We start from the raw sequence: 56,408 nt of genomic DNA on the forward strand, positions 1-56,408 counted from the left end.
TGGTGCCACCAGCGCCGGGTGCAGTGAGGTCTCCGGTTCGTTGAGCACCATCAACGACGGCGGTTCCGGGCTCAACAGTGCGGCGGTCCACAGCAGGAAACGCAGTGTGCCGTCGGATAGTTCGGCGGACCGCAGCGGACGCAGCACCCCGGGTTGATGCAATTCGACGTCGAACAGACCGTCGGATACCGAGGTGGTCAGGGTGGCGCCGTCGAAGGCCTGCGCGACCGCCTGAGCCAGCTCGGCGGCACCGGAGCCTTCGCCGGCCTCGATGATGGTTTGCAGTGCCGGCGCCAAATCGCCGCCGTCGTCGGCGAGCACCGGGGTGCGGGTGCCGACCTGCGGCCGACGCGCCGGTGCGTGGGCATCCACCCGGAAACCGTCGTAGAACCGCCAGCTGCGCAGCCGGTCTCGGACCGCGGCAAGTTCGGGCAATTCGCGGGGATGGGCGAATTCGGCGAGCACGCTGCGGTGCAGCGGCAACGCTCGGGTCAGCTCGTCGAATCCACGTCCGGACACCGAGTCGGCCTCGGCCAGCGGGCCGGCCCGGCGCACCAACACCGATCCGCCCCGGGCCACCGGGCCGGCGAACACCAGCTCCCGCTTGATCTGCGGATCGCGGCCGAACAGCGAGTTGACGCCCGCCATCACCGGTATACCCAGGTCCACCAGATAGCCGAAATCATCGGCGGCATAGCCGAGTTCGAGTTCTACCGGCCGATTACGGGAACCCGGGCCGGCCCAGCGGGCGGACTGCAGGCCGCCTTCGCGGGCCAGTGAGGCGATCACCTCACCGCGGCCGCAGTCGGCCAGCAGTCGCAACGCCCGATACACCGAGGACTTCCCGGTGCCGTTGGCGCCGGTCACGATGGTCAGCTGTCCCAGCGGCAACACCACGTCGCGCAGTGAGCGATAGCCGCGCACCGCGACCGTGGTCAACATGGCGCCAGACTAACCAGTCGGTCCGACCGCTGGCCTCAGCGCTCGGCCAGGTTGGTTTCGACCTGCTCGATGAAATCGTCGATCACGCTCACCAACAGGTCGGCACCGCACACGAAGAAGTCGACGACCACGTTTTCGCGCGCGGCCAACCCGTTGTGGCACACCCATTCCGGATTGCCGCTCTGCCGGCGCGACAGTGCCAGTCTGTCGGTGTCGGCCACTACGTCACCGGCCGTCCACAGGTTCTCCGGTGCGCCGGCGTCGTCGCGCGGCGTCATGTCGATCTGCCGGTTCGCGCATGCTGCCCAGGCCGGACCGGCCGCGGCGACGAAGTCGGTGGCCGCCTGCGCGTCCGGGAAGGCCACCACGGCCTGGTGCACTCGGCGGGCGGGATCGGCTCCCTGCATGATCTGCTGGCGCAGTCCGCGGAATCCGCTGCCTGCGTAGGCCTCTCGGTTCGCCGGGATCAGTACCGCGCACTGTTGCTGGGCGATCTCGTCGTCGGAGAGCCCGTCGTAGATGGTGTCGCCGTTGCTGTCGTCGCCGCGGACCTGGTCAGCACCGGTTACGTCGGCCAACTGCGCGGTGCTCAACAGCAGCTGCGGCAGTGCGGAGACCGGCACCGGCCGGCTGTCCGGCGCGGGTTGGGCGGCCGAGGTGGTTGGCGCGGCAGCTGGGTGCGGGTCGGTGCCCGGCCGTACCAGCAGTAGCGCCGCGGCGCCCAGCGCAAGCACCACGACCAGGGCAGCACCGGCCAATATGGCCCGGCGCAGCCGCTGTCGGCGTGGCCTGGCCGGCGCAGGTCCTTCGATGCCGTCGGACGGCGCGGCACCGAAGTCCGGTCCCGGGCCTGGCTCCGGATCCGGTGCGGTCCAGCCGGGTGGGGCGGGGGCGGGCCCGGCGGCCAGCCGCGCCGCCCAGGCGGCGCCGGCGCGCGACCACACCGCATCACCGGTCGGTGGCACGGCTGGATTCGGCCACACCGCCGGTCCGGTCGGTCGTTGCGTCGGTGGCGGCCACGCTGACGGGCGCGGCTGCACCGGGTAGGGCGCGGTGACCTCGAGTTCCGATGGTTCCGGGGCCGGCGTCCGAACTCGTAGAAAGTGTTGGTGGGCAGGGTGTTCGGGAGTGCGCGGATGCATGTCCGGGTTACTGATCACGGAAGTTGTCGGCCAGGGTCACCGCGACGGCCTCCGCTTGGCCGGTCGGGTCGGTCCCGTCGTAGGCACACACCATGACATCGGCGACGGTGTCGTTGATGCCGACGATGGCCCGCTCGCAGGTGCCGGTGGCGCTGGTCTGGCTCAGGGTCAGCACCGAACCGCCGCGCCGGATCTCGGGCTGTCCCAGCGTCCACGGTTTACCGGTGCCCGCGTCGGTCTTGATCGACAGCTTGGTGCCGGCGCAGCGCTGCCAGCCGGTTTGGGTGGCGGACAAGAACTCACCGGCGGCATCGTGGCTGGTGAAGCTCACCGCGGTCTGGTTCACCAACCGGGTGCGTTCGGAAGGCGTTCCGTCCGTGGCGAATTGGGCTGCCACCGAAGTGGTGGCGTAGTCGGCGTAGGCGGCGCGCTGGCCGGGGGCGAACGGGTTGGTGCAGGCCGCCGGGGTGACCTGATAGTCGTCGTCGAAGTCCGAGGCGGTCAGCACCACCTGCAGCTGCCCGTCGACCTCGGTCAACGCGGTCAGCTGGTCGGCGCTGAGCAGAACGGACTGCAGCGGCGACTGGTAGGTGAAAGTCGGCATCGGTACCGCGGGTGCGGCGGAGGCGACGGCGGTGCCGCCGGCGGCGAGCAGGCCGAGGCCGAGGGTGGTGACGGCGGCAATCTTGCGGATCATCGTGTGGTCCTTTGCTGTGCTTCCGGCGAACTGATGCTCTGACTCTAGCGATAAAACCGTAGCAGTGCAACTGTGAAGTGTTGCACTGCGGCGAGCGCTTGGATTCTCGCCAAATCCGCTGGTTACAGCCGGTTTGTGGCGGGCTATCCGCAGGTGGCGTGCTTCAACTGCGGCTTTCGCGGTTGGCGGCAGCCGCGCGGTGCTGCTACGGTTTGACCAATAAGCGCATCGGTTGACCGGCTGGACCTTTCGGCCTGGACGCTACGATCGCTTCGCTTTCCCGAGGACCAACAGGCAATGAAGTGGAAGGGGCCAGATATGGGCCGTCGTCTCCCTACCAGCGGGTGGACCCAGCCGCTGTTGCAGCGACTGCCCTGGTTGCGCGCGTTCCTCGAGTTGCCGACGCGCCGGCGCGCCGCGGCCTTGGCGGTACTCGGGGTGTGTGCGGCGTTGTTGTTGCCGTCGTGTGCGACGACGGTGACCGGCCAAGCCACCTCTCCGCTGTACGACCCGTTCTCGGCCGGCGGGCTGCCCGCGGTCGACGGTCCATCCGGGCCGCGCGAGGACGCCCCGGCCCCGGTGCGCGAAGCCGAGTACTCCGATGACGGTGAGATCGACCGGTTGGCGCTGCTGGCGATCGACGACGTCGAGGAGTTCTGGGAGCAGCACTACGCCGAACCGTTGGCCGGCTCGTTCCGGCCGATCGCGAACCTGGTGTCCTATGACTCCGAGGATCCCAGTGCGCCGACGCTGTGTGGCGCCGAGACCTACGGGGAACCGAATGCCTTCTATTGCCACCGGGATCGGACCATCGCGTGGGACCGCGGCGTGTTCTTGCCGATCGGTCACGACTACTTCGGTCCGATCGCGGTCGCCGAGACCATCTCCCACGAATACGGCCATGCGCTGCAGCGGATGGGCCGGACCGTGGACTCCGACACCCCGGTCGTGGTGTTCGAACAGCAGGCCGACTGCTTCTCGGGGATGTACATGCGCTGGGTTGCCGAAGGTAATTCCAAGCGCTTTCAGCTCAGCACCGGTGACGGGTTGAACCATGTGCTGGCGGTGTTGACCGCGATCCGGGATCCGCTGCTGGACCCGGACGATTCCGAGATGATCGAGCAGGGCCACGGCACCGCACTGGACCGGGTCACCGCGTTCCAGATGGGCTTCGTCAACGGCCTGGACGCCTGCACCGCGATCGACCTGGACGAGGTCGAGGAGCGCCGCGGTGACCTGCCGATGGAACTGACTGCCGAACCCGACACGGGTCTGCACTCCGGCGAGGCCCCGATCAACGAGGCCACCATCGAGTTGCTGATGCGCGCGCTGCAGGACATCTACCAGCCCGAGCAGGCGCCCGAGCTGAGTTATGAGAAGTCGGATTGCCCGGACGCCGAGGACACCTCGCCGGCCTCGTATTGCCCTGCCAGCAACACGATTTCGGTGGATGTGGCCGGGTTGGCGAAGATGGGTGAGCAGGCCGATGAGCTGTCCGACAAGGTGCTGTTGCAGGGCGACAACACGGCGTTCTCGGTGCTGATGTCGCGCTACGCGCTGGCCGTGCAGCAGCAGCGCGGTGTGCCGTTGGATTCGGCGACGGCCGCGCTGCGCACCGCATGCCTGACCGGGTATGCCCATCGGAAACTGATCGAGCCCACCACCGGCCAAGAGGGCGATTCGCTGGTGCTGGCCGCCGGCGACGTCGACGAGGCGGTGTCCGGTCTGCTCACCAACGGCCGGGTGGCCAGCGACGTCAACGGTGAGACCGTGCCGGCCGGGTTCACCCGGATCGTGGCGTTCCGCTCGGGCGTGGTCGGTGATCAGGAAGGTTGCTTCACCCGGTTCCCGTGACGCCGGCCGCGCTGCCCGGCGGCATGGCCAGTTCGAGGCGGACGCCCAGCAGCCGGACCGGCCGATCCAGATCGAACTGGTCCAGCACCGCCAGTGCGGTGTCGGCGATCACCGCCGGGTCGGTGCTCGGTTGCGCCAGTTTGCGGATCTTGGTCCGGGTGAAGAACGTCGCGGTGCGCACCGTGACCGCGACCCGGGTCACGATCCGGCCGTCGTCGACCACTTCGGTCAACGTGCGGCGCGCCAAATCGAGGACGGCATCGTCCATTTCGCTGCGCTCGGTCAGATCGGCGGGAAAGGTGACGACGTGGCTGCGGGAGCGCGGGACCCACGGCGCACTGCTGACGTCGTCGTCGCCGCCGCCCTTGGCCAGCAACAACAACCACAATCCGGTGCGCGGCCCGAAGGTTGCGGTGAGCAACTCGGCGTCGGCCTCGGCCAGTGCGCGGACCGTCTCGATACCCAGGGCGGTCAGCTTCTTGGCGGTCTTGGGCCCCACCCCCCACAGCGCATCGACCGGGCGTTGACCCATCAGCGTCATCCAGTTGGTCTCGGTGAGCCAGAAGACGCCGTCCGGTTTGGCGAACCCGGTGGCCACCTTGGCGCGTTGCTTGTTGTCGCTGATGCCCACCGAGGCCGAAAGCCCGGTCTCGGCCGCCAGCACCGCACGCACCCGCTCGGCCAACTCGACCGGGTCCGCGGTGTCGGCACGCAGGTAGGCCTCGTCCCAGCCCCACACTTCGACCGGGTAGCCGAGGTCGCGCAGTAGCCCCATCACCTGATCGGAGGCCGCGTCGTAGGCGGCCGGGTCCGACGGTAGGAAGGTGGCGTCCGGGCACTTGCGGGCTGCGGCACGCAACGGCATCCCGGCGTGCACACCGAACTCGCGCGCCTCATACGACGCGCACGTCACCACCTTGCGGGGTTCGGTCGGGTCACCGCTGCCGCCGACGATGACCGGCCTACCCACCAGGTCCGGACGACGGCGTAACTCCACCGAGGCCAAGAATTGGTCCAGATCGACGTGCAGGATCCAGTAGGTCATCGCCCACAAAGCTTGCGCGCCAAGCTTTCCCAGGCGTCGCCGAGCTGCTCCAGGGTGAGGCCGTCGCGCCGGCGTCGCAGCTCGACGTAGTCGGCATCGACCAGGGCCAGTAGTGCATCGGCCTGGGCGTCCAGATCGCCGGTGCTGTCGGCCTGGCCCAGCAGCACGCGCACGTGCTGACGCAGCACGGCGTGCGCGGCGTTGTAGCGGGTCTCCAGGTCGCGGTTGGCGGCCGAGAGCAGTTCATGGTGGGTGTGGCTGAACCGGATGCGTTCGCGGCCGAAGGCGATCAGCCGCGGCAGCGGAGCGGCGCCCGGGCCCAGCGGTGGTGGGCCGCTCAAGAACGCGGCCTGATTCGCCTGCTCGTCCTCGTCGAGCAGCACCATCATCAGGCCGGCGCGGGATCCGAACCGGCGGAACACCGTGCCCTTGCCGACCCCCGCCTCGGCGGCGATGTCGTCCATGCTGACGGCGTCGGCCCCGCGTTCGGCGATCAGCTTGCGGGCTGCGGTCAGCAGCAGCTGCCGATTGCGGGCGGCGTCGCCACGCTCGGCGGGGGCGGCGTCGCGAACCGGGAGCTCGGTCACGTCGGCCAGCCTAATTGAGAACGCCGGGGAATTAATCGGACCATGGTCCGTTTATCCTGACTGAAGATCGCAACGAACCGAACCCTGCTGCGCCGGGTCCAAGAAGGGAAGAATCCAGCACCATGTCTGATACGCCGACCAACGTCCTAGTCCTCGTGGGCAGCCTGCGGGCCGCCTCGGTGAACCGCAAGATCGCCGCAACCGCCGCCGAGAACGCCCCCGACGGGGTGCAGCTGCAGATCGCCGAGGGATTGGCCGACCTGCCCTTCTACAACGAGGATGTCGACGTCGCCGACGCGTTGCCGACCGCCGTGGCCGAGCTGCGCGAGCTGGCCGGGCGTGCGCACGCGACGCTGGTGGTGACGCCCGAGTACAACGGCACCATCCCGGCGGTGCTCAAGAACGCCATCGACTGGCTGTCCCGCCCGTACGGCAACGGCGCGCTCAAGGACAAGCCGGCGGTCGTGATCGGCGCCGCGCTGGGTCGCTACGGCGGGGTGTGGGCCCATGACGAGACCCGCAAGTCGCTCGGCATCGCTGGCGCCCGGGTGGTCGAATCGATCACCCTGTCCAAGTCCGTCAAGGAGCTCGGCGACGGGCATCCGCGGGACAACGCCGAGTTCGTCGCCGAGCTGGGCGCGGTGGTGGGCAAGCTGGTCGCCGAGGTGGGGTGAGACCAGGTTCCAGGTGTTGACCACAGAGCCGTCGGCGGGTCGTCGTTGACCTGTCGGCGGCTTTGCTGTATCCGGGTCGGTGCGAGGCGCGCCGGTTCGGTCCGCAGTTTTGTCGGTGGCTGCTGGTAGATCTGGGGGTGGCGACCACACCGATCGCCGCGACACACCCTCGATGTGATCTGCGACACGCCGGGGGCGTGTCGTCGCAGAAGGCTTACGACCTGGGAATTTCATGAATGTTGTTCAGAACATCTTGTATGCCTTCGGTTTGTCGGCCACTAGGTGTAGTGTCTGACAGACCGAACGACCCCAAGATTTTTGAGCTCAGTCGGACCAGCGTGACAGCGCCGGAACCGCCGCCCAGGCGGATTTGGACCGTCGGGCCGGGCAACTGGAATAGCGGGGGCCATCGGCCTGCTGAACAGCAGGGTGTGCAACCAGTGAATAGGTGTCAAACCGACGAAACCGGGATTCGTCGACTTAGCCAACGACCGCCTGAGGAGCCGTGACCAGATGACCATCACCGTCTACACCAAGCCCGCCTGCGTGCAGTGCAACGCCACCTACAAGGCACTCGACAAGCTCGGTGTCAGCTATGACGTCGTCGACATCAGCCTGGATGCCGAGGCCCGCGACTACGTGATGGCGCTGGGCTACCTGCAGGCACCGGTCGTGGTGGCCGGCAATGAGCACTGGTCCGGCTTCCGTCCGGACCGGATCAAGACGCTGGCCGGCGTCGCGGCGACCACCGCCTAGGCGTCCCGCGGATCACCACGGACTGACGAAGGATTCGGGCAACCAGCAATTGGGAAGGGGAATGAGATGAGCAACCTCGTCTATTTCTCCAGCGTGTCGGAGAACACCCACCGCTTCATCGAGAAGTTGGGGTTGCCGGCCACCCGAATCCCGCTGCACGGGCGCATCCAGGTCGATGATCCCTATGTGCTGGTCTTGCCCACCTACGGCGGCGGCAAGGCGACCCCGGACATCAACAACGGCGGTTACGTGCCCAAGCAGGTGATCGCCTTCCTCAACGACGAGCACAATCGGTCGCTGATCCGCGGTGTCATCGCGGCGGGAAACAACAACTTCGGCGAGGAGTTCGCCTACGCCGGCAATGTCGTCTCACGCAAGTGCGGCGTGCCGTATCTCTACCGCTTCGAACTGATGGGGACCCCCGACGACGTGCAAGCCGTTCGTACGGGATTGGCAGAATTTTGGAAGGACCAGACGTGTCACCAACCGTCACAGCTGCAGAGCCTGTAGATACCCGTACCCACGCGTTGCCGGGGGAGACGGACTACCACGCGCTCAACGCGATGCTGAATCTGTACGACAACGACGGCAAGATTCAGTTCGACAAGGATGTGCTCGCCGCGCGCGAGTTCTTCCTGCAGCACGTCAACCAGAACACCGTGTTCTTCCACAGCCAGGACGAGAAGCTCGACTACCTGATCGACAAGCAGTACTACGAGCGTGAGGTGCTCGACCAGTACAGCCGCAACTTCGTCAAGAGCCTGCTGGACCGGGCCTACGCCAAGAAGTTCCGGTTCCCGACGTTCCTGGGCGCGTTCAAGTACTACACCAGCTACACGCTGAAGACCTTCGACGGTAAGCGCTACCTGGAGCGCTTCGAGGACCGTGTGGTGATGGTGGCGTTGACGCTGGCCGCCGGGGACACCGGCCTGGCCGAGAAGTTGGTCGACGAGATCATCGACGGCCGGTTCCAGCCGGCCACCCCGACCTTCCTGAACTCGGGCAAGAAGCAACGCGGCGAGCCGGTGAGCTGCTTCTTGCTGCGCATCGAAGACAACATGGAATCGATCGGCCGCTCGATCAACTCCGCGCTGCAGCTGTCCAAGCGCGGTGGTGGAGTTGCGTTGCTGCTGACCAACATCCGCGAGCACGGCGCACCGATCAAGAACATCGAGAACCAGAGCTCGGGCGTCATCCCGATCATGAAGCTGTTGGAGGACTCGTTCTCCTACGCCAACCAGCTCGGTGCGCGGCAGGGTGCCGGTGCGGTGTACCTGCATGCCCACCATCCCGACATCTACCGGTTCCTGGACACCAAGCGGGAGAACGCCGACGAGAAGATCCGGATCAAGACGCTGTCGCTGGGCGTGGTGATCCCGGACATCACCTTCGAGCTGGCCAAGAAGAACGAGGACATGTACCTGTTCTCGCCGTATGACGTCGAGCGGGTCTACGGCGTGCCGTTCGCCGACATCTCGGTCACCGAGAAGTACTACGAGATGGTCGACGACGCGCGGATCCGCAAGACCAAGATCAAGGCCCGCGAGTTCTTCCAGACCGTGGCCGAGTTGCAGTTCGAGTCCGGCTACCCGTACATCATGTACGAGGACACCGTGAACCGGGCCAACCCGATCGCCGGCAAGATCACCCACTCCAACCTGTGCTCGGAGATCCTGCAGGTCTCCACGCCGTCGGAGTACAACGACGATCTGTCCTATTCCAAGGTGGGCAAGGACATTTCGTGCAACCTGGGCTCGCTGAACATCGCCAAGGCGATGGACTCGCCGGACTTCGCGCAGACCATCGAGGTGGCGATCCGCGGGCTGACCGCGGTCTCGGATCAGACCAGCATCAGCTCGGTGCCCTCGATCGAGAAGGGCAACAACGACTCTCATGCGATCGGGCTGGGGCAGATGAACCTGCACGGCTACCTGGCCCGGGAGCGCATCTTCTACGGCTCCGAAGAGGGTGTGGACTTCACCAACATCTACTTCTACACGGTGCTCTATCACGCGCTGCGGGCGTCGAACAAGATCGCGATCGAGCGCGGTACGCGCTTCGCAGGCTTCGAGGACTCGAAGTACGCCAGCGGCGAATTCTTCGACAAGTACACCGATCAGCCGTGGCAGCCGGCCACCGACAAGGTGCGTCAACTCTTCGCCGACGCCGGCATCCGGATCCCCACCCAGGAGGACTGGAAGCGGCTCAAGGAGTCGGTGCAGCAGCACGGTATCTACAACCAGAACCTGCAGGCCGTGCCGCCGACCGGGTCGATCTCCTACATCAACCACTCGACGTCGTCGATCCACCCGGTGGCCTCCAAGATCGAGATCCGCAAGGAAGGCAAGATTGGTCGGGTCTACTACCCGGCGCCGTATCTGACCAACGACAACCTGGAGTACTACCAGGATGCCTATGAGATCGGCTACGAGAAGATCATCGACACCTACGCCGCGGCCACCCAGCACGTGGACCAGGGGCTGAGCCTGACGCTGTTCTTCAAGGACACCGCGACCACCCGCGACGTGAACCGGGCGCAGATCTACGCCTGGCGCAAGGGCATCAAGACGCTGTACTACATCCGGCTGCGGCAGATGGCGCTGGAAGGTACCGAAGTGGAGAACTGCGTGTCCTGCATGCTGTAGGGGGTCGACAGGCAACGCGACGGCCAGGGGATGAGCCGCACATGAAACGAATCGTGATCATCACCGGTATCGCCGTTGTGCTGCTGATCGCGGTGCTCGCCGTGCCGATCAAGGTGATGTGTCCGAATGGTCCCTGCACCACAGCGCCGGATGAACAGGGCAACGTTCACCGGTACTACGAGATGAAGCCGTTGGGCGCAGCGCTGGTCGAGGACGTGACCGGGCTCCGGATCTCGATTCACTACGGATCGGGGGTGGAGGCCGAGTCACTCGGGTAGCTGCGCAACGCTCGGGTCCGTCCGGGTGCGCGCGTTACCGCGTCGGGAACCCCGGCGATCCCGACCCAGCGGCCGGTGAATGGGCCGGCGTCGAATCAGCTCCGGTCGGCGCGTTCTGCGTGCAGTGCCTTCACGCGGCGCTGCTCATGCAGCACCTTCTGGTAGCTCGCGCGTTCGGCGACCAACCAGTCCGGCTGCTGCTCGAGCAGCGCGGTGATCTGCTCGCTGGTCAACGCATCCCCGACGCCGCCGCGGGCCAGACCGGCGATGGAGATCCCCAGTTTGGCGGCCACCAGGTTCTTTGGGTGCGGGCCGTTCTTGCGCAGGTCTTTGAGCCACTGCGGGGGATCGGCCTGCAGCGCGGCGAGTTCGTCTCGGGTGATCGGGTTCTGCTGGAACTCGTCGGGGGTGGCGGGCAGGTACACGTCCAGCTTCTTGGCCGCCGTGGCGGGTTTCATGGACTGCGCGTTCGTCCTGCTCATATGGCAAGCCTATCGGTAGCCTGAGCCGGTGAGCGCGCCGTCCCTGACCCTCGGGTACGTCCCCGGCGGGACTCCCGCGAAATGGGCTCGGATCTGGGCGCAGCGGCATCCTCAGGTCCCGCTGAAGTTGCATCTGGTCGACGCGGCACAGGCTGCCGACGAGGTGCGGGCCGGCACGGTGGACCTGGCCTTGCTGCGGCTGCCCACCGACACCGCGGGGCTGGCCGTCATCGAGCTCTACGCCGAGACCACGGTGGCGGTGGTACCCACCGATCACGTCCTGAGTGTCCTCGACGAAATCACCGCCGCGGACCTGGACGGCGAACCGATGCTGATCCCGGCCGACGACGTCGTCGGGTGGGCTGCCGCGCCCGGTGTTCCGGTCGATCATCGGCCCGAAACCACCGAGGCCGCAATCGAACTCGTGGCGGCAGGCCTGGGTGTGCTGATCGTGCCGCAATCTCTGGCCCGGCTGCACCATCGCAAGGACCTCACCTACCGCCCGATTGTGAATGCGCCCCGCTGCGCGGTGGCGCTCGCGTTTGGCGAGGGCCCGCAGCCGGAACTGATCGAGGAGTTCATCGGGATCGTGCGGGGACGCAAACCGGGGTCATCGCGCGGCCCGGCGCGCGCCGCTCCGAAACGTAGCGCGCGGGAGAAGACGCTGGCCAAGCAGGCCGCGCGGGAAGCTGCGGGCAAGGTCGCGCGCAAACCGGGTCGGGCCAAGCGCGGCCGGCGCTGACGCGGTTCGGTGCACGCTCGGAGCGTAGATCGACCGCTCAGCGCGCCCGCGGGAAGCGTTGTGCGACATCGGCGTACTCGTCGCGGATGGCCGTCTTGGCCAGCTTCCCGCTGGGCAGTCGCGGCAACGGGTCCGGGCGCAGCACCACATAGCGCGGAACCTTGTAATCGGCGAGCACCCGTTCGCAGTGCGCCACCACATCCGCGGTGCTCAGTTCGGGGGTCAGGGGTGACACCGCGATGATGGCCGCCGGCGTCTCGCCGAAGCGCTCATCGGGAGCGGCGATCACCGCGACCTCCTCGACACCGTCGAGCGCGGCGATGGTGGCTTCCAGTTCGACCGGGGAGATGTTGATCCCGCCGGAGATGATCAGGTCCTTCATCCGGTCGACGAAGGTGATGCGGCCGGCTTCGTCCCGGCTCCCGAGGTCGCCGCTGTGCAACCAACCATCCCGCAGGGCCGCCGCGGTGGCCACCGGATCGCCCCAGTACCCGGGAGTCACCAGCGGGCCGCGAATCACGATCTCACCCGGTTCGCCCGGACCGGCCGGGGTGCCGTCGGTGGTCACCACCTCGATCTCGGTGAAGATCGAACCGATGCCGCAGGACCCGGGGTGGTCCAACGCCTCGGACTTCAACGTCGCGGTGGCAACGCCGCCGGCCTCGGTCATGCCGTAGATCTGGCGCAGCAGCACGCCTTTGTCGGCCCAGGTTCCCAGCAGGTCGGTTGGCACCGCGGCACCACCGACGATGGCTGTGGTCAACGAACTGAGATCGGCCGTGGCGAATTCCGGGGTTGCGGCCAGCGCCTCGAAGATCAGCGGAACGCCGAACAACACCCGGACCCGGTGCCGCTCGATCAGGCTGACCGCCCGCGCCGGGTTGAGTTCGCGTTCGACCACCAACGTGCCACCCAACACGCTGGTCTGCAGCAGCCCGAAGACCAGACCCGGGGTGAATGCCAACGGCAGCACCAGCAGGCTGACCGTGCCGGGCCGGAAACCGTCCTCGGTCAGCGTCTGCTCCAGCACGATCGACATCAGCGTCTGGTTGGTCAGGATGACGCCCTTGCACATCCCGGTGGAACCGCTGGTGAAGATCACCGCGATGGGCTCGTCGGGGGCGCGGTCGACGCGGAAGTCGTCCGGCGCACCGGTGCGCATGGCGCTGACCGCGTCGAGGTCCAGTACGGCGAAATGCGAGCCCGCGGCGGCGGCCTCGTCGACCCCCGCGCGGTGGGTGGCCGGGGCGAACACCGCAGAAATACCGGCATCGTCGGCCACCGTGCGGATCTCGGCAGGTTTGAGCCGCGAGTTCATCGGCACCAGTACCGCGCCGCTGCGCAGCACCGCCAGCGCGGCCACCGGCCAATGCAGGCAGTTCGGCGCCAGCAGACCCACCCGGTCACCGGGCTTGACCCCGCTGTCGGCCAGCTGGCGGGCCAACCGACCCGTCCAGGCGTCGAGTTCGCGGTAGGTCAGGACGTCGTCGTCGATGACGATGGCGGGCCGGTCGCCCGCGGTCCTGGCCCACCACCGAACGGCAGACGCGACTGTCGCGGCCATCTTCCTCCTCCGAAAACTTCAGACCGTGGCCGGCGAGCCGAACACCGTCGCACTCACGAGCGGTGCCATCGGGCCGCCGATGAGCAGCGAGACATCCGCGCCGGCAACCGGGTTGGGTGAGCCACCCCGAATCTGGCGCACCGCCTCGACCACCAAACCGATGCCGTGCACGAACCCCTCGGCGATGTTGCCGCCGGCGGTGTTGATGGGCAGACGGCCGGTCTCCACGGTGAGATTGTCCACCGTCAAGAACTCTCCCGCCGCCGGACCGGGCGGACACAGGCCGTGATCGATCAACGCGGCCACCGCCGGGCCGGTGAAGTTCTCGTAGAGCTGCGTGACGTCCACGTCGTCGGCGGTGATGCCCGCAGCTGTCCACAGCCGCTGCACCATCGCGGGGTGAAAGCCCGCGCTGGTGTAGTCGGTTTCGTTCTCCACCGAATCGGTCCAGCCCGCCGCGGCACCCTGCACCCCGGACAGGATGTAGGCCGGGGTGCCGAGGAAGTCGGCGACCCGGTCGGCACGCGTCACCAGCACCGCGGCGGCACCGTCGTTCTCCCGCGAGCAGTCGTACAGTTGCAGCGGTTCGGCGATCACCCGCGCGCCGCTGTAGGTCTGGTGATCCAGCGGCCGACCGTAGGCGACAGCGCGCGGATTGTTCTGCGCGTGGTGGTAGCCGGCCATCGAAATGGCCTCCAACGCCGAGCGTGGCACTTTGTCGACCTCGAGCAGGCGCTGCGTGCGCAGCGCACACAGTTGCGGCGGCGCGATCACCCCGTGTGCGCCGTAGAGGTGACCCATGTGGCCCTTGTTGAATGCGCGCCGGCCGTCGGTGGCTTCGCTGAGGCCGCGATAGACCACCACCAAGTCGGCCTGACCGCTGTACACCGCGGCGGCCGCGCTGTTGACCGCGGCGGCCAGCCCGCCGCCGCCACCCCCGAAGACCTGGGTGGACCAGCGCACCTCGTGCACGCCCAACGCTGCCGCGAGTTTCAGCGCCTCGCTGGAATCGTCGCCGTAGGAGACGAATCCGTCGATGCTGCGCGGGTCTGCGCCGGCGTCCGCGCAAGCCGACAGGATGGCCTGCAGCACCAACTGCGCCGACGACAGCGGGCTGGTACCCCGTTTGAAGTAGTCGGTGGCGCCGACGCCGACCACCGCGGTCGCGCCGCGGAATCCGTTCATCGTTGCTCCTCATCGAGGCACCAACGGACCAGTGGCCAGTATCGGTCGTCGGGCGGTTGCTCGATGAAGCCGCGCACCCGCTGGCCGATCCGGGGCGTGATGCCGTCGGCGGGGGTGAGCACGCCGATCACCCGGCGGCTGTCGGCCGAGGGCAGTTCCACCAACACGTTGACATAGGGCAGATGCCCGCGACTCTCCGGAGTGAACTGTTGCCAGGTCCGGGTCCACGAGTAGATCCGGCCAGTCAATTCGACTGGCTCCCAGACGATGTCGAAGCTGTGACAGGACGGGCAGATCGGCAGCGGCGCCCAGGTCCAGCTCCGGCACTGCCGACAGCGTTGCAGCAGGAACTCACCGGCCCGCAGTCCATCCCAATGCGGCTGGTCCAGGCCGTCCTCGGCGGGACCGGTCAGATCCACCCACGGCGGTGTGTCCGGGATGTTGCGGACGCTGAACACCCGCCAGGAGCCGTCGGTGAATTCCACCCAGCGCGAGCGCAGTTCGATCCAGGACCCGTCCGGCGCGGTGTAGCGGATCACCGCGTCATAGCGGCCGTCGGCGACCTCGGTGACGGCACGCACCTCAAAGCCCGTCAGCGTCGGCGGCAGCTCCGGTGCGGCGATCAGCTGACCGACCCGGTCGGGCAGAAAATCGGCGAGCACGGTGGCGTTGTCGCCGGCGGCGACCGAACGACCGTGCGCCTCGACGGTCTTCAACAGGTCAGCGGGAACGGATGTGCTCAGAGTCAACGTGCCTCATTCAGTTCGTATTGCACGTCAGTGCGGTCATGTTGGAAACCGACCAGCCGGCACGCGTTGACCAGCCTGCTGTCCCTGGAATCGACGTACACGATCAGACCGGTCAGGCCGTGGTCGTGCACGTGTGCGGCAGCACCGTCGAGAAGTCCCCGCAACGCGGCCGGATCGGCCCACGGCGGCCCGGCCACCGCGGTGGCAGTGGCACAGGCGCCGAACTCGTCGGACCGCAGCGGATTCAGGTTCAACGTGACGAGTCCGGTGATGGACCCGTCCACCCGCAACGCGTAGCTCGCGTCGGATACAGCGAATCCCGCCGCCCAGTCCAGGTGTTCGAGTGCGTCCGGGGTGATCGGCTCGAGCACCGCGGCGTCCGGGGTGATCGGCTCGAGCACCGCGGCGTCGGCGGCCCGGTGCGCGGAATCGGTGGGACGAATCAACTTCCAGACACGTTTGGTGCGCGGGATCAGGAAGCGGTTGCTCAACCGTCCGCTCGCCGGATGGTTACCCCGCGCCCAGGCGACGATGGTGCGTGCCCCAGTGCCCAACCAGCCGTCCGGACCGCTGGTGTCCAGGCCGACCTGTTCGAGCAGCAGCGTGCTGATGCCGATCGATCGAAATCTCGGGTCCACCACCAGGAACACCCGTCCGGTGCCTCCGTCGTCGACCACCAACCGCAGCAGCCCGGCGATCTGCTCGGGTTCATCCGGGGCCGCCAACCTGGTGGCGTGCGGCAACATCCAGATCAGCAGGTGGTGTGTTCGTCGATCACCGCTGGCCATGCTCGCGGCGACGTCGGCGTACTCGATGGTGCTGTACTCCGGCTCGGCGTCGTAGGCCGCGGCCCGGTCGAGCAGGTCGGCCAGCGCGTCGCCCTCTGCCGGGCTCAGCTCGGTGCGCCATTCGTATTTGATCACCGTACGGTCACTTTGCCGACGCTCGCCCCTCGGCGAGCAGCTTCTGGGTTTCCCGGCGAAACACCTGGTTGGCGATCTCGTTGCGACCCAACAACATCGGACCGGCATCCGCGCTGCCCATGCCGGTCTGCGAGTTACGCAGCAGCGGGAAGTCCTCGTTGTGCAGCACGGCCAGCAGAATGTCCCAGTTCTTCTCCCAGCGCCGGTTCCAGTGCTCCTCTTCCATGCCGGAGTCCGCCAGCGCGGGCACCATCAAGCGCTGTTCCATCCGGGATCTGCGCGGATCGCTCGGGTGCGGCCGGAAGGTCAACAGCTGGAAGTGATCCGGTTGCCGCAGCAGCGTGCTGTTGGGCAGCAGGAAATGGGTTTCGGTGACATACGGGTCCAGGGGAGTGTCGCCCGGGTCCTCCTCGAGCCACCGGTCGATCGACTTGCGCGGGGCGATGAACCGGCAGTGCCGACCGAAGTCCTCGAAGGCCATCACGTTGGTGTGGATGACCTTGCCTGCGGTGTTCGGGTGTGCGTACTGGATGTGGTAGCCGTCCAGGAAAGCGTCCTGCATGATCTTCCAGTTAGTCGGCTCGTCGAAGCCGGCCGCCCGGAAGCTGACCAGTTTGTCCAGCTGGTAGCCGGCCAGGATGGCGTCCATCTCCGGCCCGAGCCAGGCCGCCACGTCGATGTCGGCCGAGGCGTTGTCGACGACCCAGATGAAGCCGTGGCGTTCCTCGCAGGGAATCTCGACCAGGCCGTGGGCGTCGCGGTCGATGTCGCCGAAGGTGTTGTCCCGGGTGACCGTCCGCAGCCTGCCGTCGGGGTCGTAGGACCACCGGTGGTAGGGGCAGGAGAAGAAGCGGCAGCGGCCCTTCTCCTCCTTCTCCAGCATCGCGCCGCGATGCCGGCACAGGTTCACGAACGTCTTGACGCTGCCGTCCTTCTGGCGCACCGCGATGAGGTTGTTGCGCGGCATCTGGACGGTGATGAAGTCATAGGGACGGCCGATCTCGGAGCCGTGCGCGATGATCGACGGCACGGTGCCGAAGATGTGGTCGCGTTCCTCCTGCGCCAGCACCGGGTCGGTGAAGTCGGTCGCCTCGAAGTCGACGACCTCGTCGAACTTGTCGGTGGTGTCGTTGCGCAGCAATTCGATGGCGCGCCGGATGCGGTCCTGCCGAGGCAGCGAGGTGGTCATCACATTCACCTCACTTCCGGGGTGAACACGATGGGCAGGCGCGCGCAGCCGCGCACTTGGCTGGAGTGGAACACCGGCGGATCCGCCTGCACCAGTTGGTAGTCCGGGATCCGGCGGTGTAGCTCCTCGAGTGCCACATTGAGTTCGATGCGGCCGAGGTGCGAACCCAGGCAGCGGTGCACGCCGGCACCGAAGGACAAGTGGCGGTTGGGATTGCGGTGGATGTCGAAGGTCTCGGCGTCCGGGAACTCCAAATCGTCCCGGTTGGCTGAGCACAGCGGAACGATCAGCTGATCGCCCTCGGCGATCTGCACCCCACCGAGTTCGACGTCCCTGGTGGCGCGCCGGCCCGGAATGACGGCGGCCTCATAGCGCAGGATCTCCTCGACCGCCTTGGGAATCGCGGCCGAATCGGCGATGATCTCCGCGCGCTTGTCTGGATGGGCGGACAGGTGGAACACCGACCACGCCAGCGAACCCTGCACGGTGTGCAGGCCACCGATCAGCAGCAGGAAGAACATCCGGTTGAGCTCTTCGTCGGTGAGCAGCCGGGAGCCATCGGGCAGCTTGACCTCGCTGTGCACCAGTGTCGACGTGATGTCGGCACCGGGGTGGGCGCGGCGGTCCTCGACCACCTTCTGGAAGTAACCGAACATCTGGAAGCCGGCCATCATGCGCGCGGTGTTGGACGCTTCCTCGGTGCCGCCGGGTTTACCGAACAGGATGGTGTCGGTGGCCTCGCTGAACAGTGCGGCGTCCTCGAGTGGCCAGTCCATCAGCGCCAGGAAGATCCGGGCGGGCAGCTCGTGGGCGAACTCCGAGACGAACTCGACCGCACCCTTGGCGGCGAACCCGTCGATGAGCTCATTGACCACCTCGCGGATGTGTCCGGTCAGGTTCTTCATCCGCTGCGGGCTGAACAGCGGCTGCAGGGCCTGCCGGTAGGCGGTGTGCTCGGGCGGGTCCAGTTCGAGCGGGATGAACTTGCCGATGTCGCTGGTCACCAGATTGTTCGGGTAGCTCGAGAAGGTTTCCGGGTCGGTGAGGACCTGATGGATCTCCTGGTACCGGGTGACGATCCAATGCCCACCGTAGGCGGTGGAATAGACCACCGGGCCGATGTCGCGCAGTTGGGCCATCCGCTCCTGCATGGTGTCCACCGGGACGGCCAGCGTGGGGTCGTAGACGTCGAGATCGACGACGAGTTCGGTGGGGACGCGTTCCAGGGTGGTCATGAAGGCTCCGTTTCTCGGGTCGGGATGTCAGTGGGCTGTTTCCGGGTTGAGATCCTCTTCGAACCACATCCCGACCCGGGCCAGCGTGCCGCCGTCGGCCGACCCGATGGTGGCGCCGGAGATGTAGGCCGAATCGTCGGACACCAAGAACAACGCGACCTTGGCGTTGTCCGAAAGTGACGGCGGGCGTTGCAATTTCAGCGGGATCGGGGACACCGTCGGGTTCCACGGTCCGGCGACCTCTTCGTAGGACTGACCGACTACCGGAGACCCGGGTGGCATCAGGAAGTTCGGTGACATGCCGTGCGTGGGGGCGATGGCGTTGACCCGGATGCCGAACCGGCCCAGGTCCAGGCTCAGGCCGCGGACCAGTCCGTTGACCCCGGCCTTGGTCGCCGAGTACATCGCGATGTTGTGGTAAGCGACCATGGAGGCCGCCGAGGAGGTGGCCAGGATGGTTCCGCCGCCGTTGGCCTTCAGGTGCGGCACCGCGGCCTGGGCGGTGTAGACCACGCCGCTGAGGTTCACGCCCAGCACGTGCTGCCAGTCGTCCTCGGTCAGGTCCTCGAACGCTACGAACTCGCCGCCGGCCACTGTCGGCACGCCGCCGCGCGAGACGATTCCCGCGTTGGCCCAGGCGATGTCGAGTTTTCCGAACGTCTCGACGCACGTGTCGACCGCTGAGGAGATCTGCTCGCGCCGGGCCACGTCGGCGGTCAACGCGATGGCCTCGCCGCCCTGCTCCTGGACCAGCTTCAAGGTCTGTTCGGCGCGGTCGGTGTCGATGTCGACGATCGCGACCTTGGCGCCCTCCGCGCAGAACAGTTGTGCGCAGTGCCGGCCCAGGCCGGACCCCGCACCGGTGATCAACGCGACTTTGTCCTCGAGCTTCATCCTTCTCCTTCGGTAGCACTGGGCTGTGGGCGGCCGGCGGCGCGGGCAGCTGTGTGACGTGCGCCACCCTGGCCGTAAACCTTACGCCCATAGGTATAGCCCGTCAATGCGGGGTCTGCGTTCAACATCTGGGGATCCAGCTGATTCGTTGGTGGGTAGGTATTTTCGATGCGCTCCGGGCTACCGGCTGCGTTCGGTTCAGTCGTCCTCGATGATCAATGCGAGTTCCGGGCAGGCGGCCACGCCGTCCCGGACGAGCTGTTCCTGACCCTCGTCCACGATGTGCGGCTCGAGGATCGAGTAGCCGTCGTCGTCGATGGGGAACAGGTCCGGGTCGACGGCGTAGCACTGCGCGTGGCCGGCGCACCGGGCGCGTTCGAGGCGCACTTTCATCGGTCGGGCCTTTCTCGTGAAGCCTCGTAACCTATGACCTTTAGGCAACCTCGACTATAGGACGCGACTGTCCGGCAGTCCAGTGAATCGGTCGATTTCGAGGGCGGTTGGGCATTGCGGCGACCGTGCATCAAATCTTATGGTGATAGGTAAATCGGGTGCGACAGATGAGGAGAGGCAATGACCCTCGACGCCGACACACTGCGCCGGGAGCAGATCGAGGTGCGGTGCCCCGCCGACGGCCGAGTGGTCGGCGCGGTGGATCACCTGGGGGCCGATGCGGTGGCCCAGGTCTGCGAGGAACTGCGCGCCGCCCAACCGGCCTGGGAGGCGCTCGGCCCGCGGGGGCGCAGCGCGCATCTGCTGCGTTGGCTGGACTGGCTGCTGGACAATGAGCGGGCACTGGTCACCATGATCCAGTCCGAGACGGGCAAGTCGTGGGCGGACGCCTCGATGGAGATGGCGGTTGCCATCGACGTGATCAACTACTTCACCAAGAACGCCGAGGCGTTTCTCGCCGACCGCCGGGTGCGTCCGGCCGGCGCGGCCAATGTCATTCGGCGGCTCCGGGTCCAGGTCCGGCCGCACCCACTGGTCGGCGTCATCACGCCGTGGAACGGGCCGCTGGGTGGACCTGTGATGGATGTGGTGGGCGCGCTGGTGGCCGGCGCCGCGGTGGTCAGCAAGCCATCCGAGGTCACGCCGCTGACCTGGTCGGAAGCGGTGCGGGGGTGGCGTGAGGAGATCGGTGCGCCACCGGTGTTGGCGGCGGTGATCGGCGCGGGTGAGACCGGTGCCGCGGTGGTCGACGAGGCCGACATGGTGATGTTCACCGGGTCGGTCCGCACCGGCCGGGCGATCGCGGTGCGCTGCGCCGAGCGGCTCATCCCGTGCAGTCTGGAACTCGGTGGCAAGGACGCCTTCATCGTGCTGGCCGACGCAGACATCGAACGTGCGGCGACCGCGGCGGTATGGGGGGCGATGACCAATTCCGGCCAGGCCTGCATCGGTGTGGAACGGGTGTACGTCGAGGCGCCGGTGTACGAAGAGTTCGTCGCCAAGCTCACCGCCAAGGTGGCGGCCCTGCGCCAGGGGATGGACCCCGTCGGCAGCTTCGCCTGCGATATCGGTGCCATGGTCACCGCGGCGCAGGTGGACATCGTGGCGGCCCACGTCGAGGACGCCATCGCCAAGGGCGCTCGGGTGCTCGTCGGTGGTACCCGCGGTCCGGCCGGCAACTTCTTTGCGCCCACCGTCCTGGTCGACGTCGACCACTCGATGCGGTGCATGCGGGAGGAGACCTTCGGTCCGACCGTGGCGGTCATGTCGGTCGCCGACGAGGACGAGGCGATCGCCTTGGCCAACGACTGCGAGTACGGCCTCAGTTCGAGCCTGTGGACCGGTGACAAGGCCAGAGCGCAGCGGCTTTCCCGGCGGATCGAGGCCGGCTCGGTCTCGATCAACAACGCCCTGGTGGCCACCTTCCAGATGCCGGTGCCGATGGGCGGGTGGAAGAACTCGGGGCTGGGCAGCCGATTCGGTGGGGCGCAGGGCGTGCTGAAGTACTGCCGGCAACAAGCGGTGGTGTCCGAACGTATCTCGTTGAAAGCTGAACCGCTGTGGTATCCGATCGTGCCGCTGAAGTCACGTTTGATCGGCCGGGTGTCGCGGCTGCTGGGAGCACACGACTGGCGTCGTCGGCTCGGTCGTTCCGGCCGGAAAACCTGACTGGGATAGATAACAGAATGCGCCAGCTGGATGAACCTGACGGGGGCGGTGGCCGAACATGGCCGGGCAGCTTCCATTTCAGCCATGACGCAACACACACAAACCTAACGATCCCTGCAGTTGAAACGTTCGTATACTCGACAGGTGGCGTGCGATGCCCAATAGTCGCTGCCGTCAATGCCTCTGGGTTACCGCGGGTCGGAGCGAAGGGTTGGTTGTGAGGATCGAAATGGTCAAGCCGGCGCCATGCCACGGTCAGGTGCGTTGAATGGCGCGGCCATCGAAGGCATTGATCACCCGTGCCACCGCGGTCGAGGCGTCGATCGAGATCATCGACCGAGACGGTTTGGAGGCGTTCAGCCTGCCGAAGTTGGCCAAGCACATGGGTGTTTCGGCCCCGTCGCTCTACCATCACTTCGCCGACAAGAACGCCATCATGGCGGCAATCGCGCGTCACATCGCCGGCAAGACGGTGATCCGTCCGCGTCGTGCGCCCGGACCGGACTGGCCGGAGTACTTCGTGACCTTGGCGCTGAACTTCCGTCAGGCGGTGTTACGGCACCGCAACGCTGCACCGGTCTTGCTCGAACATCTGCCTCGCGAGGTCTTGATGCAGAGCTACGAGGACGCCGCCGAATTCCTCGAAGATTCCGGGGTGCCGCTGCGGCTGCACGCCCGGGTCCTCGACGGGATCGAGACACTGTGCGTCGGCGCGGTGCTGATGGAGGCCTCGCGTGATCCGCGCAGCCGGCGGGGCCCGTTCCCCGCGCTCGACGTGGACAGGTTCCCGCGGCTGGCAGCGGCGTTCGCGGCCAATGAGCTCACCGTCAAGGAGCTGTTCGCCGAACGGGTGCGCAGCTTCCTCTACGGCGTCGCCCTCGAAGACGGGCTGGACCAGACCGAGCAGGAACCGGCCTGATCAGCTGGCGCCGGCCAGCAGCAGGTCCTGCCAACTCTTCTTCTCGGCTGCACCTGCAGCCAGATCGGTCTGGGTGTAGACCTGCCCGTCGGGTCCGATGTAGCGGCCGGTCGCCGGGTCGTAATAGGCCCCGGCGATCGCAGGCAGCGTCTCGGTGCTCGGTGGCTGCGGTGCCGAGCCGGGTGGCTGCTGTGGCACATCCTGGCCCGAGAGGGTGGCGTTGGGGTCGCCCTTCCAGTTGAAGCCGTCGTTGAGCGGGACGTACTCCTCGTCGCTGCGGCACATCTGGGCCGTCGGTGCGCGCTTGCCCGGGCGGCCCAAGCAGGGCAGGTTGCGGGCGCCGCGCACGGCCATCCACGAATCCTGCGGAATCCGGCAGTACAGATCGGCGGCGGGCCGGTCCGGGGTGTCCACCAGCGACGGGATCCGCTGCTGCTGAGCCGGCAGGTACCCGGTGGTGCAGGGCGGCGGCAGGTTGAGGTTCAAGTTGAATGACAGCACCAGGCCGGGGTTCTTGGTGCCGCGGTTGGCGACCGTGCCGCCCTGCATCACCTGCACACCCATCGGCAGCAGCACCAGCAGCTGTTCGATCGCCGGGTTATAGGTCAGGGCGAGCTGACCAGTGGAGACCAGATTGGCCAGCACCACCGGCAAAGTGGGCTTGAGCCGATCGATCAGCGCCCGGGACTCATCGGCGGCCTGCGCGCCGGTTTCCAGGAGGGTGTCCACTCCGGTGTCCTGGTCGCGGACCTGGTCGGTCAGGTCGGCCAGGTGCCCGGCCCAGGACCGGATGGCCGCACTGGTCTGAGCCTGCGAGTCCAGCACCGGCTGCACCTCGTCGATCAGGCTCAACAGCGGGTCCAGATTGTCCCGCGCGGCGATCGACAGCTCGGTCGAACCCTTGACGATGCGGGCGATTTCCGGACCCAACCCGCTGACGGCGGTGTGACCCTCGTCGATCACCGTTTGCACGTTGTCGTGCGGGATGGCCTGCAGGCCGCGGTTGGCGGCGTCGAGCAACGCGTTGATGTCCGGCGGAGTCGAAGTCCGGTCGCGGCTGATCACATCGCCGGCGCGCAGCGGTGCGGCGTCGGCGCTACGCGGAAGCAAGCTGACGTACTGTTCGCCGATGGCCGAGGCGCTGTGCACCTGCGCGGTCAGATCGGACGGGATCGAGACATCGGAACGCAGCGTGAGGGTGGCCTCGACGCCGGTGTCGCTGAGCCGAACCGCGCCGACCCGACCGACCTGGGTGCCGCGGTAGGTGACGTTCGCGCGTTCGTACAACCCGCCGGTCTGCGGCAGTTCGAGGGTCACGTCGTAGTGCCCGACCCCGATCAGGGCGGGCACCTTGATGTAGCCGAACAGCATCACGGCGCCGGCCACCATCGCGACGGTGCTGAACACTGCCAGCTGGATCTTCATCCACCTCGTCGGTCGCATGTCAGGGCCCCTGGTTCATCAGGTAGGGAGCAACCAGAGGGTTGCCCGCGGTGTAGGGACTCGGCAACTGGCCGATTGTGCGACCCCACTGCATCTCGAGTTCGGTCAGATCACCCTCCCACCGGGTGCCGGTGAAGAATGTGTTGTCGAGTCGGCTCAGGGTCAGGTCGACGATCGCGGTGATGTTGGCGTAGTCGCCGCGAATCCAGTTGTCCAGCGGTCCCTTCGGCCACGGGAACGTGCCGATGAAGTCCAGCGAACGGGTGAGGTCCGGGCCGGCATCGGCCAGTGATGCCAACACCGGACCGATCGCCTCGAGTTCGGAGACCAGGCTGTCTTTGGTCTGGTTGACCGCGGTGGTGGCCAGCGCGCTGAACTTGCCGAATGCATCGAGGGCCGTGACCAGATTCTCGCGTTGCTCCGCCAGCACCGACAGTGCCTGCGGAATCGTCGTGATGGCCCGGTCCAGCGTCGGATCCTGGTCGGCGAGTTGAGCCACCAGACCGTCGAAACTCTCGGTGGCGGCGATGATGTCGCCGGTCTGGGCGTTGACGTGACCGACGAACTGGTCGAGCTGCTCGATCAGGTTGCGCAGTTCGTGTTCCCGACCGGCGAAGGCCGTCGCGAATGCCGCGGTGATGTCCTGCAACTGACCTATGCCGCCACCGTTGAGCAGCAGCGACAACGCCGACAAGGTCTCGTCGGTGCCGGGGTAGGCGCCGGCATTCGCCAGCGGGATGACCGATCCCTCGCGAAGCCGTTCCGGTGCAGGTGATTCGGTGGGCGGCTGGAGTTCGATGTGCAATGAACCCAACAGGCTGGTCTGGCCCACCGTGGCAACGGTGTTCGCGGGCAATGACACATCACCGTTGAGGCGCATCGTGACCAGTGCGTTCCAGCCCTGCCGTTCGATCTTGGTGATGGTGCCGACGTTTGCATCACCGACCCGCACCCGGGAGTTCTGCTGGATGTAGCCGACGTCGGACAACTGGGCCTGAATGACGTAGGAGCCCGGGCCGCCGCCCTCGGTGCCGGGCATCGACACCGAGTTCAGGCCACGCCACTGACATCCGGTCAGGCCGGCGGCCAGCAGCACCGCAGCTCCGATCAAGCTGCAGCACTGCTGCTTTCGGAACAGTCGGGTCATGATCCGGATCCCGGGGGAGGAAGCATCAGGCCTTCGAGTCCGTCGGCCGGATTGGTAGGCAATGGCGCGCTCGGCGATTCCTCGGCCGGGGCCGGCTGCGGTCGGTGGTCGGGTCGCAGCCAGTCCTCGGAGTAGGTCAACTCGTTGGGGCGAGCGGCCTGGCCGACGAAGTAGTTCGCCCCGAGCGGGAAGAAGTTGTACTGCCGGTTCTTGATGATCGGTGCCAGATACTGCACACACAGCTTCGCCGATTCTTCGGCGTTCATCCGGGCCGCAGCCTGAATTCCGCCGCACAGGAACGAGATCGGATTGGCGAAGTTCTGCATGGTCAACGCACCGGTGATGCCCTGCTGGGTCGGCTGATAGATGTTGATGAAGTTCTGCAGCGTGTTCGGGAACATGTGCAACGACTGTTCGACGTCACCGAGGCTGTCGCGCACCGCATTCGAGATCGAGGCCATCTTGTCGGTGCTGACCCCCAGCGCCTCGCGGTTGTCGGTGATGAAGCGGGTGGCGTCACCGACGACGGCGCTGAGTTCCTCGAGTGCGTCGCCGACCGCCCCGGGGGTGTCGGTCAACAGGCCGGACACCGCGGCCAGGTTCGTGTTGAGCTCCGCGAGCAGCCCCGAGCTGTCCTCGAGCGCGGACACCACCACCGACACGTTCTTGACGGTGCCAAAGACGTCGTCGCTGTGGTCGCCGAGCACCGACAGTGCCTGCGACAGTTTGATGATGGTGTCCCGGATCTCGGCACCCTGGCCACGCAGGTTGTCGGCGGTGCTGTTGACGAACGCCCCCAACGTGCTCACCCCGCCTGGTTCGGTCGGCTGCAGCGCATCGGTCAGCTTCTTCAGCTGTTCACGCAGGTCGTCCCACTCCAGCGGCACCGCCGTGCGGGCCAGCGGAATGACGGTGCCGTCGGCCATCGCCGGCCCGCCGGTGTAGGCCGGGGTGAGCTGGATGGCGCGGGCGGTGACCAGCTGGGGGGACACGATCACGGCCCGCGCGTCGGCGGGAACCCGATGCTTGCCGCCGACCCAGAAACTGATCTTGACCCGCTCCGGCTCGGCTTCGATGCGGTCGATGCTGCCGACCGCCACGCCCAGGATGCGCACCTCGTCGCCCTGGTACAGGCCGTTGCTGTTGTCGAAATAGGCGACCAGGTGGGTCCGGCCGGCCTGGGCTGCGATGGCCTGCACCTGGACTGCGATGCCGGCGACCAGCGTGACCGACAGCAGCGCGGCCAGCAGGATGCGCAGCGTGCGGGTGGTCATGGCTGCTCACCTTCCTGGGCCGCTGCGGGTGCCGGTGGCCCCGGCGGCGGACCGCCGGGTGCCGGAACCGGTTCGGGTTCCCGGTACGGGTAGCGCGGATCACCTGGATTGCCGGTGATCGCGTCGGGCACGGTCAGCTTCGGCTCACCGCCCTGCCCGGTACGCGGGAAGGGCACCGGCAGCGGGGGAGTCGCGACCTGCCCGTCTTGCGGATCGGTGCGCTCGGAAGGCAGCAGCACGTTGGGATCGAGCCCCAGGTCGGAGAACGCGGCGTCGACGAACGGCTGGATGAACTGCCCGGGAAGCAGATTGGCGATGTAGGCCTTGAAGAACGGTCCCGAAGCCACCGACTCACCCAGCGACATGGCGTACTGGTTGAGGTACTTGATCGCCTGCTGTAGCCCCTCTTTGCGATTGTCGACGATCCCCAGCACCTCGTTGAGCTTGTCCAGTGCCGGACGTAACGCGGTCTGATTGTCTTCGATGAAGCCCTTGAGCTGGCGGGCGAAGGCCGTCAGATTTCCCGAGATCTGCTCCAGCGCAGCGCTTTGGGCGCGCATCTCGACCAGCAGCTCGTTGCTGTGTCCCACCGCGGCGGCCACCTTATCGGCGCGTGCGGACAGCACCGACGATGCGGAACTCGCGCTTGCCAACAGCTTTCGCAGCGTGGCGTCCCGGTCTGCGAGCACCCGCGAGAAGCGGCCCACACCTTGCACGGCAGCCTTGAGGCTTTCGGGCGTGTCCTTGAAGGTGTCCGAAATCGTGGCCAACGCATCCGAAACGGTGCTGGTGTCCAGGTTGTCGATGGTGCTGGACAGATCACCCAGCGCATCGGGCAGGTCATAGGGCGCAGTGGTGCGTTCCAGCGGGATGGCCTCGGTCAACTCGGCGTCGCCGCGCGGGGTGACCTGCAAGACCTTGGCGCCCAGCAGGCTCTTGGTCCGCACCTTGGCTTCGGTCTGGTCGCCGAGACGCACGCCCTCGTCGACGTCGAATTCGACCACGACCTGGGCGCCGTCGAGTTCGACCGACGACACCTCGCCGACCCGGTATCCGGCGACCTGCACTGCGGCACCGGCTTTGAGGCCGCCGGCTTCCGCGAAGTGGGCGGAGTAGTGCCGGGCGCCGTTGAAGAACGGCAGCTTGTCGTATTGCAGGGCAGCCACCATGAGTGCAGCGGTCACTGCGATGCCGGTGGCGCCTATGACCCACTGGTTGCGTTCCGAGAAGGACTTCACTTGGGTGCGCACCGTCCTGTGTCCTGACCGGCGAGTTTGACGTACACCGGTTGACCGCCCTTACCGTTCACCTTCAGCACCAGGTCGCACAGGTAGAAGGTGAAGAAGTCGCCCATGATGCCGAGCCGGCTGAGAACCTTGTAGGACTGCGGCAGGGTCCGCAGGTAGTCGTCGATCCAGACGTGGTCGTCCACCACGATCGAGAGCACCCGATCCGCCTGTCCCACCGTGTTCTGCAGCGGCGGCCGGGCCCGTTCGAGCAGGTCGGCGATGGACTCCGCGGCCGCGTTGGTGTAGGCGATGGCATTGGTGACATCGGTCTTGCGCGCGGCCAGTCCTTCGACCAGGTCGGACAGTGAATCGACGGCCTGCGCGAACTCCCCGCTGTGGTCGTCGAACGTGCCCAGCACGGTCTGCAGGTTGTCGATCACCTGGGTGATCAGCTGGTCCCGATCGGCCAGGGTGTTGGTCACCGCGGCGGCCTGGGACAGAAATGATCCCATGGTGGCGCCCTCGCCCTGGAACACCGAGATCAACTGCGCTGAAAGCGCGTTGACCTGTTCGGGGTCCAAGGCCTTGAACAGTGGCCGGAAGCCGCCGAGCAGGGTGTCGAGGTCCAGCGCGGGCTGGGTGCGGTCCAGCGGGATCATCGCACCGGGAGCGACCGGGGTGAGGTCCCCGGCCCCTTCCAGCAGTGCGAGATAGCGGTCACCGATCGGGTTTTCCCATCGGATGGCGGCCTCGGTGGACTGGGTCAAGGTGACGCTCGGATCGGCCGTGAACTCGACGATGGCCGATGCGTCGGGGCTGATCGAGATCTTCTTGACCTTGCCGACCTCGACGCCGGCGATGCGGACGAAGTCGCCGGTGGCCAATCCGCTGACGTCGGTGAACTCGGCACGATAGTGCTGCTCATCGGAGAATCGCAGCTGGGCGAACACCGCAAGCAGCGCGAAAGTCCCTAGCACACAGACGATTGCGAAGACGGTGAAGTTGATCGCGACGCGGCGCAGGTTGTCGTTCACGGGACACCTGCCCACAGCGGCGCACCGTCTGGGCCGTACCAGGGCGCGCCGTACGGGGGACCTCCGGGCACGGCCGGCGCCGGGCCGGGGGCGGGACCGGGCAGGCATTCACCGACATGCGGGGCTTCCGGGATGGCCCTGGTGACCGGAAAGTAGTCCGCTGAGCAGGTTTGGCCGATACCCGGGTTGGGCCGCCAATCCAGTCCGGTTCCCCAGCCGGTGTTGGTGATGAGCTGGCGCACCGGGAAGTTCTTGGCCGCGTCCGGCAGTGACCCGCACCCGGGCTGCCCGCCGGGCCCACCCTTGGCCGCGACCAGCGGCAGATTCTCCGGATAGCGGTAGAGATCGTCGCCCAGCGCAAGGCCCGCGTCGAGGTACACCGTGCGACCGTTGCCGCCGAACCAGGTGTTGCCGGCGGTGTCGAGGAACACCTTGGCGCCCTGCACCGTGCAGGTGTAGATCGGGTTGTACTTGTGCAGCAGGCTGGTCGTCGGTTCCAAGACGTTGATGGCCGTGACGAAGTCGTCGAGGGTGGGGGCAAACAACTCGATACCGCTGTTGGCGAACCCGATCGAGTTGAGCAGCAATGCATGTAGCTCGCTGGTGTGCTCGGTCACGCTGGTGGAGGTTGTGCTGGCGGCCTCGAGTGCGGCCAGGATGTCTTGTGCGGCCGGCCCGTAGGCTGCGTTGAATCCGTGCGCCGATCGCCAGTCCGCGGCGACCTTGTCCATCTTCGGGTTCAGCGCGGACACCACCTGGTTGGCGGCGCTGATCGCCTCACCCATGCGTTCGCCCTGACCGCGCACCCCTTCGGCGAGAGCGGTCAGGATCCCGTTCAGTTTCGGCACGTCGATCTGTTCGAGCAGGCCGACCAGATTGTCGAAGACCGTGTTGACCTCGGTGCTGACGTTGCGGGACCGCAACACCGCGCCCGCCGACAACCGTTGCACCTCAGGGTTTTCCGGATAGATCAGATCGACGTACTTGGCTCCGAAGGCCGTGGTGGCCTTGATCTCGGCCTCGATATTGGCCGGGATCCACCGGATCTGGTCGGGATACAGATCCAGGCGAAGGCTCACCGGGCCGGTGCCGCCCACGATCTGCCCGACCTGACCGACCTCAACACCGCGCAGTTTCACCTTGGCGCCGGACTCCATCACCAAACCGCTGCGCTCCGAGGTCAACGTCACCGACAGGCGCGGTGCGAAGGTCCCGGCGAACAGCGCAGAACACACCAGCACCGCCGTGATGACGGTGGCGAACAATCCCAGCGCCCACCACAGCGGATCACCGCCGGGACCACCGTGCCCAGATGCCATACCCGTCATCCCGAAAGGTTGAAGTTGCCGGACTTGCCGTAGATCGCCAAGGACAGGAACAGCACCACGAACACCGCCGAGATCATCGAGGTGCGGACCGCTCGGCCGACGGCTTCACCCACGCCGGCCGGACCGCCCGAGGCGGTGAACCCGTAGTAGGTGTGCACCAGCATGATCACCACGGCCATCAACACCGCCTGGAAGAACGACCACACGATGTCGGCGGGATTGAGGAAAGTGCTGAAGTAGTGGTCGTAGACGCCGCTGGACTGGCCGTAGACGACGGTCGTGCCGAACCGGGCGGCCACGAACGAGGAGATCATCGCGACGCAGTACAGCGGGATGACCACGATGACCCCGCTGACCACCCGGTTCGACGCCAGGTAGGCCACCGAGCGCACGCCCATCACCTCGAGCGCGTCGATCTCCTCGTTGATCCGCATCGCGCCCAGTTGGGCGGTCGCCCCGGCGCCGATGGTGGCGGCCAGCGCGATCCCGGCGATCACCGGTGCGATCAGCCGAACGTTGAAGTAGGCCGAGGCGAACCCGGTGAGCGCCTCGACGCCGACGTTGGAGAACTGGTTGTAGCCCTGGACCGCGACGAGCGCCCCGGTGGACAGGGTCAGGAACCCGACGATCACCACGGTCCCGCCGATGATGGCCAGCGCGCCGGTGCCGAGGCTCATCTGCGCGATCAGCCGAACCGTCTCGAACCTGTAGTGCACCAACCCATCTCGGATCGAGGCCAGGGTGTGGAAGTAGAACTGGGTTTGGCTGCCGATGCGCCGCAGGCCCTCGATCCGCGTGCTGGCGGCCCGGCGCAGACGCGGGTGCGGTCGGCTCGGGACACTGCTGGCCGTCGGCGTGCCGGCGGTCACAGGGTGGCCTTCACGCCGACTGCGGTCGCGATGATGTTGATCGCGAACAGGGCCATGAACGTGTAGACCACGGTTTCGTTGACCGCGTTTCCGACCCCGGCGGGACCTCCGCCCACCGAAATGCCCTTGTAGCAGGCGATCAGCCCGGCGGCCAGACCGAACAGCGTGGACTTGATCAGCGAGATGATCACGTCGGAGGCACCGGTGATGACCGTCAGGCCCCCGATGAACGACCCGGGTGTCACGTGCTGGACGAACACCGAGAAGGCGAAGCTTCCGGTCAGGCCCACCAGAATCACCACCGAGGACAGCAGGGTCGCGACCACGGTGGCCGCCAGCACGCGCGGCACCACCAGCACCTGGATCGGGTTGACGCCCATCACCCGCAGGGCGTCGAGCTCCTCCCGGATGGTGCGCGCCCCCAGGTCGGCACACATCGCGGTGGCGCCGGCGCCGGTGACCACCAAAACGGTGACCACCGGCCCGATCTGGGTGACCGTCCCGTAGGCCGCGCCGGTTCCGGAGAAGTCGGCGGCGCCGAACTCGACCAGCAAGATGTTGAAGGTGAACACCATCAGCACGGTGAACGGGATGGCGAGCATCAGGGTGGGCAACAACGACACCCGTGCCACGAACCAGGCCTGCGCCAGGAACTCTCGCCAGGCGAACGGCCGCCGCGGCAGTAGTGCAAAGGTGTCCAGGGTCAGGGAGAAGAAGCCGCCGGCGGCGGTGACGACCTTGCCGACGATCGCCGGTGCAGCGATTCGCTGCGCCGCGCCCGCGGCCTTGACGCCGTTCGGTGTCAGGGCGGTCATCGGGGCTCCCGGCGCTTGCGTCCGAACGTCATCGTTCCCCTTTGAGTCGTTGCTGAGCGTCGCTGCGGGGACGGCCCGGGGCGTCCGGAAACAGCCCCGGGGGAGCCGCGGTCAGCCTTCCGAACACCTTCGGTCTTTAGGTTAAATCACGCTGCAGGGTGCGTCAACCACATCTTTACAGACCGCGATCCGGTGCCTCGGGTGGCCGGTGCTGAGGGTATTCATGCAGGTAGACGCGTAGTTTCGGGCCAATCCGCGGCGCGGCAAAGACCTCAGCGCTGGGGTTGGAGTAACCGAATGATGGTAGATAATGTTCCGTCATTGCGGGTCGGAACCGGGGAATCTACTGGGGGGCGGGTCAACCTGGCCGACTCGGGCGGGATGGGAAACGGAGCGCGGGGTGGTGCCCGGTGCGCCGTCTGCTCAAATCGTCACGGTGCCATCGGGATTGATGGTCCAGAACGGATTGTGCGCGACCTCCCAGACGTGCCCGTCGAGGTCGGCGAAGTAGGCCGAGTAGCCGCCCCAGTAGGTCTTGTGTGCCGCTTTGACGATGGTGGCGCCGGCAGCCCGGGCGCTGGCCAACACGGCGTCGACGTCGGCGTCGCTGCGTTCGTTGATCGCGATGCTGATGCCGCTGAACCGGCCGTCGACCGGCACGCCGGAGTCCGCGGCCAGGTCGTGGCGGCCGAACAGCGCGAGCACGATCCCGGGCAGCTGATAGAACACGACGTCGTCGGGGGCCTGGGCCGGGACCCAGCCCAGCCCGTCCTCGTAGAACCGACGGGCCCGCGCCAAGTCGTCGACGCCGAGGGTGATCAGGCTGATGCGTTGGTCCATGTTGGGCAACGTACCGCCCCGGACGGACCTGTCGGCGGAGCCGACCGAGCCTAGAATGTCATGTGCGCCGGGCCTTGGGCCTTCTTGTAGAGCGCCTTGAGCAGACGGTCCCGGAAGGCCTCGTTGTCGAGCAGCCGCAGACCGGTTTCGGCCACCTTGGGGTAGCCGATCAATTTGTGGAACAGCCGGCCGCGCCGGTATTCCCGGCCCCAACTGGCTTCCATCCGCTGCTGATAGTTGGTGAAGTCGTCGGGTCCGCCATTGGTCAGCGCCGCGATCGCGCACTCACCGGCCACCAGTCCCGATTCCAGGGCCTTGGAGATACCGGCTCCGGAGGCGGGCTTACCCGCACCCAGCGAGTCGCCGACGAACAGCGCACCGGGCCGCCACGGCGGCCACGCGGTGAAACCCATCGGCAGCCGCCAGGCCCGCACGCTCTTGTTCTTCTTGAGCTCCTCGATCGGCGGCAACTCCCAGTCGGCCGGCAGCGAGCGCAAGAACTCGCCGAGGAACTGGGTGGCGTTGATCGCCTGCCAGTTCCGGTAGCTGTTCACGTAGCCCAGACCGATGTTGAATCGGCCGCCGCCCATCGGGAACACCCAGCCGTAGCCGGGCAACTGGTCACCCTCGAAAAGCAGTTGGGTGTAGATGTCGAGGCTGTCGGTATCGGGTCGGTTGGCCGTCATCTCGGAGCGGATCGCGATCGCGGTGTAGCCGTTGTACTCCGAATCCAGGTTCATCGCGCGTTTGAACGGGGAGTGCGCGCCGTCGGCGACGATCACCGCGTCGGCCAACACCTTCTCTCCGCTCTTGAGCACCGCGCCGGTGACCCGTCCGCGGTCGTCGTACTCGGGGCCGGCGACCTCCGCGGACTGGCGCACCTCGGCGCCGACGCCGGCGGCGTGCTCGAGCAGCATGGTGTCCAGCACGGTCCGGCTGACGGTGGCGCCGTAGTCGGGCATGCCCGGGCGCTGCGGGAAGGACAACTCCCAGCGGCTGGGGCTGAACACGGTGACCCGGTTGACCCGGTGGAATTTCTCGACCTCATGGGCCAGGCCCATCTTCTGCAGATAGCTGACCGCGCGGGCGGTCAGCCCGTCACCGCACGGTTTGTCCCGCGGGAACTGGGCCTTGTCCAGCAGGACGACTCGGGCGCCGGTCAGAGCCGCCTGCCAGGCCGCCGCCGAGCCTGCGGGCCCGGCGCCGACTACGGCGAGGTCAAATCGCTGTGTCACTCGTGGTGTCTCGTTTCGCGCCCGGTGTCGGTCGAAGGATCGGAATCGGATTCGCCTTCGATGTTAACGGAGCGTCGGCGTCGTTCCGGTGCCTGAGTCGGCCGGGCGCGGCGGGTCGGACCGGATGGTTCGGCCACCGGAAACGGCGCCGCCGACCACCTGGTCACGAACGGGTACGGGCAACTTGGCGGCACCGTATCGGCAGGTCAGCCAGGTTGGTACGAGTACAGTGCTGGGCGTGCGAGTTGCTCCTCGGCCGCGGGCCGCTGCCAAACCGGGCATCAAGGTGGATGCCCGCAGCGAGCGTTGGCGTGAGCACCGCAAGAAGGTGCGGGCCGAGATCGTCGACGCCGCGTTCCGGGCCATCGACGAGCGCGGCCCCGAGGTCAGCGTGCGTGAGATCGCCGAGGAGGCCGGCACCGCCAAGCCCAAGATCTACCGGCACTTCACCGACAAGTCCGACCTGTTCCGGGCGATCGGGGAGCGGCTGCGGGACATGCTGTGGGCCCAGATCTATCCGGTGATCAACCTGAGTACCGACTCGGCCAGCGACGTGATCCGGCACAGCATCGAGCAGTACGCCTATCTGGTCGACGAGCATCCCAACGTGGTGCGCTTCGTGCTGCACGGCCGCTTCCCGGATCAAGCCGGTGCCACCGTGCTGGCGGTCAACGAAAGTCGCGAGGTCACCCTGGGTCTGGCCGAATTGTTCAGCAACGAACTGCGCGACATGGAACTGGACCGCTCGGCGATCGAACTGGCGGCTTACGCGACGTTCGGTACGGCGGCCTCGGCCACCGATTGGTGGCTGGGTCCACGGCCGGACAGCCCGCGCCGGATGCCGCGGGACAAGTTCATCGGGCACCTGACCACCATCATGATGGGCGCCATCATCGGCACCACGGCGCTGCTCGGCATCAAGATCGACCCGGACCTGCCGATCCACAAGGCCGTGCCGCGGGAAACCAGCGGCGGCCAGTAAACCCGTCAGCGACGTCGTGACCTGCCCGGACGACGGTTTCTCCGGCCCGGTTTCGGCGCGCTGCGCGGTTGCCGACCCGACACGCCAGGACACAAGTTCTTGTGTTGCAGCGTGTTGTCGGACACCAGTTGTAGTGTCGGAGGCATCAGTCCTGCGTTGTGTGAAGAGGGGTCCAGGTGTCCGAGGGAATGAAGCTCATCGACCGGGTTTCGGCTATCAACTGGAACCGGCTGCAAGACGAAAAGGATGCCGAGGTCTGGGACCGGCTCACGGGTAACTTCTGGCTGCCCGAGAAGGTCCCGGTATCCAACGACATCCCGTCCTGGAACACGCTCAACGCCGCCGAGAAGCAGCTGACCATGCGGGTGTTCACCGGTTTGACCATGCTCGACACCATCCAGGGCACCGTGGGTGCGGTCAGCCTGATCCCGGATGCGCTCACGCCGCACGAGGAGGCGGTGTACACCAACATCGCGTTCATGGAGTCGGTGCACGCCAAGAGCTACAGCAACATCTTCTCGACGCTGTGCTCGACGACCGAGATCGACGAGGCGTTCCGGTGGTCGGAGGAGAACCCGAACCTGCAGCGCAAGGCCGAGATCGTGCTGCAGTACTACAAGGGTGACGAGCCGCTCAAGCGCAAGGTGGCCTCCACGCTGCTGGAGAGCTTCCTGTTCTACTCCGGTTTCTACCTGCCGATGTACTGGAGCAGCCGGGCCAAGCTGACCAACACCGCCGACATGATCCGGCTGATCATCCGCGACGAGGCCGTGCACGGCTACTACATCGGCTACAAGTACCAGCGCGGTCTGGCCTTGGTGGACGAGGCCAAGCGCCAGGAGCTCAAGGACTACACCTACGAGTTGCTGTTCGAGCTCTACGACAACGAGGTGGAGTACACCCAGGATCTCTACGACCAGGTGGGTCTGACCGAGGACGTCAAGAAGTTCCTGCGCTACAACGCCAACAAGGCGCTGATGAACCTCGGCTACGAGGCGCTGTTCCCCAAGGACGAGACCGACGTCAACCCGGCCATCCTGTCCGCGCTGAGCCCCAACGCCGACGAGAATCACGACTTCTTCTCCGGTTCGGGGTCCAGCTACGTGATCGGCAAGGCCGTGGTCACCGAAGACGAGGACTGGGACTTCTAAAGCCTTGTCGCACAGGCCCGCTCGTGCCTGAAGGCCACGTCGCCGGGTCGCCCGGCCGCACGCTCGCACGGCAGCGCTCGCGCGCGTCCGTAGAATGGTCAGATGTCCAGCGAACCGAAGAACCCACTGGTGGCCACGGTCACCACGGTGGCGGCGTCCACGGCGTCACTGGCAACTCGGGTGCTGGACTGGCTGCGCGCCGGCTACCCCGAAGGCGTTCCCGGGGCTGACCGGGTGCCGCTGTTGGCGTTGTTGCGCAGCACCCCGCTCACCGACGATGAAGTCAGGGAAGTGGTGCGGGAATTCGCCAAGCAGAGCCCGCTGGCCGGCACCCCGGACGGCATCACCGAAGAGCAGATCGAGGACATGATCCGCGAGGTCACCAACCGCGACGTCGACGCCGAAGACGTGCAACGGGTGGCCGCCAAACTGGCCGCCAAGGGCTGGCCGATCGACGCGGTGCTCGACCAGCCCTGAGTCGGCCTCAGATGGTGGCGGTGTCGATCACGAAGCGGTAGCGCACATCGGAGGCCAGCACCCGCTCGTAGGCCTCGTTGACGTAACCGGCCTCGATCACCTCGATCTCCGGGGTGACGTCGTGCTCGGCGCAAAAGTCGAGCATCTCTTGGGTTTCCGCGATACCGCCGATCAGCGAACCGGACAAGCTGCGTCGGCTGCGGATCAGGGCGCCGGCCGGCACGCTCATCGGGTGCTCGGGCATGCCCAGCTCGACCATGGTGCCGTTGACCTTGAGCAGGTTCAGGTAGCCGGTCAGGTCCAAGTTGGCCGAAACCGTGTTGATGATCAGGTCGAAACGCCGGCTCAGCTTGCGGAAGGTGTCACGATCGGAGGTGGCGTAGTACTCGGCCGCACCGAGACGCAGACCGTCCTCCATCTTCTTCAGCGATTGGCTGAGCACGGTGACCCGAGCGCCCATCGCCACCGCGATCTTGACCGCCAGGTGGCCCAGCCCGCCGAGCCCGATCACCGCAATCTCTTTGCCGGGACCGGCATTCCAGTGTCGCAGCGGCGAGTAGGTGGTGATGCCGGCGCACAGCAGCGGCGCGGCCTGCTCCAGCGGGATGGCGTCGGGGATGGCCAGCACGTAGTTCTCGTCGACCACGATCGCGGTGCTGTAGCCGCCCTGGGTGGGCTCGCCGTCGCGGCCGACACCGTTGTAGGTGCCGACCATGCCCTTGTCGCAGTACTGCTCTTCGCCGGCGCGGCAGTTCTCACACTCGCGGCAGGAGTCGACGAAACAGCCGACCCCGACCCGATCACCCACTGCGAACTTGGTCACCTCGGCGCCCACCGCGGTCACCACGCCGGCGATCTCATGTCCGGGCACCAACGGGTAGCGCGCCGGGCCCCACTCGCTGCGCACCGTGTGGATGTCGGAGTGGCAGATCCCGCAGAACTTGATGTCGAAGGCCACGTCGTGCGGGCCGATTTCGCGGCGTTCGATCGTGGTCTTGGTCAGCGGGTCGGTGGCAGAGGTGGCGGCGTACGCAGAAACTGTCGTGGTCATCAAAGGCTCTCGTCGATAGCTGCGATTTCGGTGCGTTTGGGGGCGGTGGGCACCCCTGGGCGCACCGAAATCACGGGAAAAAGGGTTCAGTAGCACAACGCCAGGGGCGGTCGACGGCATTCCCGGCAGATCACGCACGGACCCGAGAGGGAGCCGCTACAGCCCGGGGGCGCGCAGCGCAGGGTTGACGTTGAACCCGACCCGCTGATAGCTCACCAGCCCGGCCAGCGAGTACGGGTCCTTGGCGATCAGTTCCTCGGCCTGCTCGACGCTGATGTCACCGGTGATCAACACGCCACCGGCAGCGCTTTCCTGCCGCCCGGCCAGGATCAGCCGGCCGGCCGCGATCTCGGTTTCGATCCACGCGACGTGCGCGGGCCGGGTCTGGTCGACGACCTCGAGCGGCTGCTCGTAGGTCAGCGTCAGGACATGGAACATGGGGCCTACCTTCGGATGGTTCGGGCGCCGCCGTCAGCGGCCACGTCAGTTGATCGGGGCGTTGATCCAGCGCAGGTCATCGAGGATTCCGCGGCCCGCGATCGGCCCCTGGCCGGTCTGCCACACCTCATTGTTGACCACGAACACCCGGTTGTCGCGGTTGGCCGACAACGCCCGCCAGGCGTCGCCGTCGAGCACCACGGGTGCCCGGTCCTTGGCCGCCGGCGAATCGAAGGACACATAGATGATGTCGCCGTCGGCCGCCGAGAAGTCCGCGGAGTCCGGGTCGGAGGAATCGATCTCCAGGTACGGCTCGTCGGTGAAGCGCTGCGCGGCCGGCCGGTCGACGCCGACCAAGGCCAGCACACTCGCCGGGAAGTTCTTCGCACCGAACACCCGCACCGAGTTCTCGGTCAACTGCACGATCGAAGCCTGGAAGTGGGTGGCGTCGTTGGCGACGCCGGTGCGTTCGGCGCGCTCGGCGAAGTCGTCGATGACGGCGTCGGCCGCGCGGACCCGCCCGGTGGCCGCACCCACGGCCCGGATCGCGTCGGCCCAGCCTGCGGTGGGCGCGGCGGTGAACACGGTCGGGGCGATCGCCGACAGTTCGCCGAAGTTCTGCCCCGGTGAACCCAGGATCAGATCCGGGTCGGCCTCGGCGATCGCCTCGGCGTCCGGTCCGCTGCGGTGCCCGACGGCCGGCAACTCGTGGATCACGGTTCCCAGATACGACGGCTGGGCGTCGGTGCCGTCGGGCAGGGCCGCGGCCACGATCCGGGACTGCAGACCGAGCGCGCACAACACGTCGAGTTGCTCGCCGGAGAGCACCACGATGCGCTGCGGATCCCCGGGAACGTCGACCTCGCCGCGCTCGGTGCCGCTGTCCACCCGGCGGCGCTCGACGCCGTCGTCGGCGGCCGCCGGTTCGGCGGCGCAGGATTCGTCGGGCCGACGCTGGTTGCCCAACACGCCGGCCCCGGCGATCTTGGTGGTCGAGGTGATCAAGGTGCCCGACGGGGCGACCGGAGTCTGGCCCTGGATCTCAGAACAACCGCTGACGAGCAGCGTAGATGCGGTGACGACCGCTACTGCGGCGACTCGAAACGGCACGGCCCGACGGTAACACCCAACACGTCTACGACAGATTGTCGGACCCGGGCCGACAGACGCGGAAGAGGGGGATAGGATTCCTCTCAAGATCAACCCTGCTTTGTCTTGGAGGAGAACTCTTGACCGCCGAAGCGCCCCCATTGCGGGAACTCGAGGCTACGCGTCCCTTCAAGGAACGCATGGGCCCGAAGGGCAACCTGATCTACAAGCTCATCACGACGACCGATCACAAGCTGATCGGCATCATGTACTGCGTCGCGTGCTTCATCTTCTTCCTCATCGGTGGCCTGATGGCACTGCTGATGCGCACCGAACTCGCGATGCCGGGCTTGCAGTTCCTGTCCAATGAGCAGTTCAACCAGCTCTTCACCATGCACGGCACGGTGATGCTGCTGTTCTACGCGACGCCCATCGTGTTCGGCTTCGCGAACCTGGTGCTGCCGCTGCAGATCGGCGCCCCCGACGTCGCGTTCCCGCGGCTGAACGCCTTCTCGTTCTGGCTGTTCCTGTTCGGCGCGATGATCGCGACCGCCGGCTTCATCACCCCCGGTGGTGCCGCCGACTTCGGTTGGACCGCCTACAGCCCGCTGACCGACGCCATCCACAGCCCGGGCGCCGGCGCTGACCTGTGGATCATGGGTCTGGCCGTCGGTGGTCTGGGCACCATCCTCGGTGGCGTGAACATGATCACCACCGTGGTGTGCATGCGCGCCCCGGGCATGACCATGTTCCGGATGCCGGTGTTCACCTGGAACATCCTGGTGACCTCGATCCTGGTGCTGCTGGCCTTCCCGATCCTGACCGCCGCGCTGCTCGGCCTGGCCGCCGACCGCCACCTCGGTGCGCACGTCTACGACCCGGCCAACGGCGGTGTGCTGCTGTTCCAGCACCTGTTCTGGTTCTTCGGTCACCCCGAGGTGTACATCATCGCGCTGCCGTTCTTCGGCATCGTCAGTGAAATCTTCCCGGTGTTCAGCCGCAAGCCGATCTTCGGCTACACCACGCTGATCTACGCCACCATCTCGATTGCGGCGCTGTCGATCGCGGTGTGGGCGCACCACATGTACGCGACCGGCGCGGTGCTGCTGCCGTTCTTCAGCTTCATGACGTTCCTGATCGCGGTCCCGACCGGCATCAAGTTCTTCAACTGGATCGGCACCATGTGGAAGGGGCAGTTGACCTTCGAGACACCGATGCTGTTCTCGGTCGGCTTCATCATCACGTTCCTGCTCGGTGGTCTGTCGGGTGTGCTGCTGGCCAGCCCGCCGCTGGACTTCCACGTCACCGACAGCTACTTCGTGGTGGCGCACTTCCACTACGTGCTGTTCGGCACCATCGTGTTCGCGACCTACGCCGGCATCTACTTCTGGTTCCCGAAGATGACCGGACGCCTGCTCGACGAACGGCTGGGCAAGCTGCACTTCTGGCTGACCTTCATCGGTTTCCACACCACCTTCCTGGTGCAGCACTGGCTCGGTGACGAGGGCATGCCGCGCCGGTACGCCGACTACCTGCCGTCCGACGGCTTCACCGAGCTGAACGTGGTGTCCACCATCGGTGCGTTCATCCTGGGTATCTCGACGATTCCGTTCCTGTGGAACGTGTTCAAGAGCTGGCGCTATGGCGAGGTCGTCACGGTCGACGACCCGTGGGGCTACGGCAACTCCCTGGAGTGGGCCACCAGCTGCCCGCCGCCGCGGCACAACTTCACCGAGCTGCCCCGGATCCGTTCCGAGCGGCCGGCGTTCGAGCTGCACTATCCGCACATGGTCGAGCGGATGCGGGCCGAGGCGCATGTGGGGCGTGACCACACCAACACGCACACCAGCGTTTGATGGTCGGCGCCCGGATGGCCGGGGGCCGGAGTTGAGCACCACCAAGGTGCCGGTGTTGATCACCGTCACCGGGCTGGACAAACCGGGCGTCACCTCGACGCTGTTCGGGGTGCTCTCTCGGCATCGGGTGGATCTGCTCAACGTCGAGCAGGTCGTCATCCGCGGTCGGCTCACCCTCGGCGTGCTGGTGGCCTGCGCCCCCGAGGTCGTCGCCGATCCCGGCTTCGCGCAGTTCCGCGACGAGGTGCAGGGCGCGATCCGCGCCCTGGGCCTGGACGTCGCGATCGACCGCAGCGACGACTCGCCGATCATCCGGGAACCCTCGACGCACACCATCGTGGTGCTGGGCCGGCCAATCAGCGCTGGGGCGTTCGGCAGCCTGGCAACCGAACTGGCCGCGCTCGGGGTCAACATCGACGACATCCGTGGGGTGTCGGACTACCCGGTCACCGGGCTGGAGCTGCGTATCTCGGTGCCGGCCGGCGTCGAGTCGCAGCTGCAGCAGGCGCTGGCCGAGGTGGCCTCGGGCGAGCGGGTCGACCTGGCGTTGGAGAATCACAGCCTGGAACGCCGCGGCAAGCGGCTGATCGTGTTCGACGTCGACTCCACCCTGATCCAAGGTGAGGTCATCGAGATGCTGGCGGCCCGCGCGGGCGCCGAAGCCAAGGTCGCGGCGATCACCGAAGCCGCGATGCGCGGCGAGTTGGACTTCGCCGAGTCACTGCGGGAACGGGTGGCCACGCTGGCCGGGCTGCCGGCCTCGGTGGTCGACGAGGTCGCCGAGGAACTCGAACTCACCCCGGGCGCGCGGACCACGATCCGGACCTTGCGCCGGTTGGGTTTCCACTGCGGGGTGGTTTCCGGCGGCTTCCGGCAGGTGATCGATCCGCTGGCGCACGAACTCGAACTGGACTACGTGGCCGCCAACGAACTCGAGATCATCGACGGCACCCTGACCGGACGGGTGGTGGGTCAGATCATCGACCGCCCCGGTAAGGCCAAGGCGCTGCGTGACTTCGCCCATCAGGCCGGGGTGCCGATGGGTCAGACCGTGGCGGTCGGGGACGGCGCCAACGACATCGACATGCTCGCCGCGGCCGGGCTGGGCGTGGCGTTCAACGCCAAGCCGGCGTTGCGCGAGGTCGCCGACGCGTCGCTGAGCTACCCCTACCTGGACACCGTGCTGTTCCTGCTCGGCGTCACCCGCGCCGAGATCGAAGTGGCCGATTCGGCCGAGGGCGTGGCGCGTCGGGTGGAGATCCCCGACGACGTGTGAGCCGCGCCGGTGATACCTCAGGCGCCGGCCGAGCGCTCGGGAGCCGCTGACTACCATGGTCGGGTGCCCGACTCCGACACGCATCCCGACCTGCTGATCGACTTCCGCGGAGTATCGCTGCGGCGCGGCGGGCGAGTGCTGGTCGGTCCGCTGACCTGGCAGATCGAACTCGACGAGCGCTGGGTGGTGATCGGACCCAACGGGGCGGGCAAGACCTCGCTGCTGCGGATCGCCGCGGCCACCGAACATCCGTCGTCCGGCGTGGCCTACGTGCTGGGTGAGCGTCTCGGCCGGGTCGACACCAGCGAGTTGCGCGCCCGGATCGGTTTGTCCAGTTCTTCACTGGCGCAACGGGTTCCAGATGACGAACTGGTGCGCGACGTGGTGGTCTCGGCGGGCTACGCGGTGCTCGGCCGGTGGCGGGAGCGCTACGACGAGATGGACTACGTGCGCGCGATCGACATCCTGGAGTCTCTCGGCGCCGAGCATCTGGCCGACCGGCGCTACGGCACGCTCTCGGAGGGCGAACGCAAACGCACGTTGATCGCCCGCGCGTTGATGACCGACCCCGAGCTGCTGCTGCTCGACGAACCCGCGGCCGGCCTGGACCTCGGCGGGCGTGAGGAGTTGGTGGCCCGGCTCGGTGATCTGGCCGCCGACCCGGACGCGCCGGCACTGGTGCTGGTGACCCACCACGTCGAGGAGATCCCGGAAGGCTTCACGCACTGCCTGCTGCTCTCCGAAGGCGCGCCGGTGGCCGCCGGACTGCTCGGCGACGTGTTGACCGCCGAGAACCTGTCGGCGGCGTTCGGTCAGTCGATCGCGGTCGACGTCATCGACGGCCGGTATTTCGCGCGGCGGGTCCGCAGTCGCGCCGCCCATCGGAGGCAGGTATGACAGACGACTTCGTCCCGCTGCCGGCGCGGCCGGCCGCCACCGTCATGTTGGTGCGCGACGGCGACGCCGGCATCGAGGTGTTCCTGATGCGACGGCATCGCGCGATGGAGTTCGTCGGCGAGGTGATCGTGTTCCCCGGCGGCGGCGTCGACGAGCGTGACCGCAACGCCGACATCGACTGGTACGGCCCGGAGCCGCAGTGGTGGGCGCAGCGATTCGGGGTGGATGAGGACCTGGCGCTGGCGCTGGTCTGCGCGGCCGCGCGGGAGACCTTCGAGGAATCCGGAGTGCTGTTCGCCGGACCGAAGGATGCCGACGGCCAGGTCGGCATCGTCGGCGATGCGTCGGTGTATGCCACCGCGCGCGCCGAGCTGGCCGACAACTCGCTGTCCTTCGGCACCTTCCTGCGCAGCGAGGGACTGGTGCTGCGCGCCGACCTGCTGCGGCCGTGGGCCAACTGGGTGACCCCTGAACAGGAACGCACCCGGCGCTACGACACGTTCTTCTTCGTCGCGGCGCTGCCGGACGGGCAGCGCGCCGACGGCGAGAACACCGAGTCCGACCGCGTGGACTGGTCCACCCCGGACGCTGCGCTGGCCGACTTCGCCGCGCACCGCACGTTCTTGCTGCCGCCGACCTGGACCCAGCTCGATTCGCTGTCCGGCCGCACCGTCGACGAGGTGCTGGCGGTGCAACGCCAGGTCGCCGCGATCACGCCCAACCTGGTGGTCGCCGAAGGCAACTGGGAGATCGAATTCTTCGACAGCGCGCGCTACAACGCCGCGCGCGCCGGGCGGGCACCATGACCGACCCGTGCGAGTTCGTCAGCCTGCACACCCACGACGAGCATCCCGGCATCGGCACCATCCTGCTGTCCCGGCCGCCGACCAACGCGCTGACCCGGCAGATGTACCGCGAGCTGACGCACACCGCAACCGAAGCCGCCGAGCGCAGCGACATCAGGGTGGTCATCCTCTACGGCGGCCATGAGATCTTCTCCGCCGGTGACGATGTGCCTGAGCTGCGCACGCTGAACACCCGCGAGGCCAAGACCGCCGCCCGGGTCCGGCACGACGCCGTCGAAGCCGTCGCCGCCATCCCCAAACCCACGGTCGCCGCGGTCACCGGCTACGCGCTGGGCAGCGGGCTGACCTTGGCGCTGGCCGCCGACTGGCGGGTGGCCGGCGACAACGTGCGGGTCGGCGTCTCGGAGATCCTGGCCGGTTTGGTGCCCGGCGGCGGGGGACTGGCCAGGCTGGCCCGCACCATCGGCACCAGCCGGGCCAAGGAGCTGGCCTACTCCGGCCGGTTCGTCGACGCCGAGGAAGCCCATCAGCTCGGCCTGCTGGACCAGCTGGTCGCGCCGGACACCGTGTTCGACGCCGCCGGGCGGTGGGCCCGCCGCTTCGTCGACACCCCGCCCGCGGCGTTGGCCGCGGTCAAGGCCGTGATCGACGGCAGTGTGGCGGTGCGCGCCAAACACGTCACCGACGAGCGGCGCCGCTACGTCGAGGTGTTCGCGGCCGCCGTCGCCGACACCGACCCGGCCACCTGACCTGAGTGGCAGCCGGCCGGGCGGAACCTGGCCCGCCGGTGGCCCGCGCCCGACCGTTAGGCTTGCCGATTATGACGAGCACAGACCCCGCCCCGAACCCGCACGCCACCGCGGAGCAGGTCGAGGCGGCGATGAAGGACAGCAAGCTCGCCCAGGTGCTGTATCACGACTGGGAAGCCGAAAGCTACGACGACAAATGGTCGATCTCCTACGACCAGCGTTGCGTGGACTACGCGCGCGGCCGCTTCGACGCCGCGGTGCCCGAGGATGTGCAGCGTGAGCTGCCCTACGAGCGCGCCCTCGAGCTGGGCTGCGGCACCGGTTTCTTCCTGCTCAACCTGATCCAGGCGGGCGTGGCCCGGCGCGGCTCGGTGACCGACCTGTCGCCGGGCATGGTCAAGGTCGCCACCCGCAACGGGCAGGGCCTGGGGCTGGACATCGACGGCAAGGTCGCCGACGCCGAGGGCATCCCGTACGACGACGACACCTTCGATCTGGTGGTCGGGCACGCGGTGCTGCACCACATCCCGGATGTCGAACTGTCGCTGCGCGAGGTGGTCCGGGTGCTCAAACCGGGCGGGCGGTTCGTGTTCGCCGGCGAACCGACCACGGTCGGCAACCGCTACGCCCGCGAGCTGTCGACGCTGACCTGGCGGATCGCCACCAACGTCACCAAGCTGCCCGGCCTGGGCGACTGGCGCCGGCCGCAGGCCGAGCTCGACGAGTCCTCCCGCGCGGCTGCCCTGGAAGCCGTCGTCGACCTGCACACCTTCGACCCGGCCGACCTGGAGCGGATGGCCCGCAACGCGGGGGCCGAGCAGGTGAGCACGGCCAGCGAGGAGTTCACCGCCGCGATGCTGGGCTGGCCGGTACGCACGTTCGAGGCCGCCGTGCCGCCCGGCAAGCTGGGCTGGGGCTGGGCCAAGTTCGCGTTCGGCAGCTGGACCACGCTGAGCTGGGTGGATGCCAACATCTGGCGTCAGGTGGTACCGAAGGGCTGGTTCTACAACGTCATGGTGACCGGGGTGAAGCCGCACCCCACGGGTACCAGCAGTGCCCCCACCGGGGTCAAGCCCTCCTGAAGTTCACCCGCGACGACGTCGACTACCTGACGTCGCCGGCCGGCGCCGCGGCGCTGGCCGAGGTGGCCGGGTTGGTGTCCGACGATCCGGACCGCCGGGTCGCCGACGTCAGCGCCGTGCGCGCGCGCCATCCGGACCATGCCGCCGCGCTGTTGGAGACCACGTTGCTGCGCCGACGGGCGGCGGCCAAGCTGCCGCACGCGGGTGACTGGCTGTTCACCGACGAGGCGCTGCAGCAGGCCACCGCCGCACCGGTGTCTGCGCACCGGGCCGCCCGGTTGGCCGGTCGCGCCGTGCACGACGTCACCTGCTCGATCGGCACCGAACTGGCCGCGCTGGCGCCGGTTGCGCCGGTGCTGGTCGGCAGCGACCTCGACCAGGTGCGGCTCGCGATGGCCCGGCACAACCTGCGTGGGCACGACGACCTGCTGCTGTGCCGGGCCGATGCGTTGGCGCCGATCACCCGCGACGTCGTCGTGCTGGCCGACCCGGCGCGCCGCAGCGGCGGCCGGCGTCGCTTCGACCCGCGCGCCTACACCCCGGCGCTGGATGAGTTGCTGGCCGGCTACCGTGACCGCGATCTGGTCGTAAAGTGCGCTCCCGGAATCGATTTCGACGCGCTGGCCCAGATGGGATTCAGCGGTGAAGTCGAACTGCTCAGCTGGGCCGGCTCGGTGCGGGAGGCCTGCCTGTGGTCGCCCGCGCTGGCGACCGACGGGGTGACGCGCCGCGCGACGCTGCTCGACACCGGCGAACAGCTCACCGACGCCGACCCGGACGACTGCGCTGTGCGCCCGGCCGGACGCTGGATCGTCGACCCCGACGGTGCGGTGGTGCGCGCGGGCCTGGTCCGCCACTACGGCGCCCGGTACGGGCTGTGGCAACTGGATCCCGAGATCGCGTATCTGTCCGGGGATCAGCTGCCGCCCGGGGTCCGCGGCTTCGAGGTGCTCGAGCAGCTGGCATTCAGCGAGCGCAGGCTGCGTTCGGCGCTGGCCGACCTCGACTGCGGCGCGGTGGAGATCCTGGTCCGCGGCGTCGGCGTCGACCCGGATGCGCTGCGCCGCCGGCTGCGGTTGCACGGGCACGTCGCGCTGTCGGTGGTGTTGACCCGGATCGGGGCCGGCCGAGCGGCCAAGGCGACCGCGTTCATCTGCCGGCCCTCGCGGTGAAACCAGGCTGCCGCTCGCCGGGAGAGAGTCAGGACGCGACGAAGCCGTAGACCTGGCCGGCGCTGGTCGACACCACCACCCGCTGGTCGTTGCCGAGCGACACCCCGACCGGGAAGCCGGCGGCGTCGGGCAGTTCGTACTGGTTGACCGTCGTACCGTCGCGCGGGTCGAACACCAGCAGCTCCATGTCCTTCGAGCCGGGATCGCCGTCCCGGATCACGGTGTAGGCCAACTCGTCGCCGGCCCGGCTGGTCGTAGTCAGCGGGGCGACGTCGTCGCGCTGCCAGGCCACCTCGGCGTGGTCGCCGGCGTCCTTGAGCGCCACCAACTGCGCACCCGGACCGCCGCCGACCAGGATCAACCCGTCCGGCGACACCGACGGCGGGGTCTGCGGCAGGAAGTCCAGCGGCTGCGACCACTTCACCTTGCCGTCGGCGGCATCGAGCGCCCAGAGCGCCTCGTTGCGGCCGTTGACGTAGACAGTGGTGCCGTCCGCGGACAGCACCGGCGCGGCGAGCACCCCGCCGGTGACCTCATCGCTGGTCCATTCCCGGTTCAGCAGCGGCGTCTGCCCCGGTCGGTGCCGCAGGCCGATCAAGGTGGCCTTCGGTGCGCCGGGCTGCCAGATCCCGATCACCACGGTTTGGGAGGCCGACGAGAACGCCGGAGCGGCGGCCACCGGGCACTGCGGGCGGCCCTGTGCGCAGTCGGCCAGGCCGCGCTCCGAATCGGTCGGATCCACCCCGGACACCAGGTCCATCGGGTTGCCCACCACGGTGCCGCGGTGCGCGTCGAACACCAGCACCTGACCCAGATGCGTCACGGTCAGCAGTTGGCCGTCGCCGAGAAGCCTTGGCGTTTGTGGCATTCCGATCACCTGCTGGCGCCAGCGGACCCACTGCGTGGGCGGATGGGCCAGCATGGTGCCGGGCTGGCCCACGTAGAGGTTGTCGAAACCGTCGAACAGCGCGCCGGCGAAACCGCCGCCCTGCACGAGTCGGGTGCACCAGCGTTGCCGCGCGTTGTTGTCGGACTCCCAGACCATCAGTGAGCAGCCGGCCTCGGTCTGCGCGTTGGCCGCCAGGTACCCCGTCGAGCCGAGTGCCACCGCGGCACCGAGCTCACCTTTGACCGAGCGGGTCCATTCCAGCGTCAGGTCGCGGGCCCCGGTGTTGTCGGTGTAGCTCGAGTTGGCGGCGTCGCCGTACTGCGCCGACCACCCCAGCGACGGGGCGGCGTCGACCCACGAAGCGGTGTTCGCGCAGGCCGCCGTCGCACCGAGGATCAGTGTCGTCGACGCCAGCGCGACGAGTCGCCGAAGCACCAGTGCCGTTCCTTCCGATCGTCGTGCCTAGCGAGCCTAACGTGTCACCGCAGAACTCCCGGTGACCTGCCCGCCGCGGTGGCGCGGCGGGCCGACCAGCACGCCGGTGGGGCCGGTGTCGGTGCCGAGGCCTCGCGTAGGCTTTCGGCCCATGACGACCATGTGGGGTGCTCCAATCCACAAGCGGTGGCGAGGTTCGCGGCTGCGCGACCCGCGCCAGGCCAAGTTCCTGACCCGCGACTCGCTGCGCTGGGTGCTGACCAATCGCGCCTACACGCCGTGGTACCTGGTCCGCTACTGGCGGCTGCTGAAGTTCAAGCTGGCCAACCCGCACATCATCACCCGCGGCATGGTGTTCCTGGGCAAGGGCGTGGAGATCCAGTCCACCCCGGAACTGGCCCAGATGGAGATCGGGCGCTGGGTGCACATCGGGGACAAGAACACCATCCGCTGCCATGAGGGTTCACTGCGCATCGGCGACAAGGTGGTGCTGGGCCGCGACAACGTGATCAACACCTATCTCGACATCGAGTTGGGGGATTCGGTGTTGATGGCCGACTGGTGCTACGTCTGCGACTTCGACCACAAGATGGACAGCATCGAATTGCCGATCAAGGACCAGGGCATCGTCAAGAGCCCGGTGCGGATCGGTCCGGACACCTGGGTGGCGGCCAAGGTCACGGTGCTGCGCGGCACCACGGTCGGACGCGGTTGCGTGCTGGGGTCGCACGCGGTGGTCAAGGGTGAGATCCCGGACTTCTCGATCGCCGTCGGAGCGCCGGCCAAGGTGGTCAAGAACCGCAAGCTGGACTGGGAGAGCTCGGCAGCCGAGCGGGCCGAGTTGGCCGCCGCGCTGGCCGACATCGAACGCAAGAAGGCCGCCAAGTAGCTCGGTTGCTCACCAGGTGAAGGCGCGGTCGAGCTGCAACGTGCGTTCGGCCGGCCGGTACCAGCCTTGCGGGGCGTACTGGCTGGTGTGCAGATAGCACCGCACGGTGACCTCTCGGCTGCCCGGCGTGAACGTCAGGTGCCGGCTCAGCGGCAGCGTGGTCAGCGGCATGTGATGCCGGCTCAGCGATGCGACGTTGAGAAACCAGGTGCCCCAGCGCTGTTCGATATGGGTCTTACCGCCGAACGAGTCGTCGGGGTGGGTGTGGGTGTGCCCGGCCAGCCACATCTGCACCCGGCCGGGCCGAGCCGCCAGGAACGACTCGAACGCACCGGAGTCCGGTTGGCTGTTCACCCAGTACAGGTACGACGCACCCTGCGGGGTGCCCTGGGTGAACGGGCGGTGGTAGTACTCGGTGAGTTCACCGGCGGCGTTGCGGCGCACGCCTTCCCATTCGCCGGAGGACACCGTGGTGTCCTTGAGGACATAGTGGTGCACCGCGATCACGATGGCGTCCGGGTTGGCGTCGACGGTCGAGGTGAACCAGTCGAAGGTCTCGCCGCTGACCACCCCGCCCGGGTTGCCGCCCAGGGTGCCGCGACCCACCGTCTGGCTGGGCTCGTTGCGGTCACTCATCATCAAGAACAGCAGATTGCCGACCCGAAACGAGTACCGCTCCCAACTGCCCTCCACCGGGTACGGCCGGGCGGCCGGGTGCACACCGGAGTGCTCGGTGTGCGCACCGAGCGGGTCCACCCATTTCTGCCACCACCACGCTTCCGGCTCGGAAAGCCCACTGCGGTCGTGGTTTCCGCTGACGCTGTAGATGTCCTCACGACGGTGGGTACGCAGCGCGCCGAACTGCTTGCGTAGTTCGGCACCCTCGGCGTCGTCGGGCAGGCTGTGGTGCGAACCGGACATGTCGCCGACGTCGATCGCCAGGTCCCATTCGAAGGGCGGGCCGCCGTCCTCGCCGCCGAACTCCGACTGCGTGATCGCCTCGGCCAGGCTGCTGCGGCCGAAGCGCAGATCGGTGCCGACGTGCGCATCGCCGAACGCCCACAGTCGCAACGGGTCGGTGCGTTGCGCGCTGATGCTCATCCGACGATCCTGGCGGCCGTCATTCCGCCAGTCCAACGCATTAATATAATCAGATTCATCGGCAGGAATGATCAATCGTGAACCTACAGCAGTTGCGGTACGTGCTGGCTGTCGCGCAGACCGGTAGCTTCACCCGGGCCGCGCGCGACGTGTTCGTTGTGCAGTCGGCGCTGAGCCAGCAGATCGCAAAATTGGAAGCCGAACTCGGGGTGCGACTGTTCGAGCGCACCACTCGTTCGGTGACGCTGACCCCGGCCGGTGCCACGCTGCTTCCGCTGATCCAGCAGGTCCTGGCCGGGGTGGACCGGATCCACACCGACGCCCGGGCGCTGCAGGGTACGGTGGCCGGCCGACTCACCGTCGGGATCATGGAGATACCGTCGGAAAGCCTGGACCTCGCGGCACTGATGGCCAGCTTCCATGCGCGCCATCCGCAGGTCGACGTGACACTGCGCAGCGGTGGCAGCGACCTGCTGGTACAAGCGGTGCGCGACCGCGGACTCGACGTGGCGATCGTGGGCGCCAACCTGGAATCCGGCAGCGCGGGACTGCATTACACCCAACTGCTCACCGAACCGCTGGTGGCGCTGCTACCGGCCGGGCACCGCTTGGCGAGCAGGCCCGCGGTGCGGTTGGCAGAGCTGGCCGAGCTGCCGTTCATCGACTTCCCGCCCGGCTACGGGCTGCGCCACGAGACCGACCGTGGCTTCGCCGGGGTCACCCGGCACGTGGCGTTCGAGGTGACCCGGGTCGACGAGGTGGTGCAGTTCGTCCGCCGAAACCTCGGTGCGGCACTACTTCCCGAATCGGTGGCGCGCTCACGCGCCGGCGCCAACCAGGCCCTGGTGTTGCGTCCGGTGCGTGGAGCGCAGCTGCACCGCCAGGTCAACCTGGTGGTGCCCAGCGGGCGGGGCAGATCAGCAGCCTGCCAGGCGTTCGTGCAGTGCGTGCGTGATCACACCGGCTCAACCGTACTCGGGTAGCGGGCGCTCGATGATCGGCAGCCGCGGATGCGGTTGGCGTTCGGCGCGTTTGGCCGACAGGTACACCTCGGCGGTGTGATCGGCCACGGTGTGCCAGGCGAAATCGGAGGTGAGCCGCTCACGGGCGGCCAGTGCACGGCGTTGCGCGCCGGCCGGATCGTCGAGCACCTGGCACACCGCAGCGGCCAATGCGTTGACGTCGCGCGCCGGGTGGGACACCCCGGTGCTGCCGTCGATGACAGCTTCGCCCAACCCGCCGACGTTGGAGGTGACCAGTGGGGTGCCGGCCGCCGCGGCCTCCAGCGCCACGATGCCGAACGGTTCGTAGTGTGACGGGAGCACCGCAGCGTCGGCTCGGTGCAACCACTCCAACAGCCCGGCATGATCAAGCCGGCCAATGAATTTCGTGGACTTGGCCACCTTGTGCTTGCGGGCGTGCTGCTTGAGGAAGTCCAGCTGGGTGCCGTCACCGGCGATGGTCAAGGTGGTGCCCGGATGGGCGCGCCGAATCTTGGGCAGCGCGGCGATCGCGTCGTGCACGCCCTTCTCGTATTCCAACCGGCCGAAGTAGAGCAGTTCGGCCGGCCCGTCGTGGGCCCGCCGGTGGGCGAACGGCCAACCCTCGGTGTCGATCCCGTTGGGGATCACCGAGACCTCGCACAGTCCGGGCGCGAACAGTGCGGTGATTTCCTCGCGCATCGACGCCGAACAGGTGATCAGTGAATCGGATTCGCGCACCAGCCAGGATTCCAGCGCATGCACCTGGCGGCTCACCGAACCCGACACCCAGCCGGAATGCCGACCGGCTTCGGTGGCGTGGATGGTGGAAACCAAAGGCACATCGAAGAATTCGGCCAATGCAATGGCGGGATGGGCAACCAGCCAGTCGTGGGCGTGCACGATGTCGGGCTGCCAATCCCGCAGCGTCAGCCCGACCCGGGTCATGGCATGACCCATGGCCAGGGTCCAGGCCATCATGTCGGTGCCGAAGGCGAACTCGTGTGGGTCCTGCGCGGCGGCGACGACCCGCACCCCCTCGGACATCTCGTCGGTGGTGGGGTGGGTGCTCGGGTCGGTGTCGGTCGGACGGCGCGAGAGCACCACGACCTCGTGCCCGGCGGCCGCCAGCTCGACGGCCAGATGGTGCACGTGGCGGCCCAGCCCGCCGATCACCACCGGCGGGTACTCCCAGGAGACCAGCAGGATCTTCACGGCAGCCTCCGGGCGTCCAGCGCGCCGAACAGCCCGTCGGCGCGGTTCCAGCCCTCGGCCAGCCGAGCGGCGGTGTCGTGCCGGCCGGCGGCCAGCGCACCGGAGATCTCTCGGGTGGCGTGCGCGTGCAGATGCGCGCGGTAGCGGGCGTACTCGGCGGCTGAATCCTTGCTCACCATGAACGGCCAGTCGCTGGACACCGTCAACAAGGCCTCGCGCAGCACCTGATCGGCCACCGGGTTGCGCGCCGGGGTGCGTCCCGGGGCGGCGTCCTGGGCCAACGCCTTGTCCACGGTGGTCAGGGCGGTGTCGACCACCTCGGCATTGAGCTGCACCAGGTCGGCGACCGTGGGTCCGGACCACACCTGCCAGTCCTTGCCGGAACCCCAAGAGCTGGGCGGCAATTCGACCGGCGCCCCGACGTAGCCGTGGCGCACCGCATCGCGCAGCGTGCCGACCTCGATGCCGGCCTCGGGCAATGCGCGCAACACCCGTGCCAGCCAGGTCGGGCCCTCGTACCACCAGTGCCCGAACAGTTCGGTGTCGAAGGCGGCAACCACGTGTGCGGGCCGGCCGATCCGCGCCGACTCCGATTCCAGCCGGCGGCGCACCACATCGACGAAGTCGGCGACGTGGACGTCGATCGCGGCGTCGGCGCGCTGCGGGTCATAGGGCGCCTTGTCCTCGGAGGCGACGTTGCGTCCGGTCACCCGGGCCGGTTTCAGGCCGGTGGTGTGGTCATAGGTGTGGAAGTCCCGGTAGGCCCCGTGTCCGGGATAGCCGGACTTCGGCGACCAGACCCGATAGCTGACCTGCAGGTCGCGCCCGAACGCCACCACCGAACTGTCGGCCACCGGCCGGCCCAGCGCGGTGTCGCCGTGCAGCGACGGGCCATCGACCATGAAGTGTCCGACCCCGGCCGCCGCGTACTCGACCTCCATGCCCGGGGCGTAGGCGCACTCCGGCGCCCAGATCCCGGACGGGGTGTGCGCGAACCGCTGGCCGGCGTCGGCCAACCCCTCGCGCAACGCGAACTGCCGCAGCCGAGGCGCCAGCAGCGGCTGGAACGGGTGCGCCAGCGGACCACCCAGCAACTCGATGACGTCGGCGTCGATCAGCTCGCGCAACACCGGGCTGCCGCCGTGCCGCCACCGGATGTCGAAATCTTCGAGCGCTTCGTCGGCCAGGGCGCGCTCCCGAGAACCGAACTCCCGCAGCGATTCCGACTCCAATGTGCTGGCTTCGGTGGCACGCAGACCCCAGTTCGCCAGCCAGTGCGCCATCCCGTCCAGGCAGTACGGGTCGTCGAGCTGGGCGGTGACCACCGGCGTCATTCCGAGGGTCAGCAAATGGGTCCGGTCCTCGTCGGCCAGCGTGCGCAGCACCCGGAACAGCGGCAGGTAGGCGGCCGACCAGGACTGGTAGAGCCACTCCTCACCGACCGGCCAGCGGCCGTGGTGGGCCAGCCACGGCAGATGGGTGTGCAACACCAGCGTGAACAGGCCCGGAACCTTGGGTCCGCCGGAGTGCGCTGTGGTGCGGGAGGCTTCGGTCACGGTCGAACCGCAATCGCGACCAGGTCCAGGCTCTCGTCGATGTCACGCTCGCCGGCCTCGAGCAGATCGAAGTCGTCGGTGCGCACCGAGGCCACGTCGGTCAGCAGTGCCTCGGGCCAGGGTGCGTCGGCCAGCGCTCGCTCGATCTGGGCCTCGATCAACGAACCGCCGTGCTTGGCGTCGAGCGCGCACAACCCGGCGCCGTGGAACACCCCGAGCATCGAGTGCAGCGTGAAGCCGCCGTCGGTGAGCAGTTCGGTCAGCTCGGCCGCGTTGAGTTCGCGGGTGTGGAACGGATTGACCGGGGTGTCACTGTCCGGGGTGAAGGTGATCCGGTTGGGCGTCGAGATCAACAGCCGACCTCCAGGTCGCAGCACCCGCCGACACTCGGCGATGAATTGTGACTGATCCCACAGATGTTCGATCACCTGGAAGTTCACCACCACGTCCACCGAGGCGTCCGGCAGCGGCAACTCGGCCAGATTGCCCTGCTGGGCCTGCACCCGTGGATAGCGGGCCCGCACATGCGCGACCGCGGAATCGTCGTAGTCCACCCCGATCACCTGCCGGGCCACGCCGGCCAGCAAGTCGGCGCCATAGCCCTCGCCGAACCCGGCTTCGAGCACGTCAAGGCCGGTGCACTGGTCGGCGAGGCGCTGGTAGACCACCTCGTGCCGGCGAAACCAGTAGTTCTCCACGTCCAGACCGGGCACCGTGCGCTCACCGGTGAGCGGCAACGTCGAACTCACCGAACCGCTGTTCGGCGGCGGCGTGGCGTCGGTGGGTTCGTCGGCAACGGATGCGCTCATCGAAAGGCAGGCTAACCCGTGACGGAATCCGGTAGCAGCCCAGAGCGGCGTTTGGCGGGTACGTGCGCACAGAACCTGCAGGACGACCCGTTATGGTGTACGAGCGGATCGGCTTAAGTTACCTACGAGTAACATTGCGGAGCGGTCCGGACACCGGCCCCAGGCCCCAAAGTTCCTTGCAGTGCGACTGCTGCTGCGAGGCCCGTCGAGGAGGACGAACCAGAGTCATGACGAACATCGTGGTCCTGATCAAACAGGTCCCAGACACGTGGTCGGAGCGCAAGCTCTCTGACGGTGACTTCACGCTGGACCGTGAGGCTGCCGATGCCGTGCTGGACGAAATCAACGAGCGTGCCGTCGAGGAAGCGCTGCTGATCAAGGAGAAAGAAGGCGGCGACAGCAAGGTCATCGTGCTGACCGCCGGTCCTGAGCGCGCCACCGAGGCGATCCGCAAGGCGCTGTCCATGGGTGCCGATGAAGCCGTGCACCTGCTCGACGACGGCCTCAAGGGTTCCGACGTGATCCAGACCGCGTGGGCGCTGGCTCGCGCGCTGGGCACCATCGAAGAGGTGGCCGAAGGTCTGGTCATCGCCGGTAACGAGTCCACCGACGGTGTCGGCGGTGCGGTACCCGCGGTCATCGCCGAGTACCTGGGCCTGCCGCAGCTGACCCACGTGCGCAAGCTGAACGTCGAGGGCGGCAAGGTCACCGGCGAGCGCGAGACCGACGAGGGTGTCTTCTCCCTGGAGGCGTCGCTGCCGGCCGTCGTGAGCGTCAACGAGAAGATCAACGAGCCGCGCTTCCCGTCCTTCAAGGGCATCATGGCCGCCAAGAAGAAGCCGGTGAAGACGCTGACCCTGGCCGAGATCGGTGTCGAGGGCGACGAAGTGGGCGTGGCCAACGCCGGTTCGACCGTGCTGTCGTCGACGCCGAAGCCGCCGAAGACCGCCGGCGAGAAGATCACCGATGAGGGCGACGGCGGCACCAAGGTGGCCGATTACCTGGTTGCCCAGAAGCTCATCTAGAGACCTCCCAATTCGGAAAGCAAGAGGCTGAAACATGGCTGAAGTACTCGTGCTCGTCGAGCACGCCGAAGGCGCCGTCAAAAAGGTGACCTCCGAACTCATCACCGCCGCCCGCACGCTGGGCGAGCCGTCTGCCGTCGTGGTGGCTGCCCCGGGCACCGCCGCCGGTCTGGCCGACGACCTCAAGGCCGCCGGTGCGGCCAAGATCTACGTCGCCGAGTCCGACGAGGTGAACAACTACCTGCTCACCCCGTTCGTCGACGTGCTGGCCGGTCTGGTCGAGCAGGTGGCCCCGGCCGCCGTGCTGATCGCCGCCAACGCCGACGGCAAGGAGATCGCCGGCCGGTTGGCCGCCCGTCAGGGTGCCGGTCTGCTGGTCGACGTGGTCGAGGTCAAGGAGGGCGCCAAGGGCGTGCACTCCATCTTCGGTGGCGCATTCACCGTCGAGGCCCAGGCCAACGGCGACTCCCCGGTGATCACCGTGCGTCCGGGTGCCGTCGAGGCCGCCCCGGCCGCCGGTGCCGGTGAGCAGGTCACCGTCGAGGTGCCCGCGCAGGCCGAGAACGCCACCAAGATCACCGCCCGCGAGCCGGCGGTCGCCGGTGACCGGCCGGAGCTGACCGAGGCCTCGATCGTCGTCGCCGGC

The 56,408-nt window shown here is 67.6% G+C and carries 55 protein-coding genes (2 of these 55 only partly in view); 23 read left to right on the forward strand and 32 right to left on the reverse strand.

Annotation, left to right across the window (positions count from 1 at the left end; all coding sequences use genetic code 11):
- From AC5Y3P_RS04340 to AC5Y3P_RS04350, 3 genes are all read right to left on the reverse strand, one after another.
- Nucleotides 1-942, reverse strand: the 5' portion of a protein-coding gene (locus tag AC5Y3P_RS04340) for an AAA family ATPase (protein ID WP_500044654.1). Its footprint begins 186 nt before the window's first position; only the first 942 of its 1,128 coding nucleotides appear in the window; it begins with the start codon at nt 940-942; its stop codon lies beyond the left edge, outside the window.
- Nucleotides 943-977: 35 nt separating this feature from the next.
- A complete protein-coding gene (locus tag AC5Y3P_RS04345; protein WP_500044655.1) occupies nt 978-1,907 on the reverse strand; it encodes a sensor domain-containing protein in 930 nt (309 codons plus the stop codon).
- Nucleotides 1,908-2,091: 184 nt separating this feature from the next.
- Nucleotides 2,092-2,781 carry a sensor domain-containing protein gene (locus AC5Y3P_RS04350; protein ID WP_500044656.1) on the reverse strand — a complete coding sequence of 230 codons (690 nt, stop codon included), beginning with the start codon at nt 2,779-2,781 and terminating at the stop codon, nt 2,092-2,094.
- A gap of 318 nt (nt 2,782-3,099) precedes the next feature.
- Here AC5Y3P_RS04350 and AC5Y3P_RS04355 point away from each other — a divergent pair, with 318 nt between their 5' ends.
- A complete protein-coding gene (locus AC5Y3P_RS04355) occupies nt 3,100-4,635 on the forward strand; it encodes a neutral zinc metallopeptidase (RefSeq protein ID WP_500044657.1) in 1,536 nt (511 codons plus the stop codon).
- Here AC5Y3P_RS04355 and AC5Y3P_RS04360 read toward each other — a convergent pair.
- On the reverse strand, nt 4,619-5,680 hold the full coding sequence (locus tag AC5Y3P_RS04360; RefSeq protein WP_500044658.1) for a DNA polymerase IV: 1,062 nt from the start codon (nt 5,678-5,680) through the stop codon (nt 4,619-4,621). The genes AC5Y3P_RS04355 and AC5Y3P_RS04360 overlap by 17 nt on opposite strands.
- On the reverse strand, nt 5,677-6,282 hold the full coding sequence (locus AC5Y3P_RS04365; RefSeq protein WP_500044790.1) for a TetR/AcrR family transcriptional regulator: 606 nt from the start codon (nt 6,280-6,282) through the stop codon (nt 5,677-5,679). The genes AC5Y3P_RS04360 and AC5Y3P_RS04365 overlap by 4 nt, the downstream gene beginning before the upstream one ends.
- A 107-nt stretch (nt 6,283-6,389) precedes the next feature.
- Here AC5Y3P_RS04365 and AC5Y3P_RS04370 point away from each other — a divergent pair, with 107 nt between their 5' ends.
- The 5 genes from AC5Y3P_RS04370 to AC5Y3P_RS04390 all read left to right on the forward strand — a co-directional run bounded on the left by AC5Y3P_RS04370 (nt 6,390) and on the right by AC5Y3P_RS04390 (nt 10,620).
- Nucleotides 6,390-6,941: an NAD(P)H-dependent oxidoreductase gene (locus AC5Y3P_RS04370; RefSeq protein WP_500044659.1), complete on the forward strand. Its 552-nt coding sequence runs from the start codon at nt 6,390-6,392 to the stop codon at nt 6,939-6,941.
- Between the two features lie 513 nt (nt 6,942-7,454).
- Nucleotides 7,455-7,697 carry a glutaredoxin-like protein NrdH gene (gene nrdH, locus AC5Y3P_RS04375; RefSeq protein ID WP_500044660.1) on the forward strand — a complete coding sequence of 81 codons (243 nt, stop codon included), beginning with the start codon at nt 7,455-7,457 and terminating at the stop codon, nt 7,695-7,697.
- Between the two features lie 66 nt (nt 7,698-7,763).
- Nucleotides 7,764-8,207, forward strand: a complete 444-nt coding sequence (gene nrdI / locus AC5Y3P_RS04380) for a class Ib ribonucleoside-diphosphate reductase assembly flavoprotein NrdI (RefSeq protein WP_500044661.1) — start codon at nt 7,764-7,766, stop codon at nt 8,205-8,207.
- 17 nt (nt 8,208-8,224) lie between these two features.
- Nucleotides 8,225-10,342: a class 1b ribonucleoside-diphosphate reductase subunit alpha gene (nrdE, locus tag AC5Y3P_RS04385; RefSeq protein ID WP_500044662.1), complete on the forward strand. Its 2,118-nt coding sequence runs from the start codon at nt 8,225-8,227 to the stop codon at nt 10,340-10,342.
- Nucleotides 10,343-10,383: 41 nt separating this feature from the next.
- Nucleotides 10,384-10,620, forward strand: a complete 237-nt coding sequence (locus AC5Y3P_RS04390; RefSeq protein ID WP_500044663.1) for a hypothetical protein — start codon at nt 10,384-10,386, stop codon at nt 10,618-10,620.
- 95 nt (nt 10,621-10,715) lie between these two features.
- On the opposite strand, the gene AC5Y3P_RS04395 is transcribed toward AC5Y3P_RS04390, so the two are convergent.
- The gene (locus AC5Y3P_RS04395; RefSeq protein WP_500044664.1) at nt 10,716-11,102 is read right to left on the reverse strand and encodes a DUF5997 family protein; all 387 of its coding nucleotides are present in this window, start codon (nt 11,100-11,102) and stop codon (nt 10,716-10,718) included.
- A gap of 28 nt (nt 11,103-11,130) precedes the next feature.
- Here AC5Y3P_RS04395 and AC5Y3P_RS04400 point away from each other — a divergent pair, with 28 nt between their 5' ends.
- Nucleotides 11,131-11,844, forward strand: coding sequence for a LysR family transcriptional regulator substrate-binding protein (locus tag AC5Y3P_RS04400; RefSeq protein WP_500044665.1), 714 nt, complete (start codon nt 11,131-11,133; stop codon nt 11,842-11,844).
- A gap of 37 nt (nt 11,845-11,881) precedes the next feature.
- Here AC5Y3P_RS04400 and AC5Y3P_RS04405 read toward each other — a convergent pair whose 3' ends face one another.
- The 8 genes from AC5Y3P_RS04405 to fdxE all read right to left on the reverse strand — a co-directional run bounded on the left by AC5Y3P_RS04405 (nt 11,882) and on the right by fdxE (nt 19,976).
- The gene (locus AC5Y3P_RS04405) at nt 11,882-13,408 is read right to left on the reverse strand and encodes a class I adenylate-forming enzyme family protein (protein WP_500044666.1); all 1,527 of its coding nucleotides are present in this window, start codon (nt 13,406-13,408) and stop codon (nt 11,882-11,884) included.
- 18 nt (nt 13,409-13,426) lie between these two features.
- Nucleotides 13,427-14,593, reverse strand: coding sequence for a thiolase C-terminal domain-containing protein (locus AC5Y3P_RS04410; protein ID WP_500044667.1), 1,167 nt, complete (start codon nt 14,591-14,593; stop codon nt 13,427-13,429).
- A complete protein-coding gene (locus tag AC5Y3P_RS04415; RefSeq protein WP_500044668.1) occupies nt 14,590-15,342 on the reverse strand; it encodes a Zn-ribbon domain-containing OB-fold protein in 753 nt (250 codons plus the stop codon). Before AC5Y3P_RS04415 ends, AC5Y3P_RS04410 begins: the two co-directional genes overlap by 4 nt.
- Nucleotides 15,339-16,265 carry a hypothetical protein gene (locus AC5Y3P_RS04420; protein ID WP_500044669.1) on the reverse strand — a complete coding sequence of 309 codons (927 nt, stop codon included), beginning with the start codon at nt 16,263-16,265 and terminating at the stop codon, nt 15,339-15,341. The genes AC5Y3P_RS04415 and AC5Y3P_RS04420 overlap by 4 nt, the downstream gene beginning before the upstream one ends.
- 7 nt (nt 16,266-16,272) lie before the next feature.
- Complete coding sequence (locus AC5Y3P_RS04425; RefSeq protein ID WP_500044670.1) at nt 16,273-17,454, reverse strand: aromatic ring-hydroxylating oxygenase subunit alpha; 1,182 nt, start codon at nt 17,452-17,454, stop codon at nt 16,273-16,275.
- Between the two features lie 5 nt (nt 17,455-17,459).
- The gene (locus tag AC5Y3P_RS04430; protein ID WP_500044671.1) at nt 17,460-18,689 is read right to left on the reverse strand and encodes a cytochrome P450; all 1,230 of its coding nucleotides are present in this window, start codon (nt 18,687-18,689) and stop codon (nt 17,460-17,462) included.
- A gap of 27 nt (nt 18,690-18,716) precedes the next feature.
- Nucleotides 18,717-19,583, reverse strand: coding sequence for an SDR family NAD(P)-dependent oxidoreductase (locus AC5Y3P_RS04435; RefSeq protein ID WP_500044672.1), 867 nt, complete (start codon nt 19,581-19,583; stop codon nt 18,717-18,719).
- Nucleotides 19,584-19,781: 198 nt separating this feature from the next.
- A complete protein-coding gene (fdxE, locus tag AC5Y3P_RS04440; RefSeq protein WP_500044673.1) occupies nt 19,782-19,976 on the reverse strand; it encodes a ferredoxin FdxE in 195 nt (64 codons plus the stop codon).
- A 180-nt stretch (nt 19,977-20,156) separates the two neighbouring features.
- On the opposite strand from fdxE, the gene AC5Y3P_RS04445 reads away from it, so the two are divergent.
- Together AC5Y3P_RS04445 and AC5Y3P_RS04450 are read left to right on the forward strand one after the other, a co-directional pair.
- Complete coding sequence (locus tag AC5Y3P_RS04445; RefSeq protein WP_500044674.1) at nt 20,157-21,704, forward strand: aldehyde dehydrogenase family protein; 1,548 nt, start codon at nt 20,157-20,159, stop codon at nt 21,702-21,704.
- A gap of 268 nt (nt 21,705-21,972) precedes the next feature.
- Nucleotides 21,973-22,623, forward strand: a complete 651-nt coding sequence (locus tag AC5Y3P_RS04450; protein WP_500044675.1) for a TetR family transcriptional regulator — start codon at nt 21,973-21,975, stop codon at nt 22,621-22,623.
- Here AC5Y3P_RS04450 and AC5Y3P_RS04455 read toward each other — a convergent pair whose 3' ends face one another.
- The 10 genes from AC5Y3P_RS04455 to AC5Y3P_RS04500 form a co-directional block, all read right to left on the reverse strand.
- Complete coding sequence (locus AC5Y3P_RS04455) at nt 22,624-24,066, reverse strand: MCE family protein (protein WP_500044676.1); 1,443 nt, start codon at nt 24,064-24,066, stop codon at nt 22,624-22,626. It abuts the gene before it with no gap.
- A 1-nt stretch (nt 24,067) separates the two neighbouring features.
- Nucleotides 24,068-25,213 (reverse strand): MCE family protein, encoded by a 1,146-nt coding sequence (locus AC5Y3P_RS04460; RefSeq protein ID WP_500044677.1) that lies wholly within the window; start codon nt 25,211-25,213, stop codon nt 24,068-24,070.
- Nucleotides 25,210-26,487, reverse strand: coding sequence for an MCE family protein (locus AC5Y3P_RS04465; protein WP_500044678.1), 1,278 nt, complete (start codon nt 26,485-26,487; stop codon nt 25,210-25,212). Before AC5Y3P_RS04465 ends, AC5Y3P_RS04460 begins: the two co-directional genes overlap by 4 nt.
- Nucleotides 26,484-27,725, reverse strand: coding sequence for an MCE family protein (locus AC5Y3P_RS04470; RefSeq protein WP_500044791.1), 1,242 nt, complete (start codon nt 27,723-27,725; stop codon nt 26,484-26,486). Before AC5Y3P_RS04470 ends, AC5Y3P_RS04465 begins: the two co-directional genes overlap by 4 nt.
- Nucleotides 27,722-28,750, reverse strand: coding sequence for an MCE family protein (locus AC5Y3P_RS04475; RefSeq protein WP_500044679.1), 1,029 nt, complete (start codon nt 28,748-28,750; stop codon nt 27,722-27,724). Before AC5Y3P_RS04475 ends, AC5Y3P_RS04470 begins: the two co-directional genes overlap by 4 nt.
- The gene (locus AC5Y3P_RS04480; RefSeq protein WP_500044680.1) at nt 28,747-30,069 is read right to left on the reverse strand and encodes an MCE family protein; all 1,323 of its coding nucleotides are present in this window, start codon (nt 30,067-30,069) and stop codon (nt 28,747-28,749) included. The genes AC5Y3P_RS04475 and AC5Y3P_RS04480 overlap by 4 nt, the downstream gene beginning before the upstream one ends.
- Nucleotides 30,070-30,074: 5 nt before the next feature.
- Nucleotides 30,075-30,947, reverse strand: coding sequence for an ABC transporter permease (locus AC5Y3P_RS04485; RefSeq protein ID WP_500044681.1), 873 nt, complete (start codon nt 30,945-30,947; stop codon nt 30,075-30,077).
- Nucleotides 30,944-31,762, reverse strand: coding sequence for an MlaE family ABC transporter permease (locus tag AC5Y3P_RS04490; RefSeq protein WP_500044682.1), 819 nt, complete (start codon nt 31,760-31,762; stop codon nt 30,944-30,946). The genes AC5Y3P_RS04485 and AC5Y3P_RS04490 overlap by 4 nt, the downstream gene beginning before the upstream one ends.
- A 423-nt stretch (nt 31,763-32,185) precedes the next feature.
- A complete protein-coding gene (locus AC5Y3P_RS04495) occupies nt 32,186-32,602 on the reverse strand; it encodes a VOC family protein (protein ID WP_500044683.1) in 417 nt (138 codons plus the stop codon).
- A 50-nt stretch (nt 32,603-32,652) separates the two neighbouring features.
- Nucleotides 32,653-33,837, reverse strand: a complete 1,185-nt coding sequence (locus tag AC5Y3P_RS04500) for an NAD(P)/FAD-dependent oxidoreductase (protein WP_500044684.1) — start codon at nt 33,835-33,837, stop codon at nt 32,653-32,655.
- A gap of 238 nt (nt 33,838-34,075) precedes the next feature.
- Between AC5Y3P_RS04500 and AC5Y3P_RS04505 the strand changes: the two genes are divergently transcribed.
- The 3 genes from AC5Y3P_RS04505 (at nt 34,076) to AC5Y3P_RS04515 (ending at nt 36,447) form a co-directional block, all read left to right on the forward strand.
- Complete coding sequence (locus tag AC5Y3P_RS04505) at nt 34,076-34,819, forward strand: TetR/AcrR family transcriptional regulator (RefSeq protein ID WP_500044685.1); 744 nt, start codon at nt 34,076-34,078, stop codon at nt 34,817-34,819.
- A gap of 188 nt (nt 34,820-35,007) precedes the next feature.
- The gene (nrdF, locus tag AC5Y3P_RS04510; protein WP_500044686.1) at nt 35,008-35,970 is read left to right on the forward strand and encodes a class 1b ribonucleoside-diphosphate reductase subunit beta; all 963 of its coding nucleotides are present in this window, start codon (nt 35,008-35,010) and stop codon (nt 35,968-35,970) included.
- Between the two features lie 102 nt (nt 35,971-36,072).
- Nucleotides 36,073-36,447 carry a DUF3349 domain-containing protein gene (locus tag AC5Y3P_RS04515; RefSeq protein ID WP_500044687.1) on the forward strand — a complete coding sequence of 125 codons (375 nt, stop codon included), beginning with the start codon at nt 36,073-36,075 and terminating at the stop codon, nt 36,445-36,447.
- 7 nt (nt 36,448-36,454) lie between these two features.
- Here AC5Y3P_RS04515 and AC5Y3P_RS04520 read toward each other — a convergent pair whose 3' ends face one another.
- The 3 genes from AC5Y3P_RS04520 to AC5Y3P_RS04530 all read right to left on the reverse strand — a co-directional run bounded on the left by AC5Y3P_RS04520 (nt 36,455) and on the right by AC5Y3P_RS04530 (nt 39,046).
- Entirely contained in the window at nt 36,455-37,498 is a 1,044-nt protein-coding gene (locus tag AC5Y3P_RS04520) for an NAD(P)-dependent alcohol dehydrogenase (protein WP_500044688.1), read from the reverse strand.
- 156 nt (nt 37,499-37,654) lie between these two features.
- Entirely contained in the window at nt 37,655-37,936 is a 282-nt protein-coding gene (locus tag AC5Y3P_RS04525) for a YciI family protein (RefSeq protein ID WP_500044689.1), read from the reverse strand.
- A 45-nt stretch (nt 37,937-37,981) separates the two neighbouring features.
- Nucleotides 37,982-39,046 carry an iron-siderophore ABC transporter substrate-binding protein gene (locus tag AC5Y3P_RS04530; protein ID WP_500044690.1) on the reverse strand — a complete coding sequence of 355 codons (1,065 nt, stop codon included), beginning with the start codon at nt 39,044-39,046 and terminating at the stop codon, nt 37,982-37,984.
- 119 nt (nt 39,047-39,165) lie between these two features.
- On the opposite strand from AC5Y3P_RS04530, the gene ctaD reads away from it, so the two are divergent.
- The 7 genes from ctaD (at nt 39,166) to AC5Y3P_RS04565 (ending at nt 46,863) form a co-directional block, all read left to right on the forward strand.
- Entirely contained in the window at nt 39,166-40,881 is a 1,716-nt protein-coding gene (ctaD, locus tag AC5Y3P_RS04535) for an aa3-type cytochrome oxidase subunit I (protein WP_500044691.1), read from the forward strand.
- A 31-nt stretch (nt 40,882-40,912) separates the two neighbouring features.
- Nucleotides 40,913-42,157 (forward strand): phosphoserine phosphatase SerB, encoded by a 1,245-nt coding sequence (gene serB / locus AC5Y3P_RS04540; protein ID WP_500044693.1) that lies wholly within the window; start codon nt 40,913-40,915, stop codon nt 42,155-42,157.
- Nucleotides 42,158-42,220: 63 nt separating this feature from the next.
- The gene (locus AC5Y3P_RS04545; protein WP_500044694.1) at nt 42,221-43,054 is read left to right on the forward strand and encodes an ABC transporter ATP-binding protein; all 834 of its coding nucleotides are present in this window, start codon (nt 42,221-42,223) and stop codon (nt 43,052-43,054) included.
- The gene (locus AC5Y3P_RS04550; protein ID WP_500044695.1) at nt 43,051-43,860 is read left to right on the forward strand and encodes an NUDIX hydrolase; all 810 of its coding nucleotides are present in this window, start codon (nt 43,051-43,053) and stop codon (nt 43,858-43,860) included. Before AC5Y3P_RS04545 ends, AC5Y3P_RS04550 begins: the two co-directional genes overlap by 4 nt.
- On the forward strand, nt 43,857-44,609 hold the full coding sequence (locus AC5Y3P_RS04555; RefSeq protein WP_500044696.1) for an enoyl-CoA hydratase: 753 nt from the start codon (nt 43,857-43,859) through the stop codon (nt 44,607-44,609). Before AC5Y3P_RS04550 ends, AC5Y3P_RS04555 begins: the two co-directional genes overlap by 4 nt.
- 71 nt (nt 44,610-44,680) lie before the next feature.
- Complete coding sequence (locus AC5Y3P_RS04560; RefSeq protein WP_500044697.1) at nt 44,681-45,691, forward strand: class I SAM-dependent methyltransferase; 1,011 nt, start codon at nt 44,681-44,683, stop codon at nt 45,689-45,691.
- A complete protein-coding gene (locus AC5Y3P_RS04565) occupies nt 45,688-46,863 on the forward strand; it encodes a THUMP-like domain-containing protein (protein ID WP_500044792.1) in 1,176 nt (391 codons plus the stop codon). Before AC5Y3P_RS04560 ends, AC5Y3P_RS04565 begins: the two co-directional genes overlap by 4 nt.
- Nucleotides 46,864-46,891: 28 nt before the next feature.
- On the opposite strand, the gene AC5Y3P_RS04570 is transcribed toward AC5Y3P_RS04565, so the two are convergent.
- Nucleotides 46,892-48,187 (reverse strand): outer membrane protein assembly factor BamB family protein, encoded by a 1,296-nt coding sequence (locus tag AC5Y3P_RS04570; protein WP_500044698.1) that lies wholly within the window; start codon nt 48,185-48,187, stop codon nt 46,892-46,894.
- 151 nt (nt 48,188-48,338) lie between these two features.
- Between AC5Y3P_RS04570 and AC5Y3P_RS04575 the strand changes: the two genes are divergently transcribed.
- The gene (locus tag AC5Y3P_RS04575; protein WP_500044699.1) at nt 48,339-49,076 is read left to right on the forward strand and encodes an acyltransferase; all 738 of its coding nucleotides are present in this window, start codon (nt 48,339-48,341) and stop codon (nt 49,074-49,076) included.
- A gap of 9 nt (nt 49,077-49,085) precedes the next feature.
- Here the strand turns inward: AC5Y3P_RS04575 and AC5Y3P_RS04580 are convergent, their stop codons facing one another.
- The gene (locus tag AC5Y3P_RS04580) at nt 49,086-50,177 is read right to left on the reverse strand and encodes a hypothetical protein (RefSeq protein ID WP_500044700.1); all 1,092 of its coding nucleotides are present in this window, start codon (nt 50,175-50,177) and stop codon (nt 49,086-49,088) included.
- Between the two features lie 77 nt (nt 50,178-50,254).
- Between AC5Y3P_RS04580 and AC5Y3P_RS04585 the strand changes: the two genes are divergently transcribed.
- Nucleotides 50,255-51,160, forward strand: coding sequence for a LysR family transcriptional regulator (locus AC5Y3P_RS04585; protein ID WP_500044701.1), 906 nt, complete (start codon nt 50,255-50,257; stop codon nt 51,158-51,160).
- Here AC5Y3P_RS04585 and AC5Y3P_RS04590 read toward each other — a convergent pair.
- Genes AC5Y3P_RS04590 through AC5Y3P_RS04600 form a run of 3 tightly spaced genes read right to left on the reverse strand, consistent with a single transcriptional unit; the run spans nt 51,143 to nt 54,737 of the window.
- Nucleotides 51,143-52,372 carry a glycosyltransferase family 4 protein gene (locus tag AC5Y3P_RS04590; RefSeq protein ID WP_500044702.1) on the reverse strand — a complete coding sequence of 410 codons (1,230 nt, stop codon included), beginning with the start codon at nt 52,370-52,372 and terminating at the stop codon, nt 51,143-51,145. The genes AC5Y3P_RS04585 and AC5Y3P_RS04590 overlap by 18 nt on opposite strands.
- Nucleotides 52,369-53,928, reverse strand: a complete 1,560-nt coding sequence (locus AC5Y3P_RS04595) for a 1,4-alpha-glucan branching protein domain-containing protein (protein ID WP_500044703.1) — start codon at nt 53,926-53,928, stop codon at nt 52,369-52,371. The genes AC5Y3P_RS04590 and AC5Y3P_RS04595 overlap by 4 nt, the downstream gene beginning before the upstream one ends.
- Nucleotides 53,925-54,737, reverse strand: coding sequence for a class I SAM-dependent methyltransferase (locus AC5Y3P_RS04600; protein WP_500044704.1), 813 nt, complete (start codon nt 54,735-54,737; stop codon nt 53,925-53,927). The genes AC5Y3P_RS04595 and AC5Y3P_RS04600 overlap by 4 nt, the downstream gene beginning before the upstream one ends.
- A gap of 227 nt (nt 54,738-54,964) precedes the next feature.
- Between AC5Y3P_RS04600 and AC5Y3P_RS04605 the strand changes: the two genes are divergently transcribed.
- Entirely contained in the window at nt 54,965-55,762 is a 798-nt protein-coding gene (locus tag AC5Y3P_RS04605; RefSeq protein WP_500044705.1) for an electron transfer flavoprotein subunit beta/FixA family protein, read from the forward strand.
- A gap of 34 nt (nt 55,763-55,796) precedes the next feature.
- A protein-coding gene (locus AC5Y3P_RS04610; protein ID WP_500044706.1) for an electron transfer flavoprotein subunit alpha/FixB family protein crosses the window boundary here: on the forward strand, nt 55,797-56,408 show its 5' portion. Its footprint extends 345 nt past the window's final position; the window shows 612 of its 957 coding nt (coding positions 1-612); the start codon lies at nt 55,797-55,799; its stop codon lies off the right edge, out of view.

This window comes from Mycobacterium sp. NGS45 (assembly GCF_059812645.1).

Bases quoted from the DNA above. Each gene is read 5' to 3' on its own strand.
- AC5Y3P_RS04350 (WP_500044656.1), bottom strand. From the start codon at position 2,781: ATGATCCGCAAGATTGCCGCCGTCACCACCCTCGGCCTCGGCCTGCTC.
- AC5Y3P_RS04355 (WP_500044657.1), top strand. From the start codon at position 3,100: ATGGGCCGTCGTCTCCCTACCAGCGGGTGGACCCAGCCGCTGTTGCAG.
- AC5Y3P_RS04360 (WP_500044658.1), bottom strand. From the start codon at position 5,680: ATGACCTACTGGATCCTGCACGTCGATCTGGACCAATTCTTGGCCTCG.
- AC5Y3P_RS04370 (WP_500044659.1), top strand. From the start codon at position 6,390: ATGTCTGATACGCCGACCAACGTCCTAGTCCTCGTGGGCAGCCTGCGG.
- nrdH (WP_500044660.1), top strand. From the start codon at position 7,455: ATGACCATCACCGTCTACACCAAGCCCGCCTGCGTGCAGTGCAACGCC.
- nrdI (WP_500044661.1), top strand. From the start codon at position 7,764: ATGAGCAACCTCGTCTATTTCTCCAGCGTGTCGGAGAACACCCACCGC.
- AC5Y3P_RS04390 (WP_500044663.1), top strand. From the start codon at position 10,384: ATGAAACGAATCGTGATCATCACCGGTATCGCCGTTGTGCTGCTGATC.
- AC5Y3P_RS04395 (WP_500044664.1), bottom strand. From the start codon at position 11,102: ATGAGCAGGACGAACGCGCAGTCCATGAAACCCGCCACGGCGGCCAAG.
- AC5Y3P_RS04405 (WP_500044666.1), bottom strand. From the start codon at position 13,408: ATGGCCGCGACAGTCGCGTCTGCCGTTCGGTGGTGGGCCAGGACCGCG.
- AC5Y3P_RS04410 (WP_500044667.1), bottom strand. From the start codon at position 14,593: ATGAACGGATTCCGCGGCGCGACCGCGGTGGTCGGCGTCGGCGCCACC.
- AC5Y3P_RS04425 (WP_500044670.1), bottom strand. From the start codon at position 17,454: ATGACCACCTCGCTGCCTCGGCAGGACCGCATCCGGCGCGCCATCGAA.
- AC5Y3P_RS04430 (WP_500044671.1), bottom strand. From the start codon at position 18,689: ATGACCACCCTGGAACGCGTCCCCACCGAACTCGTCGTCGATCTCGAC.
- AC5Y3P_RS04435 (WP_500044672.1), bottom strand. From the start codon at position 19,583: ATGAAGCTCGAGGACAAAGTCGCGTTGATCACCGGTGCGGGGTCCGGC.
- fdxE (WP_500044673.1), bottom strand. From the start codon at position 19,976: ATGAAAGTGCGCCTCGAACGCGCCCGGTGCGCCGGCCACGCGCAGTGC.
- AC5Y3P_RS04445 (WP_500044674.1), top strand. From the start codon at position 20,157: ATGACCCTCGACGCCGACACACTGCGCCGGGAGCAGATCGAGGTGCGG.
- AC5Y3P_RS04450 (WP_500044675.1), top strand. From the start codon at position 21,973: ATGGCGCGGCCATCGAAGGCATTGATCACCCGTGCCACCGCGGTCGAG.
- AC5Y3P_RS04455 (WP_500044676.1), bottom strand. From the start codon at position 24,066: ATGCGACCGACGAGGTGGATGAAGATCCAGCTGGCAGTGTTCAGCACC.
- AC5Y3P_RS04460 (WP_500044677.1), bottom strand. From the start codon at position 25,213: ATGACCCGACTGTTCCGAAAGCAGCAGTGCTGCAGCTTGATCGGAGCT.
- AC5Y3P_RS04465 (WP_500044678.1), bottom strand. From the start codon at position 26,487: ATGACCACCCGCACGCTGCGCATCCTGCTGGCCGCGCTGCTGTCGGTC.
- AC5Y3P_RS04480 (WP_500044680.1), bottom strand. From the start codon at position 30,069: ATGGCATCTGGGCACGGTGGTCCCGGCGGTGATCCGCTGTGGTGGGCG.
- AC5Y3P_RS04490 (WP_500044682.1), bottom strand. From the start codon at position 31,762: ATGACCGCCCTGACACCGAACGGCGTCAAGGCCGCGGGCGCGGCGCAG.
- AC5Y3P_RS04495 (WP_500044683.1), bottom strand. From the start codon at position 32,602: ATGGACCAACGCATCAGCCTGATCACCCTCGGCGTCGACGACTTGGCG.
- nrdF (WP_500044686.1), top strand. From the start codon at position 35,008: ATGAAGCTCATCGACCGGGTTTCGGCTATCAACTGGAACCGGCTGCAA.
- AC5Y3P_RS04515 (WP_500044687.1), top strand. From the start codon at position 36,073: ATGTCCAGCGAACCGAAGAACCCACTGGTGGCCACGGTCACCACGGTG.
- AC5Y3P_RS04520 (WP_500044688.1), bottom strand. From the start codon at position 37,498: ATGACCACGACAGTTTCTGCGTACGCCGCCACCTCTGCCACCGACCCG.
- AC5Y3P_RS04525 (WP_500044689.1), bottom strand. From the start codon at position 37,936: ATGTTCCATGTCCTGACGCTGACCTACGAGCAGCCGCTCGAGGTCGTC.
- AC5Y3P_RS04550 (WP_500044695.1), top strand. From the start codon at position 43,051: ATGACAGACGACTTCGTCCCGCTGCCGGCGCGGCCGGCCGCCACCGTC.
- AC5Y3P_RS04555 (WP_500044696.1), top strand. From the start codon at position 43,857: ATGACCGACCCGTGCGAGTTCGTCAGCCTGCACACCCACGACGAGCAT.
- AC5Y3P_RS04560 (WP_500044697.1), top strand. From the start codon at position 44,681: ATGACGAGCACAGACCCCGCCCCGAACCCGCACGCCACCGCGGAGCAG.
- AC5Y3P_RS04575 (WP_500044699.1), top strand. From the start codon at position 48,339: ATGACGACCATGTGGGGTGCTCCAATCCACAAGCGGTGGCGAGGTTCG.
- AC5Y3P_RS04580 (WP_500044700.1), bottom strand. From the start codon at position 50,177: ATGAGCATCAGCGCGCAACGCACCGACCCGTTGCGACTGTGGGCGTTC.
- AC5Y3P_RS04600 (WP_500044704.1), bottom strand. From the start codon at position 54,737: ATGAGCGCATCCGTTGCCGACGAACCCACCGACGCCACGCCGCCGCCG.
- AC5Y3P_RS04605 (WP_500044705.1), top strand. From the start codon at position 54,965: ATGACGAACATCGTGGTCCTGATCAAACAGGTCCCAGACACGTGGTCG.